The organism is Pseudomonas sp. NMI542_15 (assembly GCF_021283425.1).
GTDB lineage: Bacteria > Pseudomonadota > Gammaproteobacteria > Pseudomonadales > Pseudomonadaceae > Aquipseudomonas > Aquipseudomonas fortuita.
On the sequence record NZ_JAJSRO010000003.1, the window covers coordinates 400706 to 456214 of the forward strand.

55 protein-coding genes and 1 pseudogene (2 of these 56 only partly in view) are annotated in these 55509 nt (G+C 63.2%); 29 read left to right on the forward strand and 27 right to left on the reverse strand.

Features of this window, described 5'->3' with window-relative positions; translation table 11 throughout:
• The 3 genes from LU684_RS07810 to dadA all read right to left on the reverse strand — a co-directional run.
• A protein-coding gene (locus tag LU684_RS07810; RefSeq protein WP_016489803.1) for a cupin domain-containing protein crosses the window boundary here: on the reverse strand, positions 1-236 show its 5' end (the start). 313 nt of this gene lie to the left of the window's left edge; 236 of the gene's 549 nt are visible here — the first part of the coding sequence; it begins with the start codon at positions 234-236; the stop codon falls past the left edge of the window.
• A gap of 109 nt (positions 237-345) precedes the next feature.
• The gene (gene alr, locus LU684_RS07815; protein ID WP_232894444.1) at positions 346-1419 is read right to left on the reverse strand and encodes an alanine racemase; all 1074 of its coding nucleotides are present in this window, start codon (positions 1417-1419) and stop codon (positions 346-348) included.
• A gap of 146 nt (positions 1420-1565) precedes the next feature.
• Positions 1566-2870: a D-amino acid dehydrogenase gene (dadA, locus tag LU684_RS07820; protein WP_232894445.1), complete on the reverse strand. Its 1305-nt coding sequence runs from the start codon at positions 2868-2870 to the stop codon at positions 1566-1568.
• A 156-nt stretch (positions 2871-3026) separates the two neighbouring features.
• Here dadA and dadR point away from each other — a divergent pair, with 156 nt between their 5' ends.
• Positions 3027-3515: a transcriptional regulator DadR gene (dadR, locus tag LU684_RS07825; protein ID WP_003258963.1), complete on the forward strand. Its 489-nt coding sequence runs from the start codon at positions 3027-3029 to the stop codon at positions 3513-3515.
• Positions 3516-3517: 2 nt separating this feature from the next.
• Here dadR and LU684_RS07830 read toward each other — a convergent pair whose 3' ends face one another.
• On the reverse strand, positions 3518-3871 hold the full coding sequence (locus LU684_RS07830; protein ID WP_016489806.1) for a YkgJ family cysteine cluster protein: 354 nt from the start codon (positions 3869-3871) through the stop codon (positions 3518-3520).
• Positions 3872-4018: 147 nt separating this feature from the next.
• On the opposite strand from LU684_RS07830, the gene LU684_RS07835 reads away from it, so the two are divergent.
• Entirely contained in the window at positions 4019-5311 is a 1293-nt protein-coding gene (locus LU684_RS07835; RefSeq protein ID WP_096426911.1) for an NAD(P)/FAD-dependent oxidoreductase, read from the forward strand.
• Positions 5312-5356: 45 nt separating this feature from the next.
• Here LU684_RS07835 and LU684_RS07840 read toward each other — a convergent pair whose 3' ends face one another.
• On the reverse strand, positions 5357-5587 hold the full coding sequence (locus tag LU684_RS07840) for a DUF1127 domain-containing protein (protein WP_016489808.1): 231 nt from the start codon (positions 5585-5587) through the stop codon (positions 5357-5359).
• A 178-nt stretch (positions 5588-5765) separates the two neighbouring features.
• Between LU684_RS07840 and LU684_RS07845 the strand changes: the two genes are divergently transcribed.
• Positions 5766-7196 (forward strand): aminotransferase-like domain-containing protein, encoded by a 1431-nt coding sequence (locus LU684_RS07845; protein WP_161775551.1) that lies wholly within the window; start codon positions 5766-5768, stop codon positions 7194-7196.
• Positions 7197-7255: 59 nt separating this feature from the next.
• Positions 7256-8809, forward strand: a complete 1554-nt coding sequence (locus LU684_RS07850) for a phospholipase D family protein (RefSeq protein ID WP_016489810.1) — start codon at positions 7256-7258, stop codon at positions 8807-8809.
• A gap of 129 nt (positions 8810-8938) precedes the next feature.
• On the opposite strand, the gene LU684_RS07855 is transcribed toward LU684_RS07850, so the two are convergent.
• A complete protein-coding gene (locus tag LU684_RS07855) occupies positions 8939-10078 on the reverse strand; it encodes an MFS transporter (protein ID WP_016489811.1) in 1140 nt (379 codons plus the stop codon).
• Between the two features lie 202 nt (positions 10079-10280).
• Positions 10281-11774 (reverse strand): aldehyde dehydrogenase, encoded by a 1494-nt coding sequence (locus LU684_RS07860; RefSeq protein WP_016489812.1) that lies wholly within the window; start codon positions 11772-11774, stop codon positions 10281-10283.
• Positions 11775-11970: 196 nt separating this feature from the next.
• Here LU684_RS07860 and LU684_RS07865 point away from each other — a divergent pair, with 196 nt between their 5' ends.
• Complete coding sequence (locus LU684_RS07865) at positions 11971-12330, forward strand: cupin domain-containing protein (RefSeq protein WP_016489813.1); 360 nt, start codon at positions 11971-11973, stop codon at positions 12328-12330.
• A gap of 67 nt (positions 12331-12397) precedes the next feature.
• Here the strand turns inward: LU684_RS07865 and rpmG are convergent, their stop codons facing one another.
• Positions 12398-12553: a 50S ribosomal protein L33 gene (gene rpmG, locus LU684_RS07870; protein ID WP_003253507.1), complete on the reverse strand. Its 156-nt coding sequence runs from the start codon at positions 12551-12553 to the stop codon at positions 12398-12400.
• A gap of 11 nt (positions 12554-12564) precedes the next feature.
• Positions 12565-12801, reverse strand: a complete 237-nt coding sequence (gene rpmB / locus LU684_RS07875) for a 50S ribosomal protein L28 (RefSeq protein ID WP_003253504.1) — start codon at positions 12799-12801, stop codon at positions 12565-12567.
• A gap of 361 nt (positions 12802-13162) precedes the next feature.
• Between rpmB and LU684_RS07880 the strand changes: the two genes are divergently transcribed.
• On the forward strand, positions 13163-14770 hold the full coding sequence (locus LU684_RS07880) for an ABC transporter substrate-binding protein (protein ID WP_016489814.1): 1608 nt from the start codon (positions 13163-13165) through the stop codon (positions 14768-14770).
• 120 nt (positions 14771-14890) lie between these two features.
• Here the strand turns inward: LU684_RS07880 and radC are convergent, their stop codons facing one another.
• Positions 14891-15571, reverse strand: coding sequence for a RadC family protein (gene radC / locus LU684_RS07885; RefSeq protein WP_023048208.1), 681 nt, complete (start codon positions 15569-15571; stop codon positions 14891-14893).
• 129 nt (positions 15572-15700) lie between these two features.
• On the opposite strand from radC, the gene coaBC reads away from it, so the two are divergent.
• From coaBC to argB, 4 genes and pseudogenes are all read left to right on the forward strand, one after another.
• Positions 15701-16912, forward strand: coding sequence for a bifunctional phosphopantothenoylcysteine decarboxylase/phosphopantothenate--cysteine ligase CoaBC (gene coaBC / locus LU684_RS07890; RefSeq protein WP_016489816.1), 1212 nt, complete (start codon positions 15701-15703; stop codon positions 16910-16912).
• A 5-nt stretch (positions 16913-16917) separates the two neighbouring features.
• The gene (dut, locus tag LU684_RS07895) at positions 16918-17373 is read left to right on the forward strand and encodes a dUTP diphosphatase (RefSeq protein ID WP_016712700.1); all 456 of its coding nucleotides are present in this window, start codon (positions 16918-16920) and stop codon (positions 17371-17373) included.
• 140 nt (positions 17374-17513) lie between these two features.
• A pseudogene (locus LU684_RS07900) lies at positions 17514-18881 on the forward strand (phosphomannomutase/phosphoglucomutase); the annotation flags it as partial.
• A 30-nt stretch (positions 18882-18911) separates the two neighbouring features.
• A complete protein-coding gene (gene argB / locus LU684_RS07905) occupies positions 18912-19817 on the forward strand; it encodes an acetylglutamate kinase (protein WP_004575216.1) in 906 nt (301 codons plus the stop codon).
• A gap of 180 nt (positions 19818-19997) precedes the next feature.
• Here argB and pyrE read toward each other — a convergent pair whose 3' ends face one another.
• Positions 19998-20639, reverse strand: a complete 642-nt coding sequence (gene pyrE, locus LU684_RS07910; RefSeq protein WP_003253405.1) for an orotate phosphoribosyltransferase — start codon at positions 20637-20639, stop codon at positions 19998-20000.
• 80 nt (positions 20640-20719) lie between these two features.
• Between pyrE and LU684_RS07915 the strand changes: the two genes are divergently transcribed.
• Positions 20720-21499, forward strand: coding sequence for an exodeoxyribonuclease III (locus tag LU684_RS07915; RefSeq protein WP_003253401.1), 780 nt, complete (start codon positions 20720-20722; stop codon positions 21497-21499).
• A 317-nt stretch (positions 21500-21816) separates the two neighbouring features.
• Here LU684_RS07915 and rph read toward each other — a convergent pair whose 3' ends face one another.
• Complete coding sequence (gene rph / locus LU684_RS07920; protein ID WP_016489819.1) at positions 21817-22539, reverse strand: ribonuclease PH; 723 nt, start codon at positions 22537-22539, stop codon at positions 21817-21819.
• Between the two features lie 228 nt (positions 22540-22767).
• On the opposite strand from rph, the gene LU684_RS07925 reads away from it, so the two are divergent.
• Both LU684_RS07925 and gmk read left to right on the forward strand, forming a co-directional pair.
• Positions 22768-23631, forward strand: a complete 864-nt coding sequence (locus LU684_RS07925) for a YicC/YloC family endoribonuclease (protein ID WP_016489820.1) — start codon at positions 22768-22770, stop codon at positions 23629-23631.
• A 13-nt stretch (positions 23632-23644) separates the two neighbouring features.
• Positions 23645-24265, forward strand: coding sequence for a guanylate kinase (gene gmk, locus LU684_RS07930; RefSeq protein ID WP_016489821.1), 621 nt, complete (start codon positions 23645-23647; stop codon positions 24263-24265).
• 135 nt (positions 24266-24400) lie between these two features.
• Here gmk and LU684_RS07935 read toward each other — a convergent pair whose 3' ends face one another.
• From LU684_RS07935 to LU684_RS07945, 3 genes are all read right to left on the reverse strand, one after another.
• A complete protein-coding gene (locus tag LU684_RS07935) occupies positions 24401-25942 on the reverse strand; it encodes an APC family permease (protein WP_016489822.1) in 1542 nt (513 codons plus the stop codon).
• 113 nt (positions 25943-26055) lie between these two features.
• Positions 26056-26829, reverse strand: a complete 774-nt coding sequence (locus tag LU684_RS07940) for a gamma-glutamyl-gamma-aminobutyrate hydrolase family protein (RefSeq protein ID WP_023046965.1) — start codon at positions 26827-26829, stop codon at positions 26056-26058.
• A 4-nt stretch (positions 26830-26833) separates the two neighbouring features.
• Positions 26834-28216, reverse strand: coding sequence for a glutamine synthetase family protein (locus LU684_RS07945; protein WP_016489824.1), 1383 nt, complete (start codon positions 28214-28216; stop codon positions 26834-26836).
• Between the two features lie 205 nt (positions 28217-28421).
• Between LU684_RS07945 and LU684_RS07950 the strand changes: the two genes are divergently transcribed.
• From LU684_RS07950 to LU684_RS07970, 5 genes are all read left to right on the forward strand, one after another.
• Positions 28422-29294 (forward strand): LysR family transcriptional regulator, encoded by an 873-nt coding sequence (locus tag LU684_RS07950; RefSeq protein ID WP_016489825.1) that lies wholly within the window; start codon positions 28422-28424, stop codon positions 29292-29294.
• A gap of 241 nt (positions 29295-29535) precedes the next feature.
• Positions 29536-29799 carry a DNA-directed RNA polymerase subunit omega gene (gene rpoZ / locus LU684_RS07955; RefSeq protein WP_003253383.1) on the forward strand — a complete coding sequence of 88 codons (264 nt, stop codon included), beginning with the start codon at positions 29536-29538 and terminating at the stop codon, positions 29797-29799.
• Positions 29800-29858: 59 nt separating this feature from the next.
• Positions 29859-31967 carry a bifunctional GTP diphosphokinase/guanosine-3',5'-bis pyrophosphate 3'-pyrophosphohydrolase gene (spoT, locus tag LU684_RS07960; RefSeq protein ID WP_016489826.1) on the forward strand — a complete coding sequence of 703 codons (2109 nt, stop codon included), beginning with the start codon at positions 29859-29861 and terminating at the stop codon, positions 31965-31967.
• Positions 31968-31990: 23 nt separating this feature from the next.
• Complete coding sequence (locus LU684_RS07965) at positions 31991-32371, forward strand: RidA family protein (protein WP_016489827.1); 381 nt, start codon at positions 31991-31993, stop codon at positions 32369-32371.
• A 56-nt stretch (positions 32372-32427) separates the two neighbouring features.
• On the forward strand, positions 32428-33159 hold the full coding sequence (locus LU684_RS07970) for a hypothetical protein (protein ID WP_016489828.1): 732 nt from the start codon (positions 32428-32430) through the stop codon (positions 33157-33159).
• Positions 33160-33269: 110 nt separating this feature from the next.
• Here the strand turns inward: LU684_RS07970 and LU684_RS07975 are convergent, their stop codons facing one another.
• Positions 33270-34127 carry an SDR family oxidoreductase gene (locus LU684_RS07975; RefSeq protein ID WP_016489829.1) on the reverse strand — a complete coding sequence of 286 codons (858 nt, stop codon included), beginning with the start codon at positions 34125-34127 and terminating at the stop codon, positions 33270-33272.
• 191 nt (positions 34128-34318) lie between these two features.
• Between LU684_RS07975 and exbB the strand changes: the two genes are divergently transcribed.
• The 6 genes from exbB (at position 34319) to LU684_RS08005 (ending at position 41032) form a co-directional block, all read left to right on the forward strand.
• Positions 34319-35287, forward strand: a complete 969-nt coding sequence (gene exbB, locus LU684_RS07980) for a tonB-system energizer ExbB (RefSeq protein WP_024717847.1) — start codon at positions 34319-34321, stop codon at positions 35285-35287.
• A 3-nt stretch (positions 35288-35290) separates the two neighbouring features.
• Positions 35291-35719, forward strand: coding sequence for a TonB system transport protein ExbD (gene exbD / locus LU684_RS07985; protein ID WP_003253367.1), 429 nt, complete (start codon positions 35291-35293; stop codon positions 35717-35719).
• Entirely contained in the window at positions 35716-36447 is a 732-nt protein-coding gene (locus tag LU684_RS07990; protein ID WP_016489831.1) for an energy transducer TonB, read from the forward strand. Before exbD ends, LU684_RS07990 begins: the two co-directional genes overlap by 4 nt.
• A gap of 94 nt (positions 36448-36541) precedes the next feature.
• Complete coding sequence (locus LU684_RS07995; RefSeq protein ID WP_016489832.1) at positions 36542-37468, forward strand: hydrogen peroxide-inducible genes activator; 927 nt, start codon at positions 36542-36544, stop codon at positions 37466-37468.
• Positions 37469-37471: 3 nt separating this feature from the next.
• Positions 37472-39550: an ATP-dependent DNA helicase RecG gene (gene recG / locus LU684_RS08000; protein WP_016489833.1), complete on the forward strand. Its 2079-nt coding sequence runs from the start codon at positions 37472-37474 to the stop codon at positions 39548-39550.
• Positions 39551-39628: 78 nt separating this feature from the next.
• A complete protein-coding gene (locus tag LU684_RS08005; RefSeq protein ID WP_060519709.1) occupies positions 39629-41032 on the forward strand; it encodes an aminoacyl-tRNA deacylase and HDOD domain-containing protein in 1404 nt (467 codons plus the stop codon).
• Positions 41033-41167: 135 nt separating this feature from the next.
• Here the strand turns inward: LU684_RS08005 and LU684_RS08010 are convergent, their stop codons facing one another.
• The 4 genes from LU684_RS08010 to LU684_RS08025 all read right to left on the reverse strand — a co-directional run bounded on the left by LU684_RS08010 (position 41168) and on the right by LU684_RS08025 (position 43515).
• Positions 41168-41542: an SCP2 sterol-binding domain-containing protein gene (locus tag LU684_RS08010; RefSeq protein ID WP_016502241.1), complete on the reverse strand. Its 375-nt coding sequence runs from the start codon at positions 41540-41542 to the stop codon at positions 41168-41170.
• Positions 41543-41689: 147 nt separating this feature from the next.
• Positions 41690-41995 carry an HU family DNA-binding protein gene (locus tag LU684_RS08015; RefSeq protein WP_016489836.1) on the reverse strand — a complete coding sequence of 102 codons (306 nt, stop codon included), beginning with the start codon at positions 41993-41995 and terminating at the stop codon, positions 41690-41692.
• A 187-nt stretch (positions 41996-42182) separates the two neighbouring features.
• A complete protein-coding gene (locus tag LU684_RS08020; protein WP_232894446.1) occupies positions 42183-43331 on the reverse strand; it encodes an NAD(P)/FAD-dependent oxidoreductase in 1149 nt (382 codons plus the stop codon).
• A gap of 16 nt (positions 43332-43347) precedes the next feature.
• Positions 43348-43515: a rubredoxin gene (locus tag LU684_RS08025; protein ID WP_016489838.1), complete on the reverse strand. Its 168-nt coding sequence runs from the start codon at positions 43513-43515 to the stop codon at positions 43348-43350.
• Positions 43516-43643: 128 nt separating this feature from the next.
• Here LU684_RS08025 and LU684_RS08030 point away from each other — a divergent pair, with 128 nt between their 5' ends.
• Together LU684_RS08030 and ubiA are read left to right on the forward strand one after the other, a co-directional pair.
• Positions 43644-44201, forward strand: a complete 558-nt coding sequence (locus LU684_RS08030) for a chorismate--pyruvate lyase family protein (protein WP_023046969.1) — start codon at positions 43644-43646, stop codon at positions 44199-44201.
• Positions 44201-45097: a 4-hydroxybenzoate octaprenyltransferase gene (gene ubiA / locus LU684_RS08035; protein ID WP_232894447.1), complete on the forward strand. Its 897-nt coding sequence runs from the start codon at positions 44201-44203 to the stop codon at positions 45095-45097. The genes LU684_RS08030 and ubiA overlap by 1 nt, the downstream gene beginning before the upstream one ends.
• A 113-nt stretch (positions 45098-45210) precedes the next feature.
• Here ubiA and LU684_RS08040 read toward each other — a convergent pair whose 3' ends face one another.
• A complete protein-coding gene (locus LU684_RS08040; RefSeq protein WP_016489841.1) occupies positions 45211-45582 on the reverse strand; it encodes a COG4315 family predicted lipoprotein in 372 nt (123 codons plus the stop codon).
• A gap of 173 nt (positions 45583-45755) precedes the next feature.
• Here LU684_RS08040 and phoB point away from each other — a divergent pair, with 173 nt between their 5' ends.
• The 3 genes from phoB to LU684_RS08055 all read left to right on the forward strand — a co-directional run bounded on the left by phoB (position 45756) and on the right by LU684_RS08055 (position 49314).
• On the forward strand, positions 45756-46445 hold the full coding sequence (phoB, locus tag LU684_RS08045; protein WP_003253341.1) for a phosphate regulon transcriptional regulator PhoB: 690 nt from the start codon (positions 45756-45758) through the stop codon (positions 46443-46445).
• A 48-nt stretch (positions 46446-46493) separates the two neighbouring features.
• Positions 46494-47801 carry a phosphate regulon sensor histidine kinase PhoR gene (gene phoR / locus LU684_RS08050; protein WP_023046971.1) on the forward strand — a complete coding sequence of 436 codons (1308 nt, stop codon included), beginning with the start codon at positions 46494-46496 and terminating at the stop codon, positions 47799-47801.
• A 172-nt stretch (positions 47802-47973) separates the two neighbouring features.
• On the forward strand, positions 47974-49314 hold the full coding sequence (locus tag LU684_RS08055; protein ID WP_016489843.1) for a hemolysin family protein: 1341 nt from the start codon (positions 47974-47976) through the stop codon (positions 49312-49314).
• A 117-nt stretch (positions 49315-49431) separates the two neighbouring features.
• Here the strand turns inward: LU684_RS08055 and LU684_RS08060 are convergent, their stop codons facing one another.
• The 6 genes from LU684_RS08060 to LU684_RS08085 all read right to left on the reverse strand — a co-directional run.
• Positions 49432-50328, reverse strand: a complete 897-nt coding sequence (locus LU684_RS08060) for a peptidoglycan DD-metalloendopeptidase family protein (RefSeq protein ID WP_016489844.1) — start codon at positions 50326-50328, stop codon at positions 49432-49434.
• A gap of 177 nt (positions 50329-50505) precedes the next feature.
• The gene (locus LU684_RS08065; protein WP_016489845.1) at positions 50506-51402 is read right to left on the reverse strand and encodes a response regulator; all 897 of its coding nucleotides are present in this window, start codon (positions 51400-51402) and stop codon (positions 50506-50508) included.
• A gap of 164 nt (positions 51403-51566) precedes the next feature.
• Complete coding sequence (gene phoU / locus LU684_RS08070; protein ID WP_016489846.1) at positions 51567-52337, reverse strand: phosphate signaling complex protein PhoU; 771 nt, start codon at positions 52335-52337, stop codon at positions 51567-51569.
• A 73-nt stretch (positions 52338-52410) separates the two neighbouring features.
• On the reverse strand, positions 52411-53244 hold the full coding sequence (gene pstB, locus LU684_RS08075; RefSeq protein ID WP_016489847.1) for a phosphate ABC transporter ATP-binding protein PstB: 834 nt from the start codon (positions 53242-53244) through the stop codon (positions 52411-52413).
• 72 nt (positions 53245-53316) lie between these two features.
• Positions 53317-54933, reverse strand: a complete 1617-nt coding sequence (gene pstA, locus LU684_RS08080) for a phosphate ABC transporter permease PstA (RefSeq protein ID WP_172455922.1) — start codon at positions 54931-54933, stop codon at positions 53317-53319.
• 71 nt (positions 54934-55004) lie between these two features.
• Positions 55005-55509, reverse strand: the end of a protein-coding gene (locus LU684_RS08085; RefSeq protein WP_016489849.1) for an ABC transporter permease subunit. Its footprint extends 1784 nt past the window's final position; the window shows 505 of its 2289 coding nt (coding positions 1785-2289); its start codon lies off the right edge, out of view — the gene reads right to left on this strand; it ends in the stop codon at positions 55005-55007.

Below are 55509 nucleotides of genomic sequence, written 5' to 3' on the forward strand. Positions count from 1 at the left end.
TGGGCCTTGTAGACGATCTGAGTGGGGCTTTCAGGTTCCAGCTCGACCGAAAAGAACTCGACCATGGACATGGGAATGCCGCTCAGCACCTTGCGCAGCGAGCTGATGGAGGGGCTCACGCTGTTCTTCTCGATCATCGAGATGGTGCTGTTGGTCACACCGGCACGCTTGGCGAGTTCGCGCTGGGACAGGCCCTTGAGCTTGCGGATGGCTTGCAGTCGTTCGCCGACGTCCAAAGCTGGAGCCTCCTGAAACGGTGGAAAGGGGGATGGATGTGAACGATATCATGGCAATGCCGTTCAGTATTTACAACACACCACCCCTCAACCTGTCCGCTTCAGCGTGTCATTCGCCGATGTAGTCCCGCGGTAAACGCTTCAGGTTGCAGAAAATCTGGTAAGGGATAGTACCCGCATGGGCGGCCACTTCGCTGGCCAGTATCTGCTTGCCCCACAGTTCGACCGGGCTGCCGACAGTGGCTTGCGGCACGTCGGTGAGGTCGACGCTGAGCATGTCCATCGACACCCTGCCGATCAGCTGGGTGCGCTGGCCAGCGACCAGTACCGGGGTGCCATTGGGCGCCTGGCGCGGGTAGCCATCGGCATAGCCCATGGCGACCACGCCTACACGGGTTGGCCGTGGGCTGACAAACTTGGCGCCGTAGCCCACGGGCTCACCGGCAGGCAGCTCGCGCACACTGATCACCCGCGATTGCAGGGTCATTACCGGTTGCAGCCGTGAGGCTTGGGCCTGGGGCACTTCGAACGGCGTGGCGCCGTACAGCATCAGGCCCGGGCGTACCCAGTCGCCAGGCGCTTGCGGCCAGCCCAGCACGCCAGGCGAGTTGCGCAGGCTGCACTCGGCGGCCAGGCCCTGGCGGGCGGCCTCGAACACGGCAATCTGCTGGGCGGTCGCGTCGGCATCCAGCTCGTCGGCGCGGGCGAAGTGGCTCATGAGCACGATGCGCGCAACCTTGCCGCTGGCCAGCAGGCGTTGGTAGGCCTCATGGTAATCCTTGGGGTGCAGGCCGGCGCGGTGCATGCCGCTGTCCAGCTTCAGCCAGACGGTGAGCGGCTTGTGCAGCTGGGTTTTCTCGATGGCTTCAAGTTGCCAAAGCGAATGCACCACACACCACAGGTCGTGCTCGGCAATCAGCGCCAGCTCGCTGGCTTCGAAGAAGCCTTCCAGCAACAGCACCGGGGCCTTGATACCGGCGGCGCGCAACTCCAGCGCCTCTTCGATGCAGGCAACGGCAAAGCCGTCGGCTTCGGCCTCCAGGGCCAGGGCGCAGCGTACGGCACCATGGCCATAGGCGTCGGCCTTGATTACGGCGAGGGCTTTGGCACCGGTCAGTTCACGGGCCAGACGGTAGTTGTGGCGCAGGGCCTGGAGGTCGATCAGGGCGCGGGCGGGACGCATGGCGGCTGCCTTATGGTGGTTCACAGGTTGAAAAGGGTGTTGGGTTCTTCGCGGCTAAAGCCGCTCCCACAAGGGACCGCACAATGGCCAAGGCCATGCGATCCCTGTGGGAGCGGCTTTAGCCGCGAATGGGCCGGTGCAGGCGATTACTGCTGGTGAACCGGCGCGCCCTGCCCGTGCTTGGTCGCTTCCCGGCTGTTGCCATAACGGGAAATGTCCAGGCCTTCGGCACTGATCTGCGGTTTCTTGCGCGCAATCAGGTCGGCCAGCAGGCGACCAGAACCGCACGCCATGGTCCAGCCCAGGGTACCGTGACCGGTGTTCAGGAACAGGTTGCGGAACGCCGTGGCACCAACGATCGGTGTGCCGTCCGGGGTCGCCGGACGCAGCCCGGTCCAGAAGCTGGCCTGGCTCAGGTCACCGCCGCGAGGATAAAGGTCGTTGACGATCATCTCCAGCGTTTCGCGCCGACGCGGGTTCAGCGACAGGTCAAAACCGGCGATTTCAGCCATGCCGCCAACGCGGATACGGTTGTCGAAACGGGTGATCGCGACCTTGTAGGTCTCGTCCAGAATGGTCGAGGTCGGGGCCATGTCGCCGTTGGTGATCGGCACGGTCAGCGAGTAACCCTTCAGCGGGTAGACCGGGGCCTTGATACCCAGCGGCTTGAGCATCTGCGGCGAGTAGCTGCCCAGCGCAAGCACGTAGCGGTCGGCGGTTTCCAGCTTGCCGTCGATCCACACGCCATTGATGCGATCGCCCGCGAAGTCCAGGCGTTGGATGTCCTGGCCAAAACGGAACTCCACACCCAGCTTGATGGCCATGTCGGCGAGCTTGGTGGTGAACATCTGGCAGTCACCGGTCTGGTCGTTAGGCAGGCGCAGGGCACCGGCCAGAATGTCCTTCACGCCAGCCAGGGCCGGTTCGACGCGGGCAATACCGTCGCGGTCCAGCAGTTCGTAAGGCACGCCAGACTGCTCGAGCACGGCAATGTCCTTGGCCGCGGCATCCACTTGAGCCTGGGTGCGGAACAGCTGGGTGGTACCCAGGGAGCGGCTTTCGTAGGCAATGCCGGTTTCGGCGCGCAGTTCGTCAAGGCAGTCGCGGCTGTACTCGGACAGGCGCACCATGCGCTCCTTGTTTACCGCGTAACGGCTGGCGGTGCAGTTGCGCAGCATCTGCGCCATCCACAGGTACTGGTCGACGTCGCCGGTGAGCTTGATGGCCAAGGGGGCGTGGCGCTCGAGCAGCCACTTGATGGCCTTCAGCGGCACGCCTGGGGCGGCCCAGGGCGAGGCATAGCCGGGCGAGATCTGGCCTGCGTTGGCAAAACTGGTTTCCATGGCCACCGCCGGCTGGCGGTCGACCACCGTCACTTCAAAACCTTGCCGGGCCAGGTAATAGGCACTGGCGGTTCCGATTACACCGCTACCAAGTACCAGAACTCGCATCGTTATATCCCTCACACGCGGCACGCCGCAGACTTTTATTGATATGGCATGAATGGGCGCAGTATAGGAATTTGAGACCAGTGCAATTCACTATATAAAAGCCTATTATTGGCGAGAATTCTCGGCAAAATCGCCTTTCACGGAGGGGCATCCCCTATGAGAACCCAGCACCAGAGCAAGCGTGAACTGGACAAGATCGACCGTAACATCCTGCGGATCTTGCAGAATGACGGGCGTATTTCCTTCACCGAACTGGGCGAGAAAGTTGGGCTGTCCACCACCCCTTGCACCGAGCGGGTTCGCCGTCTGGAGCGCGAGGGCATCATCATGGGCTACAACGCCCGCCTGAACCCGCAGCACCTCAAGGGCAGCCTGCTGGTGTTCGTGGAAATCAGCCTGGACTACAAGTCGGGCGACACCTTCGAAGAGTTCCGCCGCGCGGTGTTGAAGCTGCCCCACGTGCTGGAATGCCACCTGGTGTCAGGTGACTTCGACTACCTGGTGAAGGCGCGCATTTCGGAAATGGCGTCGTACCGCAAGCTGCTTGGCGACATTCTGCTGAAGCTGCCGCATGTGCGCGAATCGAAGAGCTACATCGTGATGGAAGAGGTGAAAGAAAGCCTCTGCCTGCCGATCCCGGACTGAGACTAGACCAGCACCTGCCGGGTGGTGGCGATGAACTGGTGCACGAGTTGCTCGGCTGCGGGCTCGATCATCGGCTCAGGGCCACGGCCACGCGGGCAGGCCATGCGTGGTGTGGTGCCAAACAGGCGGCAGATCATGGGGCGCTCTTCATACACCGTGCAACCGTTGGGGCCCAGGTGCACGCAGTCCAGGCGCTCGAGAGCGGCTTCCTGCTCGGCCTGGGACTTGCGCGGCAGGCGGGCCATTTCTTCCGTCGACGTGGTGACCGGGCCGCAGCAATCGTGGCAGCCGGGCTCGCACTCGAACGAGGGGATGAGTTCGCGCAGGAAGTGGATCTTGTGACGGTTGCAGGACATGGGCAAGTACAAAGCTGATTGATAAGTTGGATTATAAGCCCATTCGCGGGCTTGCCCGCGAACGAGGGCGCAGCCCTCGCCTTGTTGCCCACTACCCCACCCCGACTTATCCTCCTCCCCTAGCCCACCAGCCTCAGGACCAAGCCCATGATCCACAGCGCGCAGCACGCCGCCTCCTATTACGCCGCCAGCAGCGCGCCACACCCTGACTACTCCTTCCTGCAAGGCGAGCACAGCGCCGATGTCTGCATCGTCGGCGGCGGCTACTCGGGGCTGAACACCGCCATCGAGCTGGCCGAACGCGGCTTTTCGGTCATCCTGCTGGAAGCGCGCAAACTTGGCTGGGGCGCCAGCGGGCGGAATGGCGGGCAGTTGATCCGCGGCGTCGGCCACGGCCTGGAACAGTTTCTGCCGGTGATTGGCGAGGAAGGCGTGCGCAGCATGAGGCTGATGGGCCTGGAGGCCGTGCAGATCGTGCGCGAGCGGGTAGAGAAACATGCCATCGCCTGCGACCTGACCTGGGGCTACTGCGACCTGGCCAACAAGCCGGCCGAGCTGCTGGGCTTTGCCGAAGACGCCGAAGAACTGCGCAGCCTGGGCTATGCGCATGAGCTGCGGCTGGTCGGCAAGGACGATATCCACAGCGTGGTCGGCGCCGACTGCTATGTGGGCGGCCTGGTCGACATGGGCTCCGGCCACCTGCACCCGCTCAACCTGGCCTTGGGTGAAGCGGCCGTGGCCAGCCGCTTGGGCGTGAAGCTGTTCGAGCAGTCCGAGGTTACCCGCGTCGACTATGGCCCCGAGGTGCAAGTGCATACCGCCCAGGGCCGGGTACGCGCCAAGACCTTGGTGCTGTGCTGCAACGCCTACCTCAACGGCCTCAACCGCGAGCTGGGCGGCAAGGTGCTGCCGGCCGGCAGCTACATCATCGCCACCGAACCGCTAGGCGAAGAACGCGCCCGCGCTTTACTGCCGCAGAACATGGCGGTGTGTGACCAGCGCGTGGCGCTGGATTACTACCGGCTGTCTGCCGACCACCGCCTGCTGTTTGGCGGTGCCTGCCACTATTCAGGCCGCGACCCGAAAGATATCGCCGCCTACATGCGGCCGAAGATGCTCAAGGTGTTCCCGCAGCTGGCCGACGTGCGCATCGACTATCAGTGGGGAGGCATGATCGGCATCGGCGCCAACCGCCTGCCGCAGGTTGGCCGCCTGGCCAGCCAGCCGAACGTGTATTACGCCCAGGCCTATTCAGGCCATGGGCTCAACGCCACCCACCTGGCCGCGCGCCTGCTGGGCGAGGCAATCAGTGGCCAGGCAAGCGGGCGTTTCGACCTGTTCGCCAACGTGCCGCATATCACCTTCCCCGGCGGCAAGCACCTGCGCTCGCCACTGCTGGCGCTGGGCATGCTGTGGCACAGGCTTAAAGAGTTGATCTGAAAACTGACGCGGTCGGTGTAGGAGCGGCCGCGCAGCGTCTCGTTGTTAGTCTTTCCAGAAGGGTTTACGTCCCTCTGTACGGGCCTGCTCCCAGCTCAGCCCGACATCGCGCAACTCGTCATCCGTCAGCTGCAACAGCGCCCTGCGGGTATGCCAGCGATGCAGCATCAGCCCCCAACGCCCAAGCCCTTGCGGCGCGTTGAATACCTTGGCCTGCTGCCCGGCTTCCAGTTCACTGGCCATCAGTTGCAAGCGCACATCGCTCATGCCGCCCATCACCGCACCCTCTCGTTCAGTTGATACCGTGGAGAAAGGATGCGCGTCGGCACCATCGACAATACAGAGCCAATACAGCCTTATTATTCCCATACAGAATTGGCCGTTGGCCGACTGAATGCTGTATTTTCAGCCCAACTGTACCGGTCGCTATGCCAATGCAGCGCAGGAGTATGCCGTGACCCTCTACCTGAACCTGGCCGAACTGCTCGGCGCCCGTATCGAGCAAGGCCTGTATCGCCCTGGCCAGCGCCTGCCCTCTGTGCGCGCCCTGAGCGTGGAACACGGGGTCAGCCTGAGCACCGTGCAACAGGCCTATCGCATGCTGGAAGACAGCGGCATGGTCTCGCCCCGGCCCAAATCCGGCTACTTCGTCAGCGACCACCGCCAGCTGCCAGCGCTGCCCGCCGTCAGCCGCCCGGCCCAGCGCCCGGTGGATATTTCGCAATGGGAGCAGGTGCTGGAGCTCATCCGCAGCACGCCGCGCCAGGATGTGGTCCAGCTCGGCCGTGGCATGCCCGACATCAACACCCCTACCCTGAAGCCCCTGCTGCGCAGCCTGGCTCAGTTAAGTCGGCGGCAGGACATGCCCGGCCTGTATTACGACAACATCCACGGTAACCTGGCCCTGCGTGAGCAGGTTGCGCGGTTGATGCTGGACTCCGGCTGCCGCCTGAGCCCGGCCGACCTGGTCGTGACCACCGGCTGCCACGAGGCGCTGTCGTGCAGCATTCGCGCGGTCTGCGAGCCAGGCGACATCGTCGCAGTCGACTCGCCCAGCTTCCACGGCGCCATGCAAACCCTCAAGGGCCTAGGCATGAAGGCGCTGGAAATTCCCACCGACCCGCTGACCGGCATCAGCCTGGAGGCGCTGGAACTGGCCCTGGAGCAGTGGCCGATCAAGCTCATCCAGATCACCCCCAACTGCAACAACCCGCTCGGCTACATCATGCCCGAGGCCCGAAAGAAGGCCCTCCTTAGCCTGGCGCAGCGCTACGACGTGGCGATTCTGGAGGACGATGTGTACGGCGACCTGGCCTACACCTACCCGCGTCCGCGGACTATCAAGTCGTTCGACGACGATGGACGCGTGCTGTTCTGCAGCTCATTTTCCAAGACCCTCGCCCCCGGCCTGCGGGTGGGCTGGGTGGCGCCCGGGCGCTACCTGGAGCGGGTGCTGCACATGAAGTACATCAGCACCGGCAGCAGCGCCAGCCAGCCGCAGCTGGCCATCGCCGACTTCATCGCCGGCGGCCACTACCAGCCCCACGTGCGGCGCATGCGTAGCCAGTACCAGCGTGGCCGCGACCTGATGAGCGAATGGGTAACCCGCTACTTTCCAACGGGCACCCGGGTCAGCCGCCCCCAAGGTGGCTTCATGCTGTGGGTAGAATTACCCGAACATTTCGATACGCTGCGCTTGAACCGGGCTTTACTGGAGCAAGGTGTGCAAGTTGCCGTGGGCAGCATCTTCTCGGCCTCGGGCAAGTTTCGCCACTGCCTGCGCATGAACTTCGCCGCGCGGCCGACGCCTCAGATCGAGGCCGCTGTGCGCAAGGTAGGTGAAACCGCCCTTCGTCTACTGGATGAAGAAAGCGCCGACGCGTAACTTTGCGCCGCCCGCCACGGTCCAACCCCAAAGCCCTTGCTGCACAGGACGGTCCACCCTTGAGACTCCAGCACGCCTTGCCCCTGCTGCTGGTGCTGCTGCTCGGCCTTGCCGGCTGCACCAGCGTCAGCGCGCCCCGCGAAACCAGCCAGGCGCTGCCCGCCCATGACTCCGCCTTTGGCCGCTCGGTGCTGCGCCAGGCCGCGCCTTACGGCGGCCGCTCGGGCTTTCGCCTGCTGCCCAACAGCAATGAAGCGTTCCGCGCCCGTGCCGAACTGATCCGTAACGCCCAGGCGAGCATCGACCTGCAGTACTACATCGTCCACGACGGCCTCAGCACCCGCGCCCTGGTGCATGAATTGCTGCGTGCAGCCGACCGTGGCGTGCGTGTGCGCATCCTGCTGGACGACACCACCAGCGACGGCCTGGACACCATCATGGGCACCCTCGATGCCCACCCCAACATCCAGATCCGCGTGTTCAACCCGCTGCACCTGGGCCGCAGCACTGGCGTGACCCGCGCCATGGGCCGGCTGTTCAACCTGTCGCGCCAGCACCGGCGCATGCACAACAAGCTGTTCCTGGTGGACAACAGCATGGCGATTGTCGGCGGGCGTAACCTGGGCGACGAGTATTTCGATGCCGAGCCCAACCTCAACTTCACCGACATCGACCTGCTGGGTATTGGCCCGGTGGCCGAGCAGCTGGGGCACAGTTTCGACCAGTACTGGAACAGCGCCCTCAGCCGACCGATCGCCGACTTCCTCTGGCGCGACCCGAATGCCAACGACCTGCGTGCCAGCCGCCATCGCCTGGAAGTGTCGCTGGCCGAAGCCAGGACCCAACGCAAAGCCCTGTACGACCGCCTGATGGCCTACCAGTCGCAGCCTCGCCTGGACGTGTGGCGCAACGAGCTGATCTGGGCCCACGCCCAAGTGCTGTGGGATGCACCCAACAAGGTGCTGGCCGACAACGAACCGGACCCACAGCTGCTGTTGAGCCAGCAACTGGCACCGGACCTGGCCAACGTGCACCGCGAACTGATCCTGGCATCGGCCTACTTTGTGCCGGGCGAACCGGGCCTGCTGTACCTGACCGGCCGCGCCGACGCTGGCGTTTCGGTGAAGCTGCTGACCAACTCGCTGGAAGCCACCGACGTGCCGGCCGTGCATGGCGGCTACGCGCCCTATCGCCGGGCCTTGCTGGAGCACGGGGTGCAGCTTTTTGAGCTTCGCCGGCAGCCAGGCGACCCAAGCGCGGGGCGGTTGAGTTTTCGTGGCAGTTCGGATTCGAGCCTGCACACCAAGGCGATCGTATTCGACCGGCGCAAGACCTTCATCGGCTCGTTCAACTTCGACCCGCGTTCTGTGCTGTGGAACACCGAGGTTGGAGTGCTGGTGGACAGCCCGGAGCTGGCGGAGTACACCCGCGAGCTGGCCCAACAGGGTATGGCGCCTGCGTTGAGTTACCAGGTGAAGCTGGTGGGGGGCAAGCTGGTGTGGGCGACCGAGGACAATGGCAAGCGGCACGTGCTGACGTCTGAACCGGGTGGGATGTGGCGGCGGTTCAACGCGTGGATCAGCAAGGCGGTTGGCTTGGAGAAGATGTTGTAGCCGCTATCGTTGGGGCTGCTTCGCAGCCCATCGCGACACAAGGCCGCTCCCACAACGGTACGGTGTACACCGATCAATGTGGGAGCGGCCTTGCGTCGCGAAAGGGCCGCAAAGCGGCCCCAAAATCCATCAGGCAGAAACCGGTTCAAACGCCCCACGCCGCTGGGTCAACACAACCAGCCCCGCAGCCCCCGCCGCCATCAGCCACAGCAGCGCGTGCCCGCTGACCCACTGGCTCCCCGCCCCCGCCAACAGTGGCCCGAGCAGGCAACCAATACCCCACAGCTGCGCAACATGGGCGTTGGCCCGCACCAGCGCGTCATCCCGGTAGCGCTCGCCAATCAGTACCAGCGACAAGGTGAACAAGCCCCCTGCGCTGGCCCCGAACAATACCCACAACGGCCAGATCACCGGGGTATGCAGCATGAGTGGAATCGCCAGGCTGGACACCAGCAGGGTCACCGCGCAACCGGTGAACAGGGTGCGGCGCGACATATGGTCGGCCAACGCCCCGATGGGCAGTTGCAACACCGCATCACCCACCACCACGGTACTGACCATGAACAGGGCAATCTCGGTGGTAAAGCCCTGCTGCAGGCAATACACCGGCAGCAAAGTCAGGATCATCGCCTCGAACGAAGCGAACAGGGCAATGGCCCAGGCGATCACCGGCAAACGACGGCAAAAACGAAACAGGTCGCCGAAGGTCACGTTGCACGCTTCCGTGCTCGGTGCACCGCCTCGCCCCAGCAGGATCAGCGGCGCGACCAGCAGCAGGCCCGTCGCAGCCCAGAAACCGAAATCGTCATCAGAGCCGAGAAAGCCCAGTACCAGTGGCCCGGCCAGCTGGCTCAACGCGTAGCTGCTACCGTACAGCGCCACCAGGCGACCACGCCATTGCTCGACCACCAGCTGGTTGATCCAGCTTTCGCCCAGGATGAACACCACGGTCAGGGACATGCCGATCATCAGCCGCAGCAGCAGCCACAGCGGGTAGCTAGGCAACAGGGCCAGCAGGCCGATCGATAGCGCCCCACCCCACAGGCACAGGCGCATCGCAGAAGGTACGCCAACCCAGCCGGCCAGGCGGCTGGCCAGGCTGGCACCGGCCAGCACACCCAGCGCCGGCATCGCCGCCATCACGCCGATGGCAAAGCTGCCGTAGCCCCAAGCCTCCAGGCGCAGGGACACCAGCGGCATGCTCACGCCGAGCGCCAGCCCGACACTCAGCACCGATGCCAGTACGGCGAAGTAGGTACCCCAACGCATTGCAGCCTCCCAGGCAGAATTCGTGAACAGCAAAAACGACGAAGCCGGGTCAGCGTGAGCCGACCCGGCTATTGTTGGGGCTGCTGTGCAGCCCATCGCCGGCAAGCAGGGCTCCCACAGGTATAACGGAGGCCTTGAGGGCTGCGAAGAACCTGTGGGAGCTGGCTTGCCGGCGATTGGGCCGCAACGCGGCCCCCTGGAGTTACAGCTTGATCCAGGTCGCCTTCAGCTCGGTGTATTTCTCCAGCGCATGCAGCGACTTGTCACGGCCGTTGCCCGACTGCTTGAAGCCACCGAACGGTGCGGTCATGTCGCCACCGTCGTACTGGTTGACCCAGACGCTGCCAGCGCGCACGGCACGGGCGGTCTTGTGGGCCTTGGAAATGTCCGACGTCCAGATGCCAGCCGCCAGGCCATAGGGCGTGTCGTTGGCAATGGCGATGGCTTCTTCGGCAGTGTCGAAGGCAATCACCGACAGCACTGGGCCGAAGATCTCTTCCTGGGCGATGCGCATGGCGTTGGTCACGCCGTCGAAGATGGTCGGCTCGACATACGTGCCGCCAGTCTCTTCCAGGGTGCGCTTGCCGCCGGCCAGCAGCTTGGCGCCGTCCTTGTGGCCAGCCTCGATGTACGACAGCACGGTGTTCATCTGCTGGGTGTCGACCAGGGCACCGACCGTGGTCTGTGGGTCCAGCGGGTTCCCTGGCTTCCAGCCTTTGAGGGCTTCGACCACCATTGGCAGGAACTTGTCCTTGATCGAACGCTCGACCAGCAGGCGCGAGCCTGCGGTGCACACTTCGCCTTGGTTGAAGGCGATGGCGCTGGCAGCGGCCTCGGCGGCAGCTTGCAGGTCCGGCGCGTCGGCAAAGACGATGTTCGGGCTCTTGCCGCCGGCTTCCAGCCAGATGCGTTTCATGTTCGATTCGCCCGCGTACACCATCAGCTGCTTGGCGATCTTGGTCGAGCCGGTGAACACCAGGGTATCAACGTCCATGTGCAGGGCCAGGGCCTTGCCTACGGTGTGGCCGTAGCCTGGCAGCACGTTCAGCACGCCAGCCGGGATACCGGCTTCAATGGCCAGCTGAGCGATGCGGATGGCGGTCAGCGGGGATTTTTCGGACGGCTTGAGCACCACCGAGTTACCGGTGGCCAACGCCGGGCCGAGTTTCCAGCAGGCCATCAGCAGCGGGAAGTTCCACGGTACGATTGCACCCACCACACCCACGGGTTCGCGGGTCACCAGGCCGAGCTGGTCGTGCGGGGTCGGGGCAACTTCGTCGTAGACCTTGTCGATGGCTTCGGCAGTCCAGTGAATGGCCTGGGCCGCACCCGGGATGTCGATGCTGGAGGAGTCGCCGATCGGCTTGCCCATGTCCAGGGTTTCCAGCAGCGCCAGCTCTTCAACGTTCTTGCGCAGCAGGTCGGCAAAGCGGATCAGCTTGGCCTTGCGCTTGGCCGGGGCCAGTTGCGACCACACGCCGGCGTTGAAGGTGGCGCGGGCGTTTTCCACAGCGCGGTTGGCATCGGCCAGGTCGCAGCTGGCAACCTTGGCCAGGAAGCGTCCGTCGACCGGGCTCAGGCACTCGAAGGTTTCACCGGATGCGGCATCGGTGTATTCGCCGTTGATGAAGGCGCGGCCTTCAATCTTCAGTTGCTGGGCACGCTGTTCCCAGTCCGCACGGGTCAGGGTAGTCATACGAAACTCCTCCTCTTGTTTAGGTGCAACGCCGCACTGAGGACTCACAGGCGTTGTCAGAATTCTGGCCGGGCGACGAGCGCACACTGGCAAGCGATACCCTAAACCAGCCGGTGTAAACTATCAATATATTTGACACGAAAGGCTCAAACGCCTACTGATGTTCATTTTATTAAACAAAAACAGGAGCCGCACCATGAGAATCGACAGCATCATCGACTTCGCGCAGATCATCACCGAGGCCGAACGCTACCGCCCGGCGGCGGAAAAAATCCTCAAGGGCGAGCCAGACCAAGCGGTCTATAACCACTACTCCAGCCCTTGCGGGCAGTTTGCCGCAGGCGTTTGGGAAGGTGAGGTGGGGCAGTGGACGGTGAACTACACCGAGCACGAGTACTGCGAGATCGTCCAGGGCGTTTCGGTGCTGCGCGACCAGGACGGCGGGGCCAAGACCCTGCGGGCCGGTGATCGGTTTGTCATCCCTGCCGGGTTCAAGGGCACTTGGGAAGTGCTCGAGCCTTGCCGCAAGATCTATGTGATGTTCGAGCAGAAGTAAGGCACCGGACAGGCATAAAAAAACCCGCGTCCTCTCGGATGCGGGTTTTTTTCAGGTCGCCGATCAATTACTTGATCTTGGCTTCCTTGTACACCACGTGCTTGCGAACAACCGGATCATATTTCTTGATCTCGATTTTGTCCGGGGTGGTGCGCTTGTTCTTGTCGGTGGTGTAGAAGTGGCCGGTACCGGCACTCGAAACCAGACGGATCAATTCACGCATGATGCTCTCCCTTAAACCTTGGCGCCAGCTTTACGGATGTCAACCAGAACGGCGTCGATGCCGCGCTTGTCGATGATACGCATGCCCTTGGCGGAAACGCGCAGACGCACGAAACGCTTCTCGGATTCAACCCAGAAACGGTGGTGCTGCAGGTTCGGCAGGAAACGACGACGGGTTTTGTTGTTTGCGTGGGAAATGTTGTTCCCGGTTACTGGACCCTTACCAGTAACTTGACAGACTCTCGACATGACTCAGCCCTCTAAAACCACATGCCCAACCCGGCATGGGTTGGCCGCTTAATCTCTCAGTCTTTGGCGCCTGGGCGCCGTGATTCTGGAGGTCTTATCGACCGGATCCGCTTATGCGACAGGCCGAGCCCCTAGAAAAGAGCGCTGCTTTATACCAGAAAGACTTGGCTGCAACAACAGTAGATACACATTGCCGCACGCCAGAACGCGCCGGGCCAGCATAGCGGCAGGCCCCGTCGGCCGTCGACCACTCGTCGCCACATTTGTAAAAAAGGGTGTGGTCATTTACCGACGGGCGCACTAGGGTAGGCTTTTTCCAGACTGCACTGGCAGATGGGCCACTGACAGCCAAGGAGCCACCATGCGTGCTGCCGCCCTTTCCTTATTGTTCAACTCCCTGTTCGCCGCCGGCGCGCTGTTCGCTGCCGGTGCAGCCCAGGCCGCGCCGCTGAGCGTTTGCAGCGAAGCCAGCCCTGAGGGCTTCGACGTGGTGCAGTACAACTCACTGACCACCACCAACGCCACGGCCGACGTGCTGATGAACCGCCTGGTGGAGTTCGACGCCGCGCAAGGCAAGGTGGTGCCGAGCCTGGCAACCAGCTGGACGGTGTCAGCCGACGGCCTGGTGTATGACTTTACCCTGCGCGATGACGTGAAATTCCACACCACCGCCTATTTCAAGCCAAGCCGCGCGCTGAACGCCGACGATGTGCTGTTCAGCTTCCAGCGCATGCTCTACCCCGCCCATGCCTGGCACAAGACTGCACCGGGTGGCTACCCACATGCCCAGTCGCTGCAGCTGGGCAGCCTGATCAAGGCTATCGAGGCGCCAGCGCCGAACACCGTGCGTTTTACCCTCAGCCACCCGGACGCCACGTTCCTGGCCACGCTGAGCATGGGCTTCGCCTCGATCTACTCTGCCGAATATGCAGACAAGCTGCTGAAGGCGGGCACGCCCGAGAAGCTCAACAACCAGCCGATCGGCACCGGGCCGTTCGTGTTCCAGCGTTTCCAGAAGGACGCCGTGGTACGTTACCGCGCCAACCCTGACTACTTCGCCGGCAAGCCCGCGGTCGACCCGCTGATCTTCGCCATTACCACCGATGCCAACGTGCGCCTGCAAAAGCTCAAGCGTGGCGAGTGCCAGGTGGCCTTGTCACCCAAGCCCCTGGACATTGCCGAGGCCGGCAAGGACGGCAGCCTCAAGGTGGCCACTACCCCGGCGTTCATGACAGCCTTCGTCGCCATCAACAGCCAGCACCCACCGCTGGACAAGCCGGAAGTACGCCAGGCCATCAACCTGGCCTTCGACAAACAGGCCTACCTCAAGGCCGTGTTCGAAGGCTCCGCAGTGGCCGCCAATGGCCCCTACCCGCCCAACACCTGGAGCTATGCCAAGGACCTGCCTGGCTACCCGCTGGACGTGAAGAAAGCCAAGGCCCTGCTGACCAAGGTCGGCCTGAGCGATGGTTTCAGCACCACCATCTGGACCCGCCCGTCGGGCAGCCTGCTCAACCCAAACCCCAGCCTTGGCGCGCAGATGCTGCAGGCCGACCTGGCCAAGATCGGGGTCAAGGCAGAGATCCGCGTGATCGAATGGGGCGAGCTGATCCGCCGCGCCAAAGCCGGTGAGCATGACCTGCTGTTCATGGGCTGGGCGGGTGACAACGGCGACCCGGACAACTTCCTCAGCCCGCAGTTTTCCTGTGCTGCGGTCGAGTCGGGGACCAACTTTGCCCGCTTCTGCGACAACCGCCTGGACCAGCTGATCAGCGCCGGGCGCACCACCAACGACCAGAGCGTGCGTAGCCGGTTGTATCAGCAGGCGCAGACCTTGATTCAGCAGCAGGCGCTGTGGGTACCACTGGCGCACCCGACGGCGGCGACGCTGTTGCGCCAAGGGGTTGAGGGGTACCAGGTGAGCCCGTTCGGGCGGCTGGATTTCAGCAAGGTGTCGGTTACCAAGTAAGCCTGCACCGGCCTCTTCGCGGGACAAGCCCGCTCCCACAGATTCGCCGCCATATTGGAGGGCAGCGCAGACCTTGTGGGAGCGGGCTTGTCCCGCGAAGAGGCCGGCACATGCACACCTCTAAGCGACAATCCACCCCTGCTCAACCATCGATAAGGGCTCCCCGTCACCGATGATGATGTGATCCAGCACCCGCACATCGATCAGCCCCAGCCCCCGCTTCAACGACAGGGTCAAATGCACGTCATCCTGGCTCGGCTCACTGTTCCCCGAAGGATGGTTGTGACACAGGATCAAAGCCGCCGCGTTATGCAGCAACGCCCGCCGCACCACCTCCCGCGGGTAGACACTCGCCCGATCTATCGTGCCCCTGAACAGGATTTCAAACGCCAGCGGCCTGTGCTTGGTATCCAGAAACAGGCACCCGAACACCTCGCTGGCCTCATGTCGCAGCATCGCTTTCAAATAGCGCCGCACCGTTTCCGGGCTGTCCATGGCAGATTCCCGCTCAATCGATGTCGCAAGGTGTCTGCGCCCTATTTCCAGCAGCGCCTGCAACTGGCTGTACCTCACCGGGCCCAGCCCAAGCTCGCCGACGAAGGCCTCGCGGTCGGCCTCCAACAACCGGCGCAAGCTCCCGAACTTCACCAGCAGGCCTCGCGACAGCTCCACCACATTACGCCCGCGCACACCTGAACCGAGAAATACAGCCAGCAACTCCGTATCGGTCAGGCTGCCAGCGCCACGCTGCAGCAACTTCTCCCGCGGCCTTTCTTCAGCTGGCCATTCCCTGATATTCATCCCCGCCCCCCTGCCCTTGCTGCGGCCCATTTCGACCCTGTGTTAATCTATTTCGCCTCGTACATGCGACGTACTGCCGCAGGCAATCTCAAACGTCGCTGCCCGCTCTCACTGGAAAAAGGCAAGCCTATGCAGCGGCTGTATCGCAAGCGCATCGTTCTCGGCGTGGGTGGCGGCATTGCCGCCTACAAAAGCGCCGAGCTGATTCGCCGTCTCCTGGAGCACGGCGCGCAGGTGCGCGTCGTCATGACCCGCGGTGGTGCCGAGTTCATCACCCCGCTGACCCTGCAGGCGCTGTCGGGCCACCCGGTGCACATGGACCTGCTCGACCCTGCCGCCGAAGCGGCAATGGGCCATATCGAACTGGCCAAGTGGGCCGACCTGGTACTGATCGCCCCGGCCACGGCCGACCTCATGGCGCGCATGGCCCAAGGCATGGCCGACGACCTGCTGACCACCTTGGTGCTGGCCACCGACGCCACCGTCGCCGTCGCCCCGGCCATGAACCAGGCGATGTGGCGCGACCCGGCTACCCAGGCCAACCTCGAACTGCTCAAGAGCCGTGGCATCCAGGTGTTCGGCCCGGCGTCTGGCAGCCAGGCCTGTGGCGACGTGGGCCTGGGCCGCATGCTCGAAGCCACCGACCTGGCCTGGTGCGCCGCAGAAAGCTTCAAGCGCCAGGCACTGACCGGCAAGCACGTGCTGATCACCGCCGGCCCGACCCAGGAAAACATCGACCCGGTGCGCTACATCACCAATCATAGCTCCGGCAAGATGGGCTTCGCCCTGGCCGAAGCAGCCGCCGAAGCCGGGGCTCGGGTCACCCTCGTCACGGGCCCTGTGCACTTGCCAACGCCCGACCGGGTCAGCCGCATCGACGTGGTCAGCGCGCGGGACATGCTTGCGGCCTGTGAAGCGGCCATGCCGTGTGACCTGTTCATCGCCTCGGCCGCGGTCGCGGACTACCGCCCGGAAGTCGTTGCCACGCAAAAGCTGAAGAAAGATCCTACGACCGGCGACGGCATGCTGCTGCAGATGGTGCGCAATCCCGATATCCTTGCCACCATTGCTGGCCGCAGCGACCGCCCGTTCAGCGTCGGCTTCGCCGCCGAAACCGAACACCTGCTCGATTACGCCACGCGCAAGCTCAAGGACAAGAACCTCGACCTGATCGTCGCCAATGATGTGGCCAACCCCAGCATCGGCTTCAACAGCGAAGAAAACGCCTTGACCGTGATCGACCGCCAGCAGCACCAGACCCTCTTCGCGCAGACCAGCAAAGGCAAGATCGCCCGGCAACTGGTCGCCTTCATCGCCGATCGGCTCAACCAGGTTCAATAAGTTACATGCACGCTCTTCAAGCCAAGATTCTCGACCCACGCCTGGGCAGCGAATTCCCGCTGCCGACCTACGCCACCCCCGGCTCCGCCGGCCTGGACCTGCGCGCCCTGCTCAAGGAGGACACCGTCCTCGAGCCAGGCCAGACCCTGCTGATTCCTACCGGCCTGTCGATCTACATTGGCGACCCGGGGCTGGCCGCGGTGATCCTGCCGCGCTCGGGCCTGGGCCATAAGCACGGCATCGTGCTGGGCAACCTGGTCGGCCTGATCGACTCGGACTACCAGGGCGAGCTGATGGTGTCGTGCTGGAACCGTGGCAACACGCCGTTCACCATCGCCGTTGGCGAACGTATCGCCCAGCTGGTGTTGGTGCCGGTGGTGCAGGCCCATTTCGACATCGTCGAAGCGTTCGATGAAAGCCAGCGTGGCGCTGGTGGCTTTGGTCACTCCGGCAGCCACTGAGCCGGCAGATGACCGTTCAGGCCAAGGATGGCGAACTCTCTGGCGAAAGCACCGTCCAAGCGTCAGTTTGCGCCTGCCCAGACCTTTGATTATTGGAGCTACCAGAGATGAACGACATGGCCCACCTGGTCCCCGCCGCGCTACCAGACAGCATTTTCCGCGCCTATGACATTCGTGGCGTGGTCGGCAAAACCCTTCACGCCGAAACCGCCTACTGGATCGGCCGCGCCATCGGCGCGCAAAGCCTGGCCCAGGGCGAACCGCAGGTTTCGGTAGGCCGCGATGGCCGCCTGTCGGGCCCGATGCTGGTCGAACAGCTGATCAAAGGCCTGGTCGATGCCGGGTGCCAGGTCAGCGACATCGGCCTGGTGCCCACCCCGGCGCTGTACTACGCGGCCAATGTGCTGGCCGGCAAGTCGGGCGTGATGCTGACCGGCAGCCACAATCCGTCGGACTACAACGGTTTCAAGATCGTCATCGCCGGCGACACCCTGGCCAACGAACAGATCCAGGCCCTGCTGACCCGCCTTAAAACCAACGACCTGACCCTGGCCGAAGGCCGCGTGGAAAAGGTTGAGATCCTGGACCGCTATTTCCAGCAAATCGTCAGCGACGTGAAACTGGCCAGGAAGCTCAAAGTGGTGGTGGACTGTGGCAACGGCGCCGCCGGCGTGGTCGCACCGCAGCTGATCGAAGCCCTGGGCTGCGAAGTGATCCCGTTGTTCTGCGAGGTCGACGGCAACTTCCCCAACCACCACCCGGACCCGGGCAAGCCGGAAAACCTCGAAGACCTGATCGCCAAGGTCAAGGAAACCGGCGCCGACATCGGCCTGGCCTTCGACGGTGACGGCGACCGCGTCGGCGTGGTGACCAACACCGGCAGCATCGTCTACCCGGACCGCCTGCTGATGCTGTTTGCCCAGGACGTGCTGGCGCGCAACCCCGGCGCCGAAATCATCTTCGACGTCAAATGCACCCGTCGCCTGACCCCGCTGATCGAACAGCATGGCGGCCGCGCACTGATGTGGAAGACCGGCCATTCGTTGATCAAGAAGAAGATGAAACAGACCGGCTCGCTGCTGGCCGGCGAAATGAGCGGTCACATCTTCATCAAGGAACGCTGGTACGGTTTTGACGACGGCATCTACAGCGCCGCGCGCCTGCTGGAGATCCTCAGCAAGGCCGGACAGAGCGCCGAAAACCTGTTTGCCGCCTTCCCTAACGATATTTCCACGCCGGAAATCAATATTGATGTGACCGACGAGGGTAAATTCAGCATCATTGATGCACTGCAACGCGACGCCGATTGGGGCGAAGCCAGCCTGACCACCATCGATGGTGTGCGGGTTGACTATACCCACGGCTGGGGCCTGGTCCGCGCCTCCAACACCACCCCGGTGCTGGTGCTGCGCTTCGAGGCCGACAGCGACGCCGAATTGCAACGTATCAAGGATGTATTCCGTACCCAGTTGCTGCGGGTTGAGCCTGAGCTGCAACTGCCGTTCTGACCGACTATCTGTTCCTTACAGGAGCCCTGCATGACCCTCGATCGCGATGCCGCTTCCCATGTAGCCGAGGTTTTGTCCGAAGCACTGCCTTACATCCGCCGCTTTGTCGGCAAGACCCTGGTGATCAAGTACGGCGGCAACGCGATGGAAAGCGAGGAGCTGAAAACAGGCTTCGCCCGTGACATCGTGCTGATGAAGGCTGTGGGCATCAACCCGGTGGTGGTCCACGGTGGTGGCCCGCAGATCGGCGACCTGCTCAAGCGCCTGTCGATCGAAAGCCACTTCATCGACGGCATGCGCGTCACCGACTCGGCGACCATGGACGTGGTGGAGATGGTGCTGGGTGGCCAGGTCAACAAGGACATCGTCAACCTGATCAACCGCCACGGCGGCAGCGCCATCGGCCTGACCGGCAAGGACGCGGAACTGATCCGCGCCCGCAAGCTGACCGTCAGCCGCCAGACGCCCGAGATGACCACCCCGGAAATCATCGACATCGGCCACGTGGGCGAAGTGGTAAGCGTGAACACCGACCTGCTGAACATGCTGGTGAAGGGTGACTTCATCCCGGTGATCGCGCCGATCGGCGTGGGCGCCAACGGTGAGTCGTACAACATCAACGCCGACCTGGTGGCTGGCAAGGTAGCCGAGGCGCTGAAGGCCGAGAAGCTGATGCTGCTGACCAACATCGCCGGCCTGATGGACAAACAGGGCCAGGTACTGACCGGCCTGACCACCGAGCAGGTCAACGAACTGATCGCCGACGGCACCATCTACGGCGGCATGCTGCCGAAGATCAAGTGCGCGCTGGATGCGGTGCAGGGTGGCGTGAACAGCTCGCACATCATCGACGGCCGCGTACCGAACGCGGTGCTGCTGGAAATCTTCACCGACAGCGGCGTGGGTACCCTCATTACCAACCGAAAGCCGCGCTGAGTGATTGGCTAGCCTGCACCGGCCTCTTCGCGGGTAAACCCGCTCCCACAGGGGATAGCACCGCCTTTGAGGGCTGTGGAGATCCTGTGGGAGCGGGTTCACCCGCGAAAGGGCCGGAACAGGTGACACAAAAAAGGCGACCTTCATGTGAAGGTCGCCTTTTTCATTTCCAGGCCAGGATCAGATCCCGTACTGCGCCCGGTAAGCCTCGACAGCCGGCAGGTGCTGCTTGAGCTGTGGGTCATCGGCCAGGAACTCCAGCACCTGGGTCAGCGAAACGATGCTGACCACCGGGATACCGAAGTCGCGTTCCACTTCCTGGATCGCCGACAGTTCGCCATTGCCACGCTCTTCGCGGTTCAGCGCGATCAGCACGCCAGCGGCCTTGGCCTGCTGGGCGTTGATGATCTGCATGACCTCGCGGATGGCGGTACCGGCGGTGATCACGTCGTCGATGATCAGCACATCACCGGCCAGCGGCGCACCAACCAGGCTGCCGCCTTCGCCGTGGTCCTTGGCTTCCTTGCGGTTGAAGCACCATGGCACATCGAGCTGATGCTGATCGGCAAGGGCCACGGCGGTGGTCGCCGCCAAAGGGATACCCTTGTAGGCCGGGCCGAACAGCACATCGAACGGGATCTTGCTGTCGACGATGGCTGCGGCATAGCACCGCCCCAGCTCGGCCAATGCAGAACCGGTGTTGAACAGGCCGGCATTGAAGAAATACGGGCTGGTACGCCCCGATTTCAGGGTGAATTCACCGAAACGCAGTACCCCGCGATCGATGGCAAAACGGATAAAGTCGCGCTGATACGGCTGCATGAATAGTCCCGGACACCACGGATTTAGCTAAATGGGTTGAGCTCGGGTATCATACACGCACGAGATTTTTGGGGCCATTTATGCGGATCATCAGTGTGAACGTTAATGGCATTCAGGCTGCGGCCGAGCGTGGTTTGCTCAGCTGGCTACAAGCCCAGAATGCCGACGTCATCTGCCTTCAGGATACCCGCGCCTCGGCCTTTGAACTCGATGACCCAGCTTTCCAGCTCGATGGCTATTTCCTTTATGCCTGCGACGCGGAGGTGCCTGCCCAAGGTGGTGTGGCCCTTTACTCGCGCATGCAGCCCAAGGCAGTCATCACCGGCCTGGGCTTCGAGACAGCCGACCGCTACGGGCGTTACCTGCAAGCAGATTTCGACAAAGTCAGTATTGCCAGCCTGCTGCTGCCTTCGGGCATGAACGGCGACGAAGACTTGAACCAGAAGTTCAAGTTGATGGACGACTTCGCCAAGTACCTGGACAAACAGCGTCGCAAGCGTCGCGAATACATCTATTGCGGCTCGTTCTACGTGGCGCAGCAGAAGCTCGACATCAAAAACTGGCGTGACAGCCAGCAGTCGCCGGGCTTCCTGGCGCCGGAACGCGCCTGGATGGATGCGATCACCGGCGAGATGGGTTACGTCGATGCCCTGCGTGAAGTCAGCCGTGAAGGTGACCAGTACAGCTGGTGGCCAGACAACGAGCAGGCCGAGATGCTCAACCTGGGCTATCGGTTCGACTACCAGATCCTCACGCCGGGCCTGCGCCGCTTCGTGCGCAACGCCCGCCTGCCGCGTCAGCCGCGCTTCTCCCAGCATGCGCCGCTTATCGTGGATTATGACTGGACGTTGACCATCTGAGTGCCAGGGCTGCTGCGCAGCCCATTCGCGGGGCAATCCCGCTCCCACAGGATTCATGCATGGCTGGAAAGCTGTAAAAATCTTGTGGGAGCATGCCAGGGCTGCTGCGCAGCCCATTCGCGGGACAAGCCCGCTCCCACAGGATTCATGCATGGCTGGAAAGCTGTACAAAGCTTGTGGGAGCATGCCAGGGCTGCTGCGCAGCCCATTCGCGGGGCAAGCCCGCTCCCACAGGATTCATGCATGGCTGGAAAGCTGTACAAATCTTGTGGGAGCGGGCTTGTCCCGCGAATGGGCCGCGCAGCGGCCCCAAACAGTCAGTCAGCCAGAGCCGCCTGCTGCAGCTCGAAGATATCGTTCATGCCCTTCTGCGCCAGCGCCAGCATGGCGTTGAAGTCTTCCGGCTGGAACGGCGCGCCTTCAGCGGTGCCCTGCACTTCGATGAAGCCACCGGCGCTGGTCATCACCACGTTCAGGTCGGTTTCGGCAGCGGAGTCTTCCGGGTAATCCAGGTCGAGCACGGCTTCGCCCTGGTACATGCCTACCGACACGGCAGCAATCATGTGCTTGAGCGGGTTGCCGCCCTTAAGGCCACCGCGCTTCTTGATTACCGCCAGGGCGTCGCACAGGGCGACCATGGCACCGGTGATGGACGCGGTACGGGTGCCGCCATCGGCCTGGATCACGTCGCAGTCGACATACAGGGTGATGTCACCCAGCTTGCTCATGTCCAGCGCAGCGCGCAGCGAACGGCCGATCAGGCGCTGGATTTCCAGGGTGCGGCCACCCTGCTTGCCACGGCTGGCTTCGCGCTGGTTACGCTCGCCGGTGGAACGCGGCAGCATGCCGTACTCTGCGGTGAGCCAGCCTTGGCCCTGGCCTTTGAGGAAGCGCGGCACACCGTTTTCCACGCTGACCGTGCAAATGACCTTGGTGTCACCGAACTCGACCAGTACCGACCCTTCGGCGTGCTTGGTGTAGTTGCGGGTGATGCGGATCGAGCGGAGCTGATCGGCGGCGCGACCACTTGGACGTTTCATCTGGGATACCTGTACTGGGACTTTGAATCTGCCGAGCATTATAGAGCCCGCAGCGCGGGGAAGACATGCCTATTGTCGCGCCCGACACAGCCCGTCGCCTTTTCCGACTGCCGTGGCCACCCCTCTGTAACATGGGTGGATTGGGCGCCGAGGCCCCACTGCGCTACAATCCTGCGCCTTGCAGCCGAGAGGCTCCCACCGTTCATACATCTACGCGAGGTACTCCCCATGGTGCACAGCATGACCGCTTTTGCTCGTGTCGAGCGCGCCGGCAGCCAAGGCACCCTGATCTGGGAGCTGCGCTCGGTCAACCACCGTTACCTGGAACCCCACCTGCGCTTGCCCGAGGCCCTGCGCGACCTCGAAGGCGCCGTGCGCGAAGGCCTGCGCCAGGGCCTTTCACGGGGCAAGGTGGAATGCACCCTGCGCCTCAATGAAGACAGCAACGGCAAGCCGCTGAAGGTAGACCGCGAGCGCGCCGCACAGCTTGTCGCCGCCGCCGAGGAAGTGGCCGGCCTGATCAAGCAGCCGGCACCGCTGAACCCGCTGGAAGTGCTGTCGTGGCCAGGCGTGCTGGTGGCAGACACCAGCGACCCACAGGCGCTGAACGCCGAGGCCATGGCACTGTTCGACGAAGCCCTGGCCGAACTCAAGGCTGGCCGCCAGCGCGAAGGCCAGGAACTGGCCCGGCTGATCAACGAGCGCCTGGACAACATGACCAGCGAAGTCACCACCCTGCGCGCCCTGGTGCCGCAGATGCTGGCGGCGCAGCGGCAGAAGATTCTCGACCGTTTCGGCGACATGCAGGCCGAACTCGACCCGCAGCGCCTGGAGCAGGAGATGGTGCTGCTGGCCCAGAAGAGCGACGTGGCCGAGGAACTCGACCGCCTCAGCACCCACGTCACCGAAGTGCGTCGGGTGCTCAAGGGTGGCGGCGCCGCCGGCCGGCGCCTGGACTTCCTGATGCAGGAACTCAACCGCGAAGCCAACACCCTCGGCTCCAAGGCCTTCGACCCACGCAGTACGCAAGCGGCGGTCAACCTGAAGGTATTGATCGAACAGATGCGTGAACAAGTACAGAACATCGAGTAAGGCCACCCCGACCATGAACCACAGCAGCGGCACCCTCTACATCGTTTCGGCCCCTTCGGGCGCCGGCAAGACCAGCCTGGTAACGGCCCTGACCAAGGACGACCAGCAAATCCGCGTCTCGGTCTCGCACACCACCCGCGCCATGCGCCCGGGCGAGGAGCACGGAGTGAACTACCACTTCGTTGTCCATGAGGAGTTCAAGGCGCTGATCCAGCAAGGCGACTTCCTGGAGCATGCAGAAGTGTTCGGCAACTTCTATGGCACCTCGCGCAGTGCACTGCAGCACACCCTGGACCAGGGCTATGACCTGATCCTGGAAATCGACTGGCAAGGCGCCCAGCAGGTGCGCAAGTTGATGCCGCAGGCATTGTCGGTGTTCATCCTGCCGCCAAGCCAGGAAGCCCTTCGTCAGCGCCTGGACGGCCGTGGGCAGGACAGCGAAGAGATCATCGCTGGGCGCATGAAGGAAGCGGTGAGCGAGATGGTGCACTACGACGAGTATGACTACGTGATCATCAATGATGATTTCGACGTCGCGCTGGAAGATTTGAAGTCGGTGTTCCGTTCTAATCGCCTGGTGCTGAAGAAACAGCAGCAGCGCCACGGGGCCTTGCTGAAACAGTTGGTTGGCTGAAAACGATGGGGCCGCTTTGCGGCCCATTCGCGGGACAAGCCCGCTCCCACAGGACAACCGCTGCCTTCAATGTCGGCGCAGTATTTGTGGGAGCGGGCTTGTCCCGCGAATGGGCTGCAGAGCAACCCCTTCCAGTCATTCCTGCAGCGGCAGGGTAGCCTGCTGACGCAGGGTAGCCCCCAGGAAGTAAGCCGGCGCGCGCATGCGCGACAGCATCATCAGCCCGATGCCGAGCACCGAGATGATCGCGGCAATCACGAACACCAGCCCCAGCCCGCCCACATGCGAGCCACTGCCGAAGTCCGGCGAGGCGCTGTCGATGGCGGTGCGCGCGAAAATCACCGACAAGATCACCCCACCTGTCAACGGGCACAGGCCGCGCATGATGAAGTGGCGCAGGCTGTCAAACAGGCTGTCGCGGAAATACCAGACGCAGGCGAACGCGGTCAGGGAATAGTAGAAGCAGATCATCATGCCCAACGCGGTGATGGTATCCGCCAGCACGTTCTCGCTCAGGGTACGCATGGTCACGTAGAACAGGCCTGCTGCCAGGCCAGCGCAGATGGTGGCGTAGCGCGGGGTCTGCGAACGCGGGCAGACGCTGGCAAACTTCTGCGGTACCGCACCGTAGTAACCCATGGCCAACAGAGTCCGCGCCGGCGCCACGAAGGTGGACTGCAGCGACGCCGCGGTGCTGGCCAGCACGGCGATGGACATCAGGATCGCCAGCGGCCCCATGACCGGGCCGGCCAGGTGGGCGAAGACGTTCTCCTGGATGCGTGGGTTGTTAAGGCCCAGCCCGGTTTCGCTGATACCGGCAAACTGCAGAGTGGCGATAGCGGTGAACAGGTACAGCCCGAGGATCAACATAACGGTCCAGGTGGCAGCCTTGCCCGGCACCTCTTCGCTGCCCACCGACTCTTCGCTGACGGTCAGGCACGTGTCCCAGCCCCAGAAAATGAAGATAGACAGCGATAGCCCGGCAGCAAAGGCCGAGAACGACTCGACACCGAACGGGTTGAACCAGGCGAAATCGAACGCCAGCGGTGGCGGCGCAGTGGTGCCGCCGAAGGCGGCGAAGGCAAAGCCGATCAGCACCAGCAACTGCAGGGCCACCAGGCCGTACTGCACGGTCATGGTGGTGGCGATGCCACGACAGCAGATCCACACGGCCAGGCCGATGAACACGCAACAGGTGCTGATGTTGATCAACAGATTGTCGGCCAATGCTGCCAGCTCATGCTTGCCGGTGATCTGGCCAAGGAACAGGTAGAAGAAGTCGACGGCTACACCCGCCAGGTTCGACAGCACGATGGTGGTGGCGACCACCAGCCCCCAGCCGCCGATCCACCCGATCATCGGGCCAAAGGCACGCGCCGACCAGGTAAACGAAGTACCGCTGTCCGGCTCTGCCGAGTTCAGCTCGCGGTAGCCCAGGGCCACCAGCAGCATCGGCAGGAAGCCGACGATGAACACCGCTGGCAGGTGGGCACCCACCTCGCGCACGGTCGGGCCGAGGGCGCCCGTCAGGGTGTAGACCGGGGCGATGGTGGAAATGCCCAGCACCACGCTGGCCAGCAGGCCCAAGCGGCCTTTGGCCAAGCCCTTGCCGCGCTGGGTGTTGCCTGCGTCGGCCGCCACATCGGGTGGGCGGCCGGCTTCTGTATAATTGCTCATGAGTATTTGCCGTAAATTTTGGAATTGTTTTCGCAGGCCTTGCGCACAAGGCCTGCTTTCACTCATTGAAAGCTTGCTGCCGGGGACCGGTCATCCGAGACCTTCGGCTGACGTCAGACTGTTTCCTGCCGTGCGCCCTCCCGTGCTGCGTAGGCAATGCAGGCCTCGCGAAACGCCTGAAACAGGCGCAGCGAAACCGGGTTTTCGGTGAAGCGCCATTCCGGGTGCCACTGCACGCCGAGCACAAAGCCCGGCGCTGCGGGCATGGACACCGCTTCGATCAGGCCATCCGGGGCCCGCGCCTCGACACGCAGGCCGGGCGCCAGGCGTTCGATGCCTTGACTGTGCAGCGAGTTGACCTCGAACTGCTCAGCCAGCCCCAGGCGCTCGAACAACCCGCCTGGCTCGATGCCGACAAGGTGACGAGCGCCGTATTGCACCTCCAGGGGTGCGTCCTCAGGTTCGCGGTGGTCAAGGTAACCGGGCAATTCCTGCACGCGCTGGTGCAGGCTGCCACCCAACGCCACATTCAGTTCCTGATAACCACGGCAGATGCAGAACACCGGCACACCAGCGGCAATTGCCGCCTGCAGCAGCGGCAGGGTCAGGCGATCGCGCGCCAGATCGTGCCGGGTACCCGCCGCGCTAGGGGCGCCATTGTAATGATGCGGTTCGATATTTGAAGGCGAGCCGGTAAAAACAATGCCGTGCAGACGGGCCAGCAGCGCCTGCGTGTCACTGCCGCCGTCACGGGCCGGCAAGATCAGCGGCAAACCGGCAAAGCCGGCCGCCTCGACATACTTGTCGCCTACTGTATGCGACGAGTTCTTCCCCACCTGCTGGCGGCAGGCGCTGACACCGATCAGGGGGACCGCATTTGCGCTCATGGGCTTACACCGTGTGCAGGTACCAGTTGTACTCAAGGTCGGAGATCGACACTTCGAACTCGGCCAGTTCGCTTTCCTTGCAGGCCACGAAGATATCGATGTAGTCCGGGCTGATGTATTGGTTGAGGACTTCGCTGTCGTCCAGCGCGCGCAGGGCATCACGCAGGTTGTTCGGCAGGCTCTGTTCCAGTTGCTCGTAGGAGTTGCCTTCGATCGGCGCATCCGGCTCGACCTTGTTGGTCAGGCCGTGGTGCACGCCGGCAAGGACTGCCGCAAGCATCAGGTACGGGTTGGCGTCGGCGCCGGCCACGCGGTGTTCCAGGCGCACGTTGTCGCTGCTGTCGGTAGGTACGCGCACCGCCACGGTGCGGTTGTCCAGGCCCCAGCTCGGCGCGTTGGGCACATAGAACTGCGCACCGAAGCGGCGGTAGGAGTTGATGTTCGGGCAGAGGAAGGCCATCGATGCCGGCATCGTCTCCAGCACACCACCAATGGCGTGGCGCAACGTGTCGCTTTGCAGCGGGTCATCGCTTGAGAAGATGTTCTTGCCGGTTTTCTTGTCCAGCAACGAAATATGCACGTGCAGGCCGTTGCCTGCCTGGCCCGGGTAGGGCTTGGCCATGAAGGTGGTGTCCATTTCATGGTCGTAGGCCACGTTCTTGATCAGCCGCTTGAGCAGGATTGCGTAGTCGCAGGCCTTCAGCGGGTCAGCCACGTGGTGCAGGTTGACCTCGAACTGCGCCGGGGCGCTTTCCTTGACGATGGCATCGGCAGGCAGGCCCTGCTCCTTGGCCGCTTCGAGCATGTCCTGCAGGCAGTCGGCGTATTCGTCGAGGTCGTCGATCAGGTACACCTGGGTCGACTGCGGACGCTTGCCGGAAATGGGCGAGCGCGGCGGCTGCGGGCGGCCGTTGAGGTTGTCCTGATCAATCAGGTAGAACTCCAGCTCGAACGCAGCACAAATCGTAAGGCCCAGGTCGTCGAACTTGCTCACCACCTGACGCAGCACTTCACGCGGGTCGGCAAAGAACGGCGCGCCTTCGATCTCGTGCATGGTCATCAGCAGCTGGGCGGTGGGGCGTTTCTGCCATGGCTCGTCCGACAGTGTGCCGGGGATCGGGAAGCAGATGCGGTCGGCATCGCCAATGTCCAGGCCAAGGCCGGTGCTTTCGACCGTGGAACCGTTGATGTCCAGGGCGAACAGCGAAGCCGGCAGGTTGATGCCTTTCTCGTACACCTTGTGCAGGCTGGCCCGCTCGATGCGCTTGCCACGTACCACGCCATTCATGTCGGAGATCAGCAGGTCGACGTACTGTGTGTCCGGATGGGCCTGGAGGAAGTCATTCATCTCGCTGGAAGAACTGGCGCACGGGGTTACCGACGTCATGGTGTACATCCTTTGATGTGCTGCGGCGATGTGGGGATACGGCTGGCGCCTCACGGGCGACGATGGTTGCAGCTGTTGTTTTTTTCACTTTCCCATCGTGGGGATTGGTTACCCGACCGGACGCATTGATTCCGGGGGGCGGTTTCACTATAAAATGGCCCCGACGCAACAGACATTGGCAATTCGGCAAGCAGAGCGTGCACCAATGCAATATCAGATCACCCACGCCGACCTCTCCCTGGTCCTGGCACTGGAGCGTGGCCGCTCGCTGGCCAAGGCCGCCGAGCTCCTCAAAGTCGACGTTTCGACGGTGTTCCGCTCGATCCGCCGGCTGGAGTCGGCGCTGGGCACCGCCTTGTTCGTCAAGAGCCGCAAGGGCTACCTGCCGACCGACACCGCGCAGGCACTGGCCGAGCAGGCCGAGCGCGCCGAGCAGGCGCTGGAGGCGGCACGCATTGCCATGACCAGTGGCGAGCAGGTGGTCAGCGGCACGGTGCGGGTGACCTGCACCGAGGCGGTGATGCATAGCCTGCTGCTGCCGGCGCTGGCCGAGTTCATGCCCAACTACCCGGCCCTGTCGCTGGAGATGGGCACCTCGAATACCTTCGCCAACCTCAGCCGGCGTGACGCCGACATTGCCCTGCGCCTGACCAATACACCACCGGAGCACCTGGTAGGTCGCAACCTGGGGTCAACATCCTATGTGGTTTGCGGCCAGCCGCAGTGGCGCGAGCGCCTGGCAGAATCGGCCGTCAGCGTGCCATGGATCGCCCCCGACGACTCGATGCAGGACCACCCCACGGTGGTCTGGCGCAACCAGCAGCACCCTGGGTTGAGCCCGCGCTACCAGTGCAGCGGGATGTCGACCATCGCCCAGCTGGTAACCGCCGGCCTGGGCGTGGCGGCGCTGCCGGATTACATGGTGCACGCCCTGCCCGGCGTGGAAGCGCTGAGCGGACCGCTACCGGGTTGCGACACTCAGCTTTGGCTACTGACCCGGCCGGATTGCCGGGCGCTGCGCTCGGTGCAGACCTTGTTCGAAGAGCTGACGCCGCGGTTGCGTGGCGCGATGCTCTGAGGTTATCGTCGGGCTCAAGTATTGCGGCTGTCTGGTCCGGCACTTTCGCGGCAAAACCTGCTCCCACAGGGTAGGCGGTGCCTGTGGAAGCAGGTTTACCCGCGAAGAAGCAAACACAGTGCTTCAAGGTGACCGCCCGGCAAAACAGCGCTTCCCTATTGGCTGGTGAATTTTTATACTATCGAGTCCGCCTGCCCATTACTGGGCTGCACGCCCACCGCATTTGCTACTGAGGAAGACCATGGCCCGCGTAACTGTTGAAGACTGCCTGGAACACGTGGATAACCGCTTCGAGCTGGTCATGCTCTCGACCAAGCGCGCTCGCCAGCTGGCGACCGGCGGCAAAGAACCACGCGTTGCGTGGGAAAACGACAAGCCGACCGTTGTTGCCCTGCGTGAAATCGCCGAAGGCATCGTCACCAACGAGTTCATCGCCGCTGAAGAGATCGTCACCGAGGATCCGGTCTTCGCCGCCTTCGAGGACGAGAACAACGAGGCTGTCTGATTGATGCCAGGTCGACGTCGCACGGCGCAAGGCCCTCTTCCTCCGCAGGAGGTCAACCCATGCCGGGTATAGAAGCCTTGGCCGAACGGCTGTCGACCTACCTTGGCCCCGAACAGGTCAACCTGGTCCGGCGCGCCTATTTCTACGCCGAACAGGCCCACGATGGGCAGCGCCGCCGCAGCGGCGAGCCCTACGTGACACACCCGCTGGCCGTGGCCAGTATCCTCGCCGACATGCACATGGACCATCAAAGCCTGATGGCGGCCATGCTGCACGACGTGATCGAAGACACCGGTATCGCCAAGGAAGCCCTCAGCCAGCAGTTTGGCGAGACGGTGGCCGAACTGGTCGATGGGGTCAGCAAGCTGACCCAGATGAACTTCGAGACCAAGGCCGAGGCGCAGGCCGAAAACTTCCAGAAAATGGCCATGGCCATGGCCCGCGACATTCGCGTGATTCTGGTCAAGCTGGCCGACCGCCTGCACAACATGCGCACCCTGGAAGTGCTGTCCGGCGAAAAACGCCGGCGCATTGCCAAGGAAACCCTCGAAATCTACGCCCCTATCGCCAATCGCCTGGGGATGCACACCGTGCGCGTGGAGTTCGAGGACCTGGGTTTCAAGGCCATGCACCCAATGCGCTCGTCGCTGATTCACCGGGCGGTGAAAAGCGCACGCGGCAACCGTAAAGAGATCGTCGCCAAGATCGAACACTCGCTGGCCAACTGCCTGGCTGCCGACGGCATCGAAGGCGAGGTCAGCGGCCGGCAGAAACACCTCTATGGCATCTACAAGAAGATGCGCGGCAAGCGCCGTGCCTTCAACGAGATCATGGACGTGTATGCCTTCCGCATCATCGTCGACAAGGTCGACACCTGCTACCGCGTGCTCGGCGCCGTGCATAACCTGTACAAGCCGCTGCCTGGTCGCTTCAAGGATTACATCGCGATCCCCAAGGCCAACGGCTACCAGTCGTTGCACACCACGTTGTTCGGCATGCACGGCGTGCCCATCGAAATCCAGATCCGCACCCGCGAAATGGAAGAGATGGCCAACAACGGCATCGCCGCGCACTGGCTGTACAAGTCCAACGACGACGAGCAGCCCAAGGGCAGCCATGCCCGCGCGCGGCAGTGGGTCAAAGGTATCCTCGAGTTGCAGCAACGTGCCGGCAACTCACTGGAATTCATCGAGAGCGTGAAGATCGACCTGTTCCCGGACGAGGTCTACGTGTTCACGCCCAAAGGCCGCATCATGGAGCTGCCTAAAGGCTCCACGGCGGTGGACTTCGCCTACGCGGTACACACCGACGTCGGCAACAGCTGCATCGCCTGCCGCATCAACCGCCGCCTGGCGCCGCTGTCCGAACCGCTGCAAAGCGGCTCGACGGTGGAAATCGTCAGCGCCCCCGGCGCTCGGCCGAACCCGGCCTGGCTCAATTTCGTGGTGACCGGCAAGGCGCGTACGCACATCCGTCACGCCCTGAAGCAACAGCGCCGCTCCGAGTCCATCAGCCTGGGCGAACGCCTGCTGAACAAGGTACTCACCGGCTTTGACAGCAGCCTGGATAAAATCCCCCAGGAGCGCATCCAGGCGATTCTCGCCGAGTACCGCCTGGAACTGATCGAAGACCTGCTCGAAGACATCGGCCTGGGCAACCGCATGGCCTACGTGGTCGCACGCCGCCTGCTGTCGGCTGACGGCGAGCAGTTGCCTGCGCCGGAAGGCCCGTTGGCGATCCGTGGCACCGAAGGCCTGGTGCTGAGCTACGCCAAATGCTGCACGCCAATCCCTGGCGACCCGATCGTCGGCCACCTGTCGGCCGGCAAGGGCATGGTCGTGCACCTGGAAAATTGCCGCAACATCAGTGAAATCCGCCACAACCCGGAAAAATGCGTGCAGCTTTCCTGGGCCAAGGACATCACCGGTGAGTTCAATGTCGAACTGCGTGTCGAACTGGAGCACCAGCGCGGCCTTATTGCCCTGCTGGCCAGCAGCGTCAACGCCGCCGACGGCAACATCGAGAAGATCAGCATGGACGAACGCGACGGCCGTATCAGCGTGGTCCAACTGGTGGTCAGCGTGCACGACCGTGTGCACCTGGCGCGTGTGATCAAGAAGCTGCGTACCCTGACCGGCGTGGTCCGCATCACCCGCATGCGTACGTAGTCCGCCAACCGCAAGGAGTCATCATGAGCAAGACCGTCATCACGAGCGACAAGGCCCCAGCCGCCATCGGCACCTACTCGCAGGCGATCAAGGCCGGCAACACGGTGTACATGTCGGGCCAGATCCCGCTGGACCCGAAGACCATGGAACTGGTCGAAGGCTTCGAAGCCCAGACCGTGCAGGTATTCGAGAACCTCAAGTCCGTGGCTGAAGCCGCTGGCGGTTCGTTCAAGGACATCGTCAAGCTGAACATATTCCTCACCGACCTGAGCCACTTCGCCAAGGTCAACGAGGTGATGGGCCGCTACTTCGAGCAACCCTACCCGGCCCGTGCCGCCATCGGCGTTGCCGCGCTGCCGAAAGGTGCCCAGGTCGAAATGGACGCCATCCTGGTCATCGAGTGATGCCCCGGTGACGGGCGCCCTGCCCGTCACTCCTCCTTTTGCAAGGTTACCCCGTCATGCGTCAAGCACTGCCCATCGCGCTGGCAGCCCTGCTACTGGGCGGCTGCGCCAGCCACAAACCCGAAGATTTCAACGGCACCTGGATCAACCAGGAGGCCATCACTGCAGCGGTCAAGGGCGGCAGCCTGCGCCAAGCGCTGAATGAACACGGCCCCGTGTTCGAATGGAAGCTCGACGTTGCCAGCCAGCAGGCCAGCTACAGCAATGGCTTCGAGGCCGCTGACGGCCAGCTGAGCAGCAACGAAAAGCAATGGCAGGCCAGCTTCGAGGGCGGCCAGACCGAGCAGCTGTCGCTCGACGGTGACGAGCTGCAAGCCGTCGACCAGCGTGGCGCCAAGCAGACCTTCGTGCGTGCCAAGGCGCCGGCAACTGCCAATGCGCCGCTGGGCAGCAGCTTCGAGAAAGCGCTGTACCAGGCCTACCTGGGCGGCAACTGGAAGGTGGTCGAAGGTGAGGGCAAAGGTGCCAGCGTGCGCTTCAGCGACACCGGCAACGTCACCGGCCTGCCGGGGCCGGACCGTTTTGCCCTGTGCCTGGCAGGTGACTGCGCGACCATGGGCGGCAGCAATGACAGCCTGTGGCTGGAGCGTAACCAGCGTGGTGCACCGTTCATCATCAAGCGTACTGGCGACAAGCTGGAGATTTTCCAGGCTGTGAACCGTGCGCAACCGGATGAAATGCCGGAGCTGGCGGCGGGCAAGCGCCAGTGGGTGCTGGAGCAGAACTGAATCCTGCTGCATTTGCACTGAATGCACTGGCCTCTTCGCGGGTAATCACTGTCTTCAGGCCTTGTGATACCCCTGTGGGAGCGGGTTTACCCGCGAAGAGGCCGGTAAATTCAACGCCCTCCTTTCAGGATGGCTGCATACCCTTCCTTGTAGCTTGGGTACACCGGTGCCCAGCCCAGCGCCCGGGCCCGGGCGTTGCTGCAGCGCTTGCTGCCAGTACGCCGTACCCGCTGCTCATCGGACCACTCGGTAACCCCCATGTATGCCCGCAGCCAGGCCACCACGTCGGCCAGGGGCGCCGGGTCGTCATCAACGCCAATGTAGTAGTCGTCCAGCACCTTGCCATCCGCATCGGCCTGCAGCAGAAACGCCAACAGGCTGGCGGCATCTTCGGCATGAATGCGGTTGCCATACAGCGGCGGCTCTTCGGCCACACGGTAACCCTGGCGCACCTGGCTCAACAGCCACTCGCGGCCTGGGCCATAGATGCCGGTCAGGCGCACCACGCTCGCCGGGATACCACTGGCGAGCGCCAGCCGTTCAGCCTCCAGCATCACACGCCCGGAATAACCTTCGGGCTCTGTGGCTGCGCCTTCCTCGACCCACTCGCCGTCCTTCTGCGCATACACGCTGCTGCTGGAGACGAACAACAGGCGACGGGGGCGCTGGCCTCGCTCGGCCAGCCAGGCCAGCACATGGCGCAAGCCATCCACATAAGCCGCCTGGTAACCGGCCTCGTCGTGCTGGCTGGCCGCCACGCAGTACACCAGATAATCCAGCGTGCCCTGTGGCCAGGCTTGCGGGATCGACGGTTCGGCCAGGTCCGCGGCAACCGGTTGAACGCCCGCAGGCAGCTGCCCGACAGCGCGGCGCAAGCCGCTTACCTGCCAGCCTTTACCCAGCATTTGCAGGGCCAGACGCCCACCTACATCACCACAACCCACCACCATCACGGAAAGGTCTGACATCTCTGAACTCCCTAGACCAATTGATCAGCCCACCCACGCTACACGATGGATGGCTAGACCATAGGCGAAAAAAGCAACAAGATTACTTTTGTTAACAAGAATTACTTGCAATAATGGCCGCCAATTTGTTCTCGGCCTACCTCGAGGCCTTGGAGAACGCTCACTTTATTTCTTCATCAGGTCCGGCCAGCATGACACGTATTCAACCTTCCGCTTCGCCAACCCCGTCGCGCGCCTGGCGCGCCATCGCCGCGCTGACACTCAGCCTGGTGCTGGCCCCGGTGGCCATGGCCGATGAGCCAACCGCCAACGCCGCCGCGCCTGCTGCTGCCACTGCCCCGGCCGCACCTGCTGCTGCCCCGGCTGCCGATGCGCAGGCTCCTGCTGCCAACGCTGCTGCTTCACCGGCTGCGGTAGACCCGAACGTTGAGGCGCTGGTTGAAGACACCTCGCTGGGCATGGCCCACGACCTGTCCCCATGGGGCATGTACAAAAACGCCGATATCGTGGTCAAGATCGTCATGATCGGCCTGGCCATCGCCTCCATCATTACCTGGACCATCTGGATCGCCAAAGGCTTCGAGCTGATGGGCGCCAAACGTCGCCTGCGTGGCGAAATCGCCCAGCTGAAGAAATCCACCACCCTGAAAGACGCGAGCGAAGTCTCCAACAAGGAAGGTACCCTGGCCCATACCCTGGTCCACGATGCCCTCGAAGAGATGCGCCTGTCGGCCAACGCCCGCGAAAAAGAAGGTATCAAGGAACGCGTCAGCTTCCGTCTGGAGCGCCTGGTGCACGCCAGCGGCCGCACCATGAGCAGCGGCACCGGCGTGCTCGCCACCATCGGCTCCACCGCGCCCTTCGTCGGTCTGTTCGGTACCGTGTGGGGCATCATGAACAGCTTCATCGGCATCGCCAAGACCCAGACCACCAACCTGGCGGTGGTTGCTCCAGGTATCGCCGAAGCCCTGCTGGCCACCGCCCTGGGCCTGGTCGCTGCAATCCCGGCTGTGGTCATCTACAACGTCTTCGCCCGCTCCATCGCTGGCTACAAGGCCCAGGTGTCCGACGCCTCCGCTCAGGTACTGCTGCTGGTCAGCCGTGACCTGGACCACCAGGGCAGCGAGCGCGCCGCCCCGCACATGGTGAAAGTGGGGTAAGCCATGGGCCTGCATCTCAACGAAGGTGGCGACGACCTCGCCGAAAACCACGAAATCAACGTTACGCCGTTCATCGACGTGATGTTGGTGCTGCTGATCATCTTCATGGTCGCTGCCCCCTTGGCCACGGTCGACATCAAGGTCGACCTGCCGGCTTCAACCGCCAAGCCGGCGCCCAGGCCCGAGAAACCGGTGTTCGTCAGCGTCAAGGCCGACCAGAAGCTGTACGTCGGCGACGATCAGGTTGCGGCGCCCGACCAGCTTGGCCCGATGCTCGACGCCAAGACCAAGGGTGACAAGGAAACCACCATCTTCTTCCAGGCTGACAAAGGCGTGGATTACGGCGACCTGATGGAAGTGATGAACAACATGCGGGCGGCCGGCTACCTCAAGGTCGGTCTGGTAGGTCTCGAGACGGCAGCCAAGAAATGACGAAAACGCGCTCAAACATGGCGCGCTACGGTGGCAGCCTGGCGATCGTGCTGGGCGTGCACGTGGTCGCCGTGCTGCTGACGCTCAACTGGTCGGTGCCTCAGGCCATCGAGCTGCCCCCGGCAGCGATGATGGTGGAGCTGGCACCGTTACCGGAGCCTGCGCCACCACCACCACCGAAAGCGGCTCCGCAGCCACCGGCACCGGTCGAAGAACCGCCGTTGCCCAAGCTGGCGGAAGCACCCAAGCCCAAGATCGCCATCCCCAAGCCGCCCAAGCCGAAGGCCAAGCCCCAGCCGCCGAAGCCCGAGAAAAAGCCTGAGCCGCCTAAGGAAGCGCCACCTACCGAGCAAACGGTAGACGCACCGCCCAGCAATACGCCACCGCAGAAGTCCGCGGCACCGGCGCCGAGCATTGCGTCCAACAGCAACGCCTTGCCAACCTGGCAGAGCGACCTGCTGCGCCACCTGGCCAAGTACAAGCGCTACCCGGAAGACGCGCGCCGTCGCGGCTTGCAAGGCATCAACCGCCTGCGCTTCGTGGTCGACGCCGAAGGCAAGGTCGTGTCGTACTCCATGGCAGGTGGGTCGGGCAGTGCCGCACTGGACCGGGCAACCCTTGAAATGATCCGTCGGGCCGGCACGGTACCCAAGCCGCCACCCGAGTTGCTGAACAATGGCACGATCGAAGTCGTGGCACCGTTCGTCTACTCGCTGGACCGCCGCTAAGACTTTTGCTTCTGTCACAAATCGGCAAGTCTGATAACGTGCGTCTATCGATTGCAGCCGCTATGCTGGGCCCGCAACTTCATGGACGCACGTTATGACCCTCACAGAATTACGCTACATCGTCACACTCGCCCAGGAACAGCATTTCGGCCATGCCGCCGAACGCTGCCATGTGAGCCAGCCGACCCTGTCGGTCGGTGTGAAGAAGCTCGAGGATGAGCTTGGCGTTCTGATCTTCGAGCGCAGCAAAAGCGCGGTACGCCTGACCCCCGTCGGCGAGAGCATTGTCGCCCAGGCACAGAAGGTACTGGAGCAGGCCCAGGGCATCCGCGAGCTGGCCCAGGCCGGCAAGAACCAGCTGACTGCCCCGCTCAAGGTCGGTGCCATCTATACCGTCGGCCCGTACCTGTTCCCGCACCTGATTCCGCAACTGCATCGCGTAGCGCCGCAGATGCCGCTGTACATCGAAGAAAACTTCACCCACGTACTGCGTGAAAAGCTGCGTAACGGCGAGCTGGACGCGGTGATCATCGCCCTGCCGTTCAACGAAGCCGATGTGCTGACCCTGCCGCTGTACGATGAGCCGTTCTGCGCCCTGATGCCCGCCGACCACCCATGGACGGCGAAAAAGACCATCGACACCGCCATGCTCAACGACAAGAGCCTGCTGTTGCTTGGTGAGGGCCACTGCTTCCGCGACCAGGTACTGGAAGCCTGCCCTACCCTGAACAAGGGGGGCGAAGGCGCCAGGCACACCACCGTCGAGTCCAGCTCGCTGGAAACCATCCGCCACATGGTGGCGTCGGGCCTTGGCGTGTCGATCCTGCCGCTGTCGGCGGTGCACAGCCACCACTATGCACCTGGGGTCATCGAAGTTCGCCCACTGACGGCACCGGCACCGTTCCGTACCGTGGCCATCGCCTGGCGCGCCAGCTTCCCGCGGCCAAAGGCCATCGAGATCCTCGCCGACTCGATCCGCCTGTGCTCGGTCGCCAAAGCCCCTGCGGAACAAACGGCCTGAGTCATGAGTGAGCTGTCGAAGGTCCCGGTCACGGTACTCAAGGGCGTTGGCGAGGCCATGGCGGAAAAACTCGCCAAGGTCGGCCTGGAGAACCTGCAGGATGTGCTGTTCCACCTGCCCCTGCGCTACCAGGACCGCACCCGTGTGGTGCCGATCGGCCAATTGCGCCCAGGGCAGGATGCCGTGATCGAGGGCGTGGTCAGCGGCGCCGACGTGACCATGGGCAAGCGACGCAGCCTGGTGGTGCGCCTGGGTGACGGCACCGGCGTGCTGAGCCTGCGCTTCTACCACTTCAGCAACGCGCAGAAGGAAGGCCTGAAACGTGGCACCCACCTGCGCTGCTACGGCGAAGCCCGCCCCGGTGCCTCGGGCCTGGAAATCTACCACCCGGAGTACCGCGCACTGAATGGTGACGAGCCGCCGCCACCGGTGGAACAGACCCTGACGCCGATCTACCCGTCCACCGAAGGCCTCACCCAGCAACGCCTGCGCCTGTTGTGCCAGCAGAGCCTGGGCCTGCTTGGCCCGCGCAGCCTGCCCGACTGGCTGCCTGACGAGCTGGCCCGGGACTACCAATTGGCGCCGCTGGACGATGCCATCCGTTACCTGCACAACCCGCCGGCCGACGCCGACCTTGATGAACTTGCCGAAGGCCAGCACTGGGCCCAGCACCGCCTGGCCTTTGAAGAGCTGCTGACCCACCAGTTGTCGCAGCAACGCCTGCGCGAGAGCCTGCGCAGCCTGCGGGCGCCGGTGCTGCCCAAGGCCACGCGCCTGCAGGCGCAGTACCTGGCAAACCTGGGCTTTCAGCCTACCGGCGCACAGCAGCGCGTGGCCAACGAAATTGCCTACGACCTCAGCCAGCACGAGCCAATGATGCGCCTGGTACAGGGCGATGTCGGTGCCGGCAAGACCGTGGTTGCCGCCCTGGCAGCACTGCAAGGGCTGGAAGCGGGCTATCAGGTGGCACTGATGGCGCCCACCGAGATCCTCGCCGAACAGCACTTCATCACCTTCAAGCGCTGGCTCGAACCGCTGGGCATCGAAGTGGCCTGGCTGGCCGGCAAGCTCAAAGGCAAGGCCCGGGCCAGCGCCCTGGAGCAGATCGCCAACGGTGCGCCCATGGTGGTCGGCACCCACGCGCTGTTCCAGGAAGAAGTGAAGTTCAAGCATCTGGCCCTGGCGATCATCGACGAGCAGCACCGTTTTGGCGTGCAGCAACGCCTGGCCCTGCGCAAGAAAGGCGTGGCAGGCGAATTGTGCCCGCACCAGCTGATCATGACCGCCACCCCTATTCCGCGCACCTTGGCCATGAGCGCCTACGCCGACCTGGACACCTCGGTGCTCGACGAATTACCCCCTGGACGCACGCCGGTAAACACCGTGCTGGTAGCCGACAGCCGCCGCTTCGAGGTGGTCGAACGGGTTCGCGCCGCCTGCGCCGAGGGGCGTCAGGCCTACTGGGTGTGCACCCTGATCGAAGAATCCGAAGAGCTGACCTGCCAGGCCGCCGAAAGCACCTATGAAGAACTCGGCAGCGCCTTGGGCGAATTGCGTGTGGGCCTGATCCACGGCCGCATGAAGCCTGCGGAAAAAGCCGAAATCATGGCCCAGTTCAAGGCCGGCGAATTGCAGCTGCTGGTCGCGACCACGGTCATCGAAGTCGGCGTGGACGTCCCCAACGCCAGCCTGATGATCATCGAAAACCCAGAACGTCTGGGCCTGGCCCAGTTGCACCAGCTGCGCGGCCGGGTTGGCCGGGGCAGTGCCGTCAGCCATTGCGTGCTGTTGTACCACCCGCCACTGTCGCAGATTGGCCGCGAACGCTTAGGGATCATGCGCGAGACCAACGACGGCTTCATCATTGCCGAGAAAGACCTCGAACTGCGCGGCCCCGGCGAAATGCTGGGTACACGCCAAACCGGCCTGCTGCAATTCAAGGTCGCCGACCTGATGCGCGATGCCGACCTGTTACCGGCTGTGCGCGATGCCGCCCAGGCCCTGGTGGCCCGCTGGCCGGACCATGTCAGCCCGCTGCTCGACCGCTGGCTGCGCCATGGCCAGCAATATGGCCAAGTGTGACGCTAGTCCCAGAATGGATCCAGATTTGCTCGCAGGCTGGTTATACTTCGCGTTTAAAAGAATCAGTGGATACGGACCATGACTGAAGTTGCCCTGGACACCGCAACCCCACACGCCCCCTCTGTTATCAGGCTGCTGCTCGACAAGGTCGGCGTCGTCTACCGTGAGGTGGTCGAACACCCGCACCTGCCTGCGGCCTCCCGGGTGCAGGCGGTGCTTCTCGACGACGAGGTCGGCGCACTCATGGTGCTGTTCCCGCAGAGCCAACTGCTGGACCTCAACCGCCTGGCCGAGCTGACCGGGCGCAAGCTCACCGCCGTGTCGGTGCCGCGCCTCAAGCAAATGCTCGACAAGCACCAGCTGAAGGCCCTGCCCGCCATTCCTGCGCTGACCAGCTCACCGTGCCAGTACGAAAAGAGCCTGCTCGACGCCGAGACTGTGTACATCCAGTCTGGCGAAGTCGGCCTGCTGCTAGAGATTGAGCACGCCCACTTCAAGCGCATGCTGGCCAAGGCCAGCGCCAGCAGCTTCGGCCAGGAGGTCGAGGCCATCAGCCCCAACCTCGACCGCCCCCATGACGACACCCTGGAAATCACCAATGCCGTTCAGGCGTTCACCGCCCGACGCATCCAGAAGCGTCTGGAAGAAACCATCGAGATTCCGCCGCTGGCCGATACCGCGCAGAAGATCATCAAGCTGCGAGTAGACCCCAACGCGAGCATCGATGACATCACCGGCGTGGTCGAAACCGACCCGGCGCTGGCGGCGCAGGTAGTCAGCTGGGCGGCGTCGCCCTACTACGCTTCGCCGGGCAAGATCCGCTCGGTGGAAGACGCCATCGTGCGCGTGCTGGGTTTCGACCTGGTGATCAACCTGGCCTTGGGCCTGGCCCTGGGCAAGACCTTGAGCCTGCCAAAAGACCAGCCGCAACAGGCCACACCCTACTGGCAGCAGTCGATCTACACTGCCGCGATCATCGAAGGCCTGACCCGCGCCATGCCTCGGGCAGAACGCCCCGAAGCCGGGCTGACCTACCTGGCCGGGCTGCTGCACAACTTCGGTTACCTGCTGCTGGCGCACGTGTTCCCGCCCCACTTCTCGCTGATTTGCCGCCACCTGGAGGTGAACCCGCACCTGAACCACACCTATGTGGAACAGCACCTGCTAGGCATCAGCCGCGAACAGATCGGTGCCTGGCTGATGAAGCTGTGGGACATGCCCGAAGAGCTGTCGACCGCGCTGCGCTTCCAGCACGACCCGGCGTACGACGGCGAGTATTCGGCGTTCCCCAACCTGGTGTGCCTGGCGACCCGCCTGTTGCGTACACGAGGGATTGGCTCCGGGCCGCAGGAAGAGATTCCTGACGAGTTGCTGGAGCGCCTGGGGATTACCCGGGACAAGGCCGAGGATGTGGTGAACAAGGTGCTCGAGGCCGAGAACCTGCTGCGCGAGCTGGCTTCGCAGTTTCACGCACCGCACTGATATCGCGAGGGGCCGCTTTGCGGCCCAATCGCCGGCAAGCCAGCTCCCACATTGACCGCATTGGCCTCAAACCCTGTGCGGTACCTGTGGAAGCTGGCTTGCCAGCGAATGGGCTGCGCAGCAGCCCCGGCAATTTCAGCCTTTCTTCTTCGGTTTCAGGTATTTCATCAAGCCTTGGAACCACATCACCAGCGCCGGGTTGCCCTTGATCTGGATGTTCTTGTCCTGAATCCCCTGCATGAACGCCAACTGCTTGTTGCCTGCCTGCATCGTGGCGTAGCCGTAGGCAGCGTCCTTGAAGGCGATGGCGAATGCCGGCTGCGGATGTGCGCCGCCCTTGCTGCTGATGCGCTCGTTGTTGACGACGAAGTGCCGGGCAACCTTGCCGTCCAGGGTCTGCATCTGGAACACCAGGTCCTTGCCCTTGAGCTGCTGCTGGAATGCCGGGTTGTTACGGCTGGCCCTGGCCATCAAAAGCCCCATGGCCCAGAGAAGAAAGCGGAACTTCATCGACACGCCTCGATTGAAAAGTGACTAAGTTTCGCACTTTATCCTCTTAACGACCATTTTATGCAAGTTCACCGCAGTTACTGCGTGTAAAGCACAACGGGCGCCATGAAGGCGCCCGTTCGGGATCAACGATTCGTCAGCGGAAGCTTACTTTTTCTTGGCGGCCTTGGTTGGCGCGGCCGGTGGATTGACGCTGTCCTTGAGGTTCTTGCCTGGCTTGAAGGCCACCGTGTTACTGGCTTTGATCTTGACCGGCTCACCGGTTTGCGGGTTTTTGCCGGTACGCGCGCCGCGATGACGTTTTTCGAAGGTGCCGAAACCGACCAGGGTCACCGTGTCCTTGTCCAGGGCACCGGTGATGCTGTCGAGAATCGCGTTCAACACCTGATTGGCCTTTTCCTTGGTCAGATCAGCCTTATCGGCGATGACGGCGGCGAGTTCTGGTTTGCGCATAGTGAAGCCTCTTTGACGGAATTCTTGTTGTTATGCCGTGCTGCCTTTGGGAGCAGCGCTCAAGGCACCGCAGGCTCTAATCTGCGGCAGACGGAAGTGAGAATGGCACGTGCTCAGGGGCCGCGCCAGTATCAGGCCGGCCATTGTGCAGGCAACAACAGGATAAATCCGACAGAACGCCCTCTATTTACGCCATTACCGGTGGCAACTGGCGATTCAGTGCCAGCTTGTCCATGACGGCTGTCCCGGTCAGGGCATAACCCAGCAATTCGCCGTCAGCCCCGTGGCAGAGCACCTTGAGGTCACTGCCCTGCCCCTCCACCTGCCAAGTACCATCGTGCCCCAAGGGCGGCGGCGATACCACCAAAGGGCAGGCCGGGGTCTTGACGGTGATAGGCATCGGCCCGTAGGCCACCGCTGTCAGCTTGCCGGCCAGGGTTTGCGCCAGCGCCCGGGCACAGCTCATCAGCGGCATCACGTAGAGCAGGTTGATGCCATCGACCTCGGCACAATCGCCAAGGGCGAAGATGTTGGCGTGGGATGTACGTAATTCGCGGTCTACGCTGACGCCACGATGGGTCTGCAAGCCGGCCGCGGCGGCCAGGTCGATGCGGGGGCGCAGGCCAATGGCCGAAACGACCAGGTCGCAGGCAATCACGCTGCCATCCGACAGGTGTGCCTCCAGGCCGTGGTCCACCTGCTGCAAGCGGGTCAGCACGGGCCCCAGGTGGAAGCGTACACCCAGGCCTTCGAGCCCGCCCTGCACCGCCGCCGCAGCGGCCGGGTGCAGCAGGGTCGGCATGATCTGTTCGCACGGCGCCACCACGTCGACCTGGAAGCCCCCCAAGCTCATGTCGTTGGCGAATTCGCAGCCGATCAGGCCGGCACCGAGGATCAGCACACGTTGTTTGCCGACGGCGGCGGTACGGAAGCGTGCGTAGTCTTCCAGGTCGTTGATCGGGAACACCAGATGGCTGCCATCGCCTTCTATCGGCACCTGCACGGTCTGCGCCCCCCAGGCCAGCACCAGGTCGCGGTACTCCACAGCCTCTTCGCCGATCCACAGGCGCTTGTGGCCTGGGTCGATGCCGCTGATGCGGGTATGGGTACGAACCTCGGCATTCAGTTGCTCGGCCATGGCACCCGGCTCGGCCATGCACAGGCCGTCAGCGTCTTTCTGCTTGGCAAAGCCCATGGAGAGCATGGGCTTGGAGTAGGAGCGACCATCGTCGGCGGTGATCAGCAGCAGCGGCGTCTGCGCATCGAGCTTGCGAAATTCACGGGCCAGGTTGTAGCCCGCCAGGCCGGTGCCGATGATTACCACAGGGGACGTCATGTCGTGCTTTCCTCGATTAGCCGATGGAGATCATTTCAAAGTCGCTTTTGCCCACGCCACAGTCGGGGCACAGCCAGTCTTCAGGCACATCTTCCCAACGGGTGCCGGGGGCGATGCCGTCGTCGGGCCAGCCTTCGGCTTCGTCGTAGACCAGGCCACAGACAATACATTGCCACTTTTTCATCAGGTCTTTTCCTCGTTAGAACTCAGGCTTTATCTGGCGGGTCTTTGGCCCTGCTTCAGCCATTATGCAAGCAGTCGGGGCAATCATGCTAAGCTCGCCGCCTCATTGGTTGTAACAAGCAGACCGACGTGTCGTACGAATCCCCGCAAGCAGCCGCTGTCGCGTGGCTGCCGTATTCACAGCTGGCGACCGACTTCGACCAGCCTACCCTTGACTGGTTGTTCGACGAGGGTTCGCTGACCCGCCGCCTGACCCGCCTGTCCTTTGATCACTTCTCCGTCACCCCGCTGTTCGAGGGCTGGCAACCGCTGCGCGACGATGAATGCCAAGCGCTGGGCATTGCCGCCGGCGCCGAAGGCTGGGTGCGCGAGGTGTACCTGCGCGGCCATGGCCAGCCTTGGGTGTTCGCCCGCAGTGTCGCCAGCCGCAGCGCCCTGGAGCGCGGCGGGCTGGACCTGGAAACCCTCGGCAGCCGCTCGCTGGGCGAGCTGCTGTTCTGCGACCAGGCGTTCATCCGCCACCCGATCGAAGTGTGCAGCTACCCACAGGCGTGGCTGCCGGCCGACGCCGCCCATGCAGCACTTTGGGGGCGCCGCTCGCGCTTTGAACGAGACGGCCTGGACCTGCTGGTGGCAGAAGTGTTCCTGCCGGCCTTGTGGCAAGCGGCCAGGGAGGAAAACCGCTGATGTACATGCAACTGCTGAAGTCACTGAACCGCCTGCACCCACGGGCCTGGGACTTCGTCCAGCTCAGCCGCATGGACCGGCCGATCGGTATCTACCTGCTGCTGTGGCCGACCCTGTCGGCGGTGTGGATTGCCGGCAACGGTGCTCCCACCCTGGCCAACGTGCTGATCTTCGGCCTTGGCGTAGTGCTGATGCGGGCCGCGGGCTGCTGCATCAACGACTTTGCCGACCGCAAGGTGGACGGCCACGTCAAACGCACCGCCGACCGGCCGCTGGCCAGCGGCCGGGTCAAGCCGCGCGAGGCGCTGGCCCTGTTTGCGATCCTGGTCGTGGTAAGCTTCCTGCTGGTGCTATGCACCAACAGCCGCACGGTGTGGCTGTCGTTTGGCGCGGTGGCGCTGGCGTCCTGCTACCCATTCATGAAGCGCTACACCTATTACCCGCAGGTGGTGCTGGGCGCGGCGTATTCCTGGGGCATTCCCATGGCCTTCACCGCCGCAGGGAGCGAGTTGCCGGCCAGCGCCTGGCTGCTGTACATCGCCAACCTGCTGTGGACGGTGGGTTACGACACCTATTACGCCATGGTCGACCGCGATGACGACCTGAAGATTGGCGTAAAGTCGACCGCGATCCTGTTCGGCGAAGCCGACCGGGCGATCATCCTCACCTTGCAGATGCTGTCGCTAGGTTGCCTGTTGCTTGCGGGTAGCCGCTTCGAACTGGGGGGCTGGTTCCACCTGGGGTTGCTGGGTGCGGCGGCGTGCTTTGCGTGGGAGTACTGGTCGACGCGCAAGCTGGACCGCGAGTCGTGCTTCAAAGCGTTTTTGCACAACCACTGGGCGGGGTTGCTGGTGTTCATCGGGGTAGTGCTGGACTACACACTGCGTCAAGGCTGATGGCCCTATCGCCGGCAAGCCAGCCTCCACAGGTACAGCGCTGCCTGCGAGGCTGCACAAAAACCGGGGGAGCTGGCTTGCCGGCCATGGGCCGCACAGCGGCCCCGGCAATATCAAGGCTTGGCGATATGCCAGACGTCTTTCACGCCATCACCGGTCTTGTCACCGGCCTTCGTGTCCTTGATGAAGGTATACAGCGGCTTGCCGTCGTAGGCCCACTGCATTGCACCATCGTCACGCGTTACGTGGGTCCATTTGTCCTTCGGTGCTTCGTCTTCTTTCTTGACCAGCAACGGTGGCCAGTTTTTGGCGCACGCGTCATTGCACATCGACTTGCCGCCCGCATCCTTGTCAAAGGTGTACAGCGTCATGCCGGCATGATCGACCCACATGCCGTCCTTCTCCATGGCATGGTGGGCCGACGCCACCCCCGGGAGCGCCAGCGCAGTGAAAAGGGCCATCCAGCTCAGCGTTTGTCGTGTCATTGGATTCACCATTGTTTCTGGGGGAATTAGGTTCGGGTTGCCGCCGCAGCGGCCCTTTCAAGCCTAGTTCAGTCACGCAATGTCGCCATAACGGCCAACACCCTGTCACACAGCTGCAATAATTCCGTTATCTAATGCGGGCCAAGACACCGAATCCAGGAGAGGTTTTGAGCATGGTTGGCAGGAACATTCTGATCGTCGACGACGAAGCACCCATTCGCGAGATGATCGCCGTTGCCCTGGAAATGGCCGGCTATGACTGCCTGGAAGCGGAAAACTCCCAACAGGCCCACGCGATCATCGTCGACCGCAAACCGGACCTGATCCTGCTCGACTGGATGTTGCCCGGCACCTCTGGCATCGAGCTGGCCCGCCGCCTCAAGCGCGATGAGCTGACCGGCGACATCCCGATCATCATGCTTACCGCCAAGGGTGAAGAGGACAACAAGATCCAGGGCCTTGAAGTGGGTGCTGACGACTACATCACCAAGCCGTTCTCGCCGCGCGAACTGGTAGCGCGCCTGAAAGCCGTGCTGCGTCGCACCGGCCCGAGCGACAGCGAAGCACCGATCGAAGTCGGCGGCCTGCTGCTCGACCCGATCAGCCACCGCGTCACCATCGACGGCAAGCCCGCCGAGATGGGCCCCACCGAATACCGCCTGCTGCAGTTCTTCATGACCCACCAGGAGCGCGCCTACACCCGTGGCCAGCTGCTGGACCAGGTGTGGGGCGGCAACGTCTATGTCGAAGAACGCACCGTCGACGTACACATCCGTCGTCTGCGCAAGGCGCTGGGTGAGGCCTACGAAAATCTGGTACAAACCGTGCGGGGCACTGGCTACCGCTTCTCGACCAAGAGCTGATCGAGTTCAAAAGCGCCAAGCTGCACGTCGTTGTACAAGGACCGTCAATTGAACCAGAACTGGCACGCGACCCTGATTCGCCATCTGTTGTTGCTGATTACCGTCTGCCTGATTGGCGGGCTGGTCAGCGGCTACTATGGCTGGAGCCTGGCCATTGGCCTGGCGCTTTACCTGGGCTGGACCCTCAAGCAGCTGCTGCGCCTGCACGACTGGCTGCGCAACCACCAACCCGATGAAGCACCGCCCGATGGTTACGGCCTATGGGGCGAGGTGTTCGACAGCATCTACCACCTGCAGCGCCGCGACCAGCGCGTGCGTGGCCGCCTGCAGGCAGTGATCGACCGGGTGCAGGAGTCCACCGCCGCGCTGCGCGACGCAGTGATCATGCTCGACAGCGACGGCAACCTGGAGTGGTGGAACCGTGCCGCCGAAACCCTGCTGGGGTTCAAGACCCCGCAGGACGGTGGCCAGCAGGTAACCAACCTGGTGCGCCATCCGCGCTTCAAGGAGTACTTCGAGACGGAGAACTACCTCGAACCGCTGGAAATACCCTCGCCCATCAACGACCGGATGCGCCTGCAGTTGCACATCACCCGCTACGGCAACAACGAACACCTGATGCTGGTGCGCGATGTCACGCGCATTCACCAGCTGGAACAGATGCGCAAGGACTTCGTCGCCAACGTGTCGCACGAATTGCGCACGCCACTGACGGTGATCACGGGGTATCTGGAAACCCTGCTGGACAACGTAGAGGATGTGAACCCGCGCTGGGGCCGCGCCCTGCAGCAGATGAGCCAGCAAGGCTCGCGCATGCAGACGCTGCTCAACGACCTGTTGCTGCTGGCCAAGCTGGAAGCCACCGATTACCCGTCGGACAACCAGCCGGTGGCGGTCGAAGCCCTGCTCGCCGCGATCAAGAACGACGCTCAGGCCCTGTCTGGGCCACGTAACCAGCGCATCACCCTCGAAGCCGCGCCCGGTGTGAAGCTGAAGGGCAGCGAGTCAGAGCTGCGCAGTGCCTTTTCCAACCTGGTGTTCAACGCGGTCAAGTACACCCAGGACGAGGGCAACATCCGCATCCGCTGGTGGGCCGATGCCCAGGGTGCCCACTTGTCGGTGCAGGACTCGGGGGTGGGCATCGACGCCAAGCATTTGCCCCGCCTGACCGAACGCTTCTACCGGGTGGACTCCAGCCGTGCATCGAATACCGGTGGCACAGGGCTGGGGCTGGCGATCGTCAAGCATGTGCTGATGCGCCACCGCGGCAAACTGGACATCAGCAGCGTGCCGGGCCACGGCAGCACCTTTACCTGTCACTTTGCGCCGGCACAACTGGTCAACGAAAAGGCTTGAGATCGGCGCGGCTGCGCAGCCCTTCGCGGGCAGGCCCGCTTCCACACGGACCGCAATAAGCCAGCCACCCTTTGCTTTTACGGCCCCAGCCGCTACATTGGATCCCCTGTGCCAGCAAGAGCTGGCACTTTTTTTCTCCCAATCTCAAGACGGACCCCGTAAAAACTCCATCATGGACCCTTCCCCTGGTATCAGCCTCACCTCGTTATTCGCCGATTTCGGCATGATCATCTTTGCCTTGCTGCTGGTGCTGCTCAACGGCTTCTTCGTTGCCGCCGAGTTCGCCATGGTCAAGCTGCGCGCCACGCGCGTGGAGTCCATCGCCGAACAGCATGGCTGGCGCGGCAATATCCTGCGCAAGGTCCACAACCAGCTCGACGCCTACCTGTCAGCGTGCCAGCTGGGCATCACCCTCGCCTCCCTGGGCCTGGGCTGGGTCGGCGAACCGGCCTTTGCCCACTTGCTCGAGCCGCTGCTCGCGTACTTCGGTGTCGACTCGCCCGAACTGATCAAGGGCGTGTCGTTCTTCGTCGCATTCTTTGTCATTTCCTACCTGCACATTGTGGTCGGTGAGCTGGCGCCCAAATCCTGGGCCATCCGCAAGCCCGAGCTGCTGTCGCTGTGGACGGCCGTGCCGCTGTACCTGTTCTACTGGGCGATGTACCCGGCCATCTACCTGCTCAATGCCAGCGCCAACACCATCCTGCGCATTGCCGGCCAGGGCGAACCGGGCCCGCACCACGAACACCACTACAGCCGTGAAGAGCTGAAGCTGATCCTGCACTCCAGCCGTGGCCAGGACCCGAGCGACCAAGGCATGCGTGTGCTCGCCTCGGCCGTGGAAATGGGCGAGCTGGAAGTGGTCGACTGGGCCAACTCGCGTGAAGACATGGTCAGCATCGATGCCAATGCACCGCTGAAGCAGATCCTGGCTTTGATACGTCGCCACAAATTCAGCCGCTACCCGGTGTATGACGCCGAGCGTGAAGAATTCACCGGGCTGCTGCACATCAAGGACCTGCTGCTGGAGCTTGCCGAACTGGAGCACTTGCCCGAGACCATCGACCTGGACGACCTTGCCCGGCCGCTGGAGCGCGTATCGCGGCACATGCCGCTGTCGCAACTGCTGGAGCAGTTCCGCAAGGGCGGCGCGCACTTCGTGCTGGTGGAAGAAGCCGACGGCAAGGTAATCGGCTACCTGACCATGGAAGACGTGCTGGAAGTGCTGGTGGGCGATATCCAGGACGAACACCGCAAGACCGAGCGCGGCATCCTTGCGTACCAGCCAGGCAAGCTGCTGGTACGCGGTGACACCCCGCTGTTCAAGGTGGAGCGCCTGCTGGGCATCGACCTCGATCACATCGAGGCGGAAACCTTGGCGGGGCTGATCTACGAGACGCTCAAGCGCGTACCGGAAGAAGAGGAAGTGCTGGAGGTCGAAGGGCTGCGCATCATCATCAAGAAGATGAAAGGGCCCAAGATCGTGCTGGCCAAGGTGCTCAAGCTCGATTGAGGAGTACGGGGCTGCTGCGCAGCCCATCGCGGCACAAGGCCGCTCCTACAGGGGTTCGCGTAATCCTGTAGGAGCGGCCTTGTGCCGCGAAAGGGCCGCAAAGCGGCCCCAAAAATCTCAAGGGTTACCCGCAGTAAAGTCGGGCAACCCGCTGATCGGCCGGTCGAACCGGTAAGGTATCGACTCCAGCGCCAACCCCACATTGCGCTGCACCACAAAATGCAGGTGCGGGCCTGTGCTGTTGCCAGTATTGCCCGACTTGGCCAGCATCTGCCCCTGGCGTACCCGCTGCCCCTCCGCCACTACCACCGAACCACGCATCAGGTGCAGATAAACGCCCATGGTGCCGTCCGGGTGCAGGATCCTGACAAAGTTGCCCGAGGGGTTGGGCTCGCGCCCGCTCTGGCTGTTCTGCGTCTTCACCACCACGCCTTCCCGCGCCGCGATGATGGTAGTGCCTTCAGGCATGGCGAAATCCATGGCGTAGCGCCCTTTGGGCCCAAAATGGCTGACACGGCCGTTGGGGCCTTGGGTGACGCGGAACGGCCCGCCGACCCAGGGGAACGCATACCGGAAGCCCTGAGGCCGCTTGCCAGGGTCCCCCATGGCCTGGAGCAGGGTCGAGCGGTAGTTCAGCAGCAGCCCGGGGCGCCCCCTGAGCACGCTGAGCATTTGCGTGGTGCGCGGCGGCAGCAGCCGGCGCACGATACGCGGGGCATCGCCGCCTTGGGCGTTCACCAGGTTGTCCAGGCGTAATTCGACCTCTACCGGCACATGCAGCTCGTTGCGTGCCGAAAAGCTCACGCCGCCGTCGAAGGTTTTCGCGTTCAGCAGCACTTGGCCTTCGAGCGTTTCGACCATGGGCTCGCGCAGCACCAAGGGTTTGGCGCCAGGGCCTGGCCGGTCGGTATAGGACACGACACCGAAATCGTCGGTGATTTTATAGAGCGTCACACCCAGGCTCGACGCCGAGGCCATGAGCAATGCACAGAACAGCAGCAGGCGGGCGGGCATGATAGTGGCTTTTTGACAGTTATGATCTGTCGAAGCCTAGCAGCGCGTTTTGAGGCAGGTATTGCAGTTGGTCGGATGGCTCAGGGCTGCGCGGGCTTTTTGTAGGAGCGGCCTTGTGTCGCGATAGGGCTGCGGCAGCAGCCCCAGGATTTCAGCTTCGCCGCATGAATTGCCGGCTCAGGCGCCGGGTGTGAAGTGTTTCTGCGCGGTGCCGCGGGCAATCAGGCGCGACAGGTAATCAAGCTTCTGGGCGTCCTGGTCAACAAACTTGAAGGTCAACTGCAGCCAGTCGCTGTCGGGCTTGGGCTCCAATGCAGCAACGGCGTGCAGGTAGCCGTTCAGGCGGGCGACTTCGGCGTTCTCGCCCTGCTCCAGGTCCAGCACGGCGCCCTCCAGCACCTGCGGCAGCGCTTCGTTGCGGCGTACCACCAACAGCGCCTCTTTCAGGCTCAGCGCCTTGATCACGCACGGTTGCATGCCGCTGGCCAGGCGCAACTGGCCTTGGCCCCGCCCCGTCGGCGCGGGGGCTGGAGGCGTAGGTGCAGTGACCAATGGCTTGGCAGCCACTGGCGCCGATGGGGGGGCCGTCACCTTGGCTGCCTCTGGCTTGCCACCTGTCAGGGCACTCAAAGAATCGTTGGCGAATGCCGGGTTGGCCCGCGCCGGGCCGATGGCCATCAGGCTGTCGAGCTTACCGATCTTGGTCAGCGCTTTTTTCACCTTGGTCAGCAGTTGTTCATTGGTGAACGGCTTGCCAACAAAGTCGGAAACGCCCGCCTGGATCGCCTGAATGACGTTTTCCTTGTCGCCACGGCTGGTCACCATGATGAACTGCAGGTTCTTCAGCGCTGGCTGCTGACGGCACCAGGTGAGCAATTCCAGGCCGGACATTTCCGGCATTTCCCAGTCACACAGGACCAGGTCGAAGGCTTCCTTGCCCAGCATGGCCATGGCCTTGCGACCATTGATGGCGTCGTCGATGGCCATGCCCGGGAAGGCATTGCGCAGGCACTTGCGGACCAGGTCACGGATAAACGGGGCGTCATCCACGACCAGCACATTCACTTTACTCATCAATACTCCTTCTGAATCCCGACTAGCCTACTGCCAAATAATGGCCATTTGCTACAACCTGGTCACGCCGGGACTTCTTCACATCGTTCGCGGGTGCCTGCCGGCTCCTCGACCGCAAACGAAAACGCCCGGCCAAGGCCGGGCGTCGAAGCTCGGGAGCAACCTTACTTATCGTCAGATTCGCCCGGAACATTAGCCTTTTCGCCGTCGGCGACAGCGGTACCCTGCACTTCTGCCGTCATCCGCTTGAGGCCCATGTGGCGCACGTCGGTGCCGCGCACCAGGTAAATCACCAACTCGGAGATGTTGCGGGCATGGTCACCGATGCGCTCCAGCGAGCGCAGCGCCCAGATCACGCTCAGTACCCGCGAGATAGAGCGCGGGTCTTCCATCATGTAGGTCACCAGCTCGCGCAGGGCAGTCTTGTACTCGCGGTCGATGGTCTTGTCGTACTGGGCTACCGACAATGCCAGGTCGGCATCGAAGCGGGCAAAAGCATCAAGCGCATCGCGGACCATGTTGCGCACCTGGTCGCCAATGTGGCGCACCTCGACGTAGCCGCGCGGCGACTCGCCTTCTTCGCACAGCTGGATGGCGCGGCGAGCAATTTTGGTGGCCTCGTCACCAATGCGCTCAAGGTCGATCACCGACTTGGAAATGCTGATGATCAGGCGCAGGTCGGAGGCCGCCGGCTGGCGACGGGCGAGGATGCGCACGCATTCCTCGTCGATGTTGCGCTCCATCTGGTTGATCTGTTCGTCGACTTCGCGCACTTGCTGGGCCAGACCCGAGTCGGCCTCGATCAGCGCTGTAACCGCGTCATTGACTTGTTTTTCCACCAGACCACCCATGGCCAGCAGGTGGCTGCGCACTTCTTCGAGCTCGGCGTTGAACTGCTGGGAAATATGGTGAGTAAGGCTTTCTTTGTTGATCATCGTTCGCTCCGCGAAGAGGCTTCAAGCTTCAAGTAGTTCGTGTCATTCCCTGTGGGAGCGGGCCGCGTGGCTGCTAGCCGTAGCGACCGGTGATGTAGTCTTCGGTCTGCTTCTTCGCCGGGTTGGTGAACAGGGTATCGGTGTCACCGAATTCGACCAGTTTGCCCATGTACATGAATGCGGTGTAGTCCGAAACCCGGGCCGCCTGCTGCATGTTGTGGGTCACGATGACGATGGTGTACTTGGCTTTCAATTCGTAGATCAGTTCTTCGACCTTCAGGGTCGAGATCGGGTCCAGTGCCGAGCACGGTTCGTCGAGCAACAGCACTTCCGGCTCTACGGCAATGGTGCGGGCGATGACCAGACGCTGCTGCTGGCCACCGGAAAGGCCTAGCGCCGACTCGTGCAGGCGGTCCTTGACCTCGTCCCACAGGGCCGCTCCCTTGAGCGCCCACTCCACGGCTTCGTCAAGCACACGCTTTTTGTTGATGCCCTGGATACGCAGGCCGTAGACCACGTTCTCGTAGATGGTCTTGGGGAACGGGTTGGGCTTCTGGAACACCATGCCCACACGGCGGCGCAGCTCGGCCACGTCTTCGCCCTTGCGGTAAATGTTGTTACCGTACAGGTTGATGGCGCCTTCCACACGGCAGCCATCAACCAGGTCGTTCATCCGGTTGAAGGTGCGCAGCAGGGTCGACTTGCCGCAGCCGGAGGGGCCGATGAAGGCGGTTACGCGCTGCTTGGGAATGTTCATACTGACGTCGAACAGCGCCTGCTTGTCGCCGTAGAACAGGCTCAGGCCCGGCACTTCGATGGCCACGGTTTCTTCGGCCAGGTGCAGGCTCTGCTTGTTGCGGCCCAGGGCAGACATGTCGATGCCGTGGGTATGAGAATCTTGCTGCATGGTCAACTCCATACGCTGTCAATTCGTTTCAAAGGGCCGCCCGGCTCACCGGGGGCACGCTTGCAATCAGGCTCAGCTGTCCAGCGCCTTGTACTTCTCGCGCAGGTGGTTGCGGATCCACACGGCCGACAGGTTGAGGGAAGCGATCACCAGCACCAGCAACAGTGCCGTGGCGTACACCAGCGGCCGCGCGGCCTCGACGTTCGGGCTCTGGAAGCCGACGTCATAGATGTGGAAGCCCAAGTGCATGATCTTCTGGTCCAGGTGCAGGTAGGGGTAGTTCCCGTCCACTGGCAGCGACGGCGCCAGCTTCACCACACCCACCAGCATCAGCGGCGCCACTTCACCGGCAGCGCGGGCCACGGCGAGGATCATGCCGGTCATCATGGCCGGGCTTGCCATGGGCAAGACGATCTTCCACAGCGTCTCGGCCTTGGTCGCGCCCAAGGCCAGCGAGCCCTCGCGCACGGTACGCGGAATACGCGCCAAACCTTCTTCGGTGGCCACGATCACCACCGGAACAGCCAGCAGTGCCAGGGTCAACGATGCCCACAGCAGGCCGGGGGTACCCAAGGTCGGCGCCGGCAGGGCTTCGGGGAAGAACAAGCGGTCTATCGAGCCACCCAGCACGTAGACGAAGAAGCCCAGGCCGAACACACCGTAGACGATCGCCGGCACGCCAGCCAGGTTGTTCACTGCAATACGGATCAGGCGGGTCACCGGACCTTGCCGTGCGTATTCGCGCAGGTACACAGCGGCCAGCACGCCGAACGGGGTGACGATTACGGCCATGATCAGGGTCATCATCACGGTACCGAAAATGGCCGGGAAGATACCGCCTTCGGTGTTGGCCTCACGCGGGTCATCGCTGAGGAACTCCCAGACTTTGGCAAAGTAAGTACCCAGCTTGTTGAAACCGGACATGCCGTTCGGCTGGATGGCGTGCACCACCTTGCTCAGGTTGATCTCCACTTCACGGCCGTTGGCGTCGCGGGCCACCAGGCTGTCGCGGGCGAACGCCTGGTGCAGGCCGCTCAAGCGGTCTTCGATGGCTTTGTAGCGGCTGTTCAGCTCGGCGCGGTCGGCGTCCATGTCGGCCTGGGCGGCGGCGTCCAGCTTGCCGTCCAGTTCCAGCTTGCGGGCCTGCAGGCGCAGGCGCTCAAGGCCATGGTTGATGGCACCGATGTCCTTCTTCTCCAACTGCTGCAGCTCACCGTTGAGCTGGTTGGCGCGCTTTAGGCGGGCCTGCAGTTCGTTCCACGCAGCAGGGCCTTCGGCAACTACGCGGCCCTCTTCCTTGACGCTGACCAGGTAGCCATAGAAGTTGCCCCACTCGCGGCGCTCCAGGGCGATCAGGTCGGCCGGGCGCTGTTCATCGACCAGCCAGTCGCCGACCACCCAGGTGAAGTCGCTGCCGTTGAGGTCGCGGTTACCCACCTTTATCAGCTCGCGGGTCATGAACTCCGGGCCCTGGTCCGGTACCGGCAGGCCGGCCCCCTTCAGGCGGGCACGGGGTACCTCTTCCTTTTGCACCACTTCGCCGATGACGACATGGTCAGCCTGGCCCGGCACCTTGTAGGTGGCCTGGACAAGATCGGCCGGCCAGAAGTGGCCCAGGCCGCGCACGGCAATCACCGCCAGCAGGCCGACGGTCATGATCACCGCCATGGCCACGGCGCCGCCGCTCATCCAGACGCCAGGGGCGCCGCTCTTGAACCAGCCTTTGAGGGAATCCTTTTTCACGGATCGCTACCTTTCTATCAAAGCGACGAGTATTTCTTGCGCAGACGCTGGCGAATCAGCTCGGCCAAGGTGTTCATGACGAACGTGAACATCAGCAGCACCAGGGCGGCCAGGAACAGCACGCGATAGTGGCTGCCACCGACTTCCGATTCCGGCATTTCCACGGCCACGTTGGCGGCCAGGGTGCGCATGCCCTCGAACAGGTTCATCTCCATCACCGGGGTGTTGCCGGTGGCCATCAGCACGATCATGGTCTCACCCACCGCACGGCCCATGCCGATCATCAGCGCCGAGAAGATACCCGGGCTGGCGGTGAGGATGACCACGCGGGTCAGGGTCTGCCAAGGCGTCGCACCCAGGGCCAAAGAGCCCAGGGTCAGGCTGCGCGGCACGCTGAATACGGCATCCTCGGCAATGGAGTAGATGTTCGGGATGACCGCAAAGCCCATGGCGATACCCACTACCAGGGCGTTGCGCTGGTCGTAGGTGATGCCCAGGTCGTTGGTGATCCACAGGCGCATG

Excerpts from the sequence above, each read along its gene's own strand:
- alr (WP_232894444.1), bottom strand. The coding sequence starts at position 1,419 with ATGCGTCCCGCCCGCGCCCTGATCGACCTCCAGGCCCTGCGCCACAAC.
- dadA (WP_232894445.1), bottom strand. The coding sequence starts at position 2,870 with ATGCGAGTTCTGGTACTTGGTAGCGGTGTAATCGGAACCGCCAGTGCC.
- dadR (WP_003258963.1), top strand. The coding sequence starts at position 3,027 with ATGAGAACCCAGCACCAGAGCAAGCGTGAACTGGACAAGATCGACCGT.
- LU684_RS07830 (WP_016489806.1), bottom strand. The coding sequence starts at position 3,871 with ATGTCCTGCAACCGTCACAAGATCCACTTCCTGCGCGAACTCATCCCC.
- LU684_RS07835 (WP_096426911.1), top strand. The coding sequence starts at position 4,019 with ATGATCCACAGCGCGCAGCACGCCGCCTCCTATTACGCCGCCAGCAGC.
- LU684_RS07840 (WP_016489808.1), bottom strand. The coding sequence starts at position 5,587 with ATGGGCGGCATGAGCGATGTGCGCTTGCAACTGATGGCCAGTGAACTG.
- LU684_RS07855 (WP_016489811.1), bottom strand. The coding sequence starts at position 10,078 with ATGCGTTGGGGTACCTACTTCGCCGTACTGGCATCGGTGCTGAGTGTC.
- LU684_RS07860 (WP_016489812.1), bottom strand. The coding sequence starts at position 11,774 with ATGACTACCCTGACCCGTGCGGACTGGGAACAGCGTGCCCAGCAACTG.
- LU684_RS07865 (WP_016489813.1), top strand. The coding sequence starts at position 11,971 with ATGAGAATCGACAGCATCATCGACTTCGCGCAGATCATCACCGAGGCC.
- rpmG (WP_003253507.1), bottom strand. The coding sequence starts at position 12,553 with ATGCGTGAATTGATCCGTCTGGTTTCGAGTGCCGGTACCGGCCACTTC.
- rpmB (WP_003253504.1), bottom strand. The coding sequence starts at position 12,801 with ATGTCGAGAGTCTGTCAAGTTACTGGTAAGGGTCCAGTAACCGGGAAC.
- LU684_RS07880 (WP_016489814.1), top strand. The coding sequence starts at position 13,163 with ATGCGTGCTGCCGCCCTTTCCTTATTGTTCAACTCCCTGTTCGCCGCC.
- radC (WP_023048208.1), bottom strand. The coding sequence starts at position 15,571 with ATGAATATCAGGGAATGGCCAGCTGAAGAAAGGCCGCGGGAGAAGTTG.
- coaBC (WP_016489816.1), top strand. The coding sequence starts at position 15,701 with ATGCAGCGGCTGTATCGCAAGCGCATCGTTCTCGGCGTGGGTGGCGGC.
- dut (WP_016712700.1), top strand. The coding sequence starts at position 16,918 with ATGCACGCTCTTCAAGCCAAGATTCTCGACCCACGCCTGGGCAGCGAA.
- argB (WP_004575216.1), top strand. The coding sequence starts at position 18,912 with ATGACCCTCGATCGCGATGCCGCTTCCCATGTAGCCGAGGTTTTGTCC.
- pyrE (WP_003253405.1), bottom strand. The coding sequence starts at position 20,639 with ATGCAGCCGTATCAGCGCGACTTTATCCGTTTTGCCATCGATCGCGGG.
- LU684_RS07915 (WP_003253401.1), top strand. The coding sequence starts at position 20,720 with ATGCGGATCATCAGTGTGAACGTTAATGGCATTCAGGCTGCGGCCGAG.
- rph (WP_016489819.1), bottom strand. The coding sequence starts at position 22,539 with ATGAAACGTCCAAGTGGTCGCGCCGCCGATCAGCTCCGCTCGATCCGC.
- LU684_RS07925 (WP_016489820.1), top strand. The coding sequence starts at position 22,768 with ATGGTGCACAGCATGACCGCTTTTGCTCGTGTCGAGCGCGCCGGCAGC.
- gmk (WP_016489821.1), top strand. The coding sequence starts at position 23,645 with ATGAACCACAGCAGCGGCACCCTCTACATCGTTTCGGCCCCTTCGGGC.
- LU684_RS07935 (WP_016489822.1), bottom strand. The coding sequence starts at position 25,942 with ATGAGCAATTATACAGAAGCCGGCCGCCCACCCGATGTGGCGGCCGAC.
- LU684_RS07940 (WP_023046965.1), bottom strand. The coding sequence starts at position 26,829 with ATGAGCGCAAATGCGGTCCCCCTGATCGGTGTCAGCGCCTGCCGCCAG.
- LU684_RS07945 (WP_016489824.1), bottom strand. The coding sequence starts at position 28,216 with ATGACGTCGGTAACCCCGTGCGCCAGTTCTTCCAGCGAGATGAATGAC.
- LU684_RS07950 (WP_016489825.1), top strand. The coding sequence starts at position 28,422 with ATGCAATATCAGATCACCCACGCCGACCTCTCCCTGGTCCTGGCACTG.
- rpoZ (WP_003253383.1), top strand. The coding sequence starts at position 29,536 with ATGGCCCGCGTAACTGTTGAAGACTGCCTGGAACACGTGGATAACCGC.
- spoT (WP_016489826.1), top strand. The coding sequence starts at position 29,859 with ATGCCGGGTATAGAAGCCTTGGCCGAACGGCTGTCGACCTACCTTGGC.
- LU684_RS07965 (WP_016489827.1), top strand. The coding sequence starts at position 31,991 with ATGAGCAAGACCGTCATCACGAGCGACAAGGCCCCAGCCGCCATCGGC.
- LU684_RS07970 (WP_016489828.1), top strand. The coding sequence starts at position 32,428 with ATGCGTCAAGCACTGCCCATCGCGCTGGCAGCCCTGCTACTGGGCGGC.
- LU684_RS07975 (WP_016489829.1), bottom strand. The coding sequence starts at position 34,127 with ATGTCAGACCTTTCCGTGATGGTGGTGGGTTGTGGTGATGTAGGTGGG.
- exbB (WP_024717847.1), top strand. The coding sequence starts at position 34,319 with ATGACACGTATTCAACCTTCCGCTTCGCCAACCCCGTCGCGCGCCTGG.
- exbD (WP_003253367.1), top strand. The coding sequence starts at position 35,291 with ATGGGCCTGCATCTCAACGAAGGTGGCGACGACCTCGCCGAAAACCAC.
- LU684_RS07990 (WP_016489831.1), top strand. The coding sequence starts at position 35,716 with ATGACGAAAACGCGCTCAAACATGGCGCGCTACGGTGGCAGCCTGGCG.
- LU684_RS07995 (WP_016489832.1), top strand. The coding sequence starts at position 36,542 with ATGACCCTCACAGAATTACGCTACATCGTCACACTCGCCCAGGAACAG.
- recG (WP_016489833.1), top strand. The coding sequence starts at position 37,472 with ATGAGTGAGCTGTCGAAGGTCCCGGTCACGGTACTCAAGGGCGTTGGC.
- LU684_RS08005 (WP_060519709.1), top strand. The coding sequence starts at position 39,629 with ATGACTGAAGTTGCCCTGGACACCGCAACCCCACACGCCCCCTCTGTT.
- LU684_RS08010 (WP_016502241.1), bottom strand. The coding sequence starts at position 41,542 with ATGAAGTTCCGCTTTCTTCTCTGGGCCATGGGGCTTTTGATGGCCAGG.
- LU684_RS08015 (WP_016489836.1), bottom strand. The coding sequence starts at position 41,995 with ATGCGCAAACCAGAACTCGCCGCCGTCATCGCCGATAAGGCTGATCTG.
- LU684_RS08020 (WP_232894446.1), bottom strand. The coding sequence starts at position 43,331 with ATGACGTCCCCTGTGGTAATCATCGGCACCGGCCTGGCGGGCTACAAC.
- LU684_RS08025 (WP_016489838.1), bottom strand. The coding sequence starts at position 43,515 with ATGAAAAAGTGGCAATGTATTGTCTGTGGCCTGGTCTACGACGAAGCC.
- ubiA (WP_232894447.1), top strand. The coding sequence starts at position 44,201 with ATGTACATGCAACTGCTGAAGTCACTGAACCGCCTGCACCCACGGGCC.
- LU684_RS08040 (WP_016489841.1), bottom strand. The coding sequence starts at position 45,582 with ATGACACGACAAACGCTGAGCTGGATGGCCCTTTTCACTGCGCTGGCG.
- phoB (WP_003253341.1), top strand. The coding sequence starts at position 45,756 with ATGGTTGGCAGGAACATTCTGATCGTCGACGACGAAGCACCCATTCGC.
- LU684_RS08055 (WP_016489843.1), top strand. The coding sequence starts at position 47,974 with ATGGACCCTTCCCCTGGTATCAGCCTCACCTCGTTATTCGCCGATTTC.
- LU684_RS08060 (WP_016489844.1), bottom strand. The coding sequence starts at position 50,328 with ATGCCCGCCCGCCTGCTGCTGTTCTGTGCATTGCTCATGGCCTCGGCG.
- LU684_RS08065 (WP_016489845.1), bottom strand. The coding sequence starts at position 51,402 with ATGAGTAAAGTGAATGTGCTGGTCGTGGATGACGCCCCGTTTATCCGT.
- phoU (WP_016489846.1), bottom strand. The coding sequence starts at position 52,337 with ATGATCAACAAAGAAAGCCTTACTCACCATATTTCCCAGCAGTTCAAC.
- pstB (WP_016489847.1), bottom strand. The coding sequence starts at position 53,244 with ATGCAGCAAGATTCTCATACCCACGGCATCGACATGTCTGCCCTGGGC.
- pstA (WP_172455922.1), bottom strand. The coding sequence starts at position 54,933 with ATGAGCGGCGGCGCCGTGGCCATGGCGGTGATCATGACCGTCGGCCTG.